Genomic DNA, 57,032 nt, shown 5'->3' with positions numbered 1-57,032 from the left:
CTGTCCCGGGTGGGGGCCGAGCGGGCCCGGCGGGTCGTCGACCTCGGCTGCGGGCCCGGCCACCTGACCAAGTACCTGTCCCGGCGCTGGCCGGAGGCGGTGATCGAGGCCATCGACACCTCGCCGGAAATGGTCGCCGCCGCCAAGGAACGCGGCATCGACGCCGTCGTCGGCGACCTGCGGCACTGGAAGCCCAAGCCCGACACCGACGTCGTGGTCAGCAACGCCGCCCTGCACTGGGTGCCCGAGCACGCCGACCTGCTGCTCCGCTGGGCCGACGAACTGGCGCCCGGATCGTGGATCGCCGTGCAGATACCCGGCAACTTCGAGACGCCGTCGCACGCCACGGTGCGGACGCTGGCGCGCCGGGAGCCCTACGCAAAAGTCATGCGGGACATACCATTCCGGGTCGGCGCAGTGGTGCAGCCGCCGATCCAGTACGCCAACATGCTGCTGGACGCCGGATGCCGGGTCGACGTCTGGGAGACCACCTACCTGCACCAGCTGACCGGTGACAACCCGGTGCTGGAATGGATCACCGGGACGGCGCTGGTCCCGGTGCGCGAGCGGTTGAGCGCCGAAGACTGGGAGCGGTTCCGCGCGGAGCTCATCCCGCTGCTGGACGACGCCTACCCGCCCCGCGCCGACGGGACGACGATCTTCCCGTTCCGCCGGGTGTTCATCGTCGCCGAAGTGGGCGGTTCCCGGCGCTCGGCCGGCTAACCGCTCGCTTGCTCCTCGATGCCGCGGTCCGCGGCGATCGCCGACCGGGCGGTCGGGCGCACCCGGTGGATCTGCAGATACGTCTCGGTGTAGCGCGCCGCGATGCGGGTGCCGGCGAATTCCGACGGGATGACGTCGTTCGTCCGCTGCCGCCAATCGTGGAGTCGCACAGCCAGATCAGCGGCGACCTCCTGGGCGGCCGCGTCGTCGCCGGCCAGCAGGTTGGTGGTCTCGGCGGGGTCGGCGCGCAGATCGTAGAGCTCGCGCTGCGGGCGCGGGCCGGTGATCGACGGCGCCACGGCGTGGCCGGACGGGCTCTCCTCGATGTCCAGCGGGAGGTCGAGCAGCGGCCGGGCCGCGTAGTTCTCGATGTAGCTGAATTCCTTGGTGCGAACGGCCCGGATGGGATCGAACGCGTCGTGATAGGTCTTCGCCGTGTACACGTGGTCCCTGACCGGAAGCGCGTGCGGGTCCGGCTCCAGGAGGGCGCTGCCGTGCGACAACCCGTCGACGTCGGGGGGAACGCCCAGACCCAGCAGTTCCAGCAGCGTCGGAAGCAGGTCCACGCCGCTGAACAGCTCGTCGTAAACCCGCGGGGTGAGGGCCCGCCCGGCAGGGGGCCGGATGATCATGCCGATGCCGGTGCCCGCGTCGTAGAGGGTGGACTTGGCCCGCGGGAAGGCCGGGCCGTGGTCGGTGAAGAACACCACCCAGGTGGTGGCGTCCAGCCCGGTGTCGGCCAGCGTGTCCAGCAGCCGCCCCACGGCGGCATCGGCCGTGGCGATCGCCCCGTAGAAGCCGGCAAGATCGCCCCGGACCTCGGGGGTGTCGGGCAGGTAGCCGGGCGGCTCGACCACCGCGGTGTCCGCCGGCTCGTAGCGCTCCCTCGGGTACGGCCGGTGCGTCTCGAAGAACCCGGCGGTCAACAGGAACGGCTGGCCGGCCAGATCCTCGATGCCGTCCCGCAGCCACTCCGAGGCCTTGTCGACCACGTACTCGCAGTACGAGTTCGACACGTCGAACTCGTCGAAGCCCAGCCGCTGCGGGTACGACGTCTCGTGCTGCATGCCGAAAAGCGCTGAATACCAACCCGCATCGGTCAAGATCTCCGGCAGGGTGCGCACCCCGCTGCGGTATTCCCAGCCGTGGTGCGCCAGCCCGATCAGGCCGTTGGTCTGCGGGTAGCGGCCGGTGAACAGCGATCCGCGCGACGGCGAGCACAGCGGCGCGGTGGCGTGCGCCCGGGTGAACAGGATGCCCTCGGCGGCAAGGCGGTCCAGCCGGGGACTGGACACGTCCGGGTGGCCGTAGACACCGAGATAACGCCCCAGGTCGTGCCAGTGCACGATCAGCACGTTGTCCTTGCGGCCCGCTGCTTCGCCCGGCCCCAATTGCGTCACCCTCTCCAACTCGCCCCGCGACCGGCGACGATACCGCAGCTACTTCGGGGGATCGTGGGGGCGGCGACCCCAGCGGTTCTCGCAGACGAACTCCGAGAGCGGGCGCGCGACGGCCCAGCCGTCCAGCTCCAGTGCCGGCCGATCGGGGAATTCGGGTACCGGGCCCAGGCACAGGATGGCCACCGGCTCGGCCCCGGCCGGCATGTCGAGCAGGGCCGCCAACCGGTGCGGCTCGAACAGCGAGACCCAGCCCATGCCAAGCCCTTCCGCGCGCGCCGCCAGCCACAGATTCTGGATCGCGCACGAGACCGACGCGAGATCCATCCGCGGCAGCGTCCGCCGGCCGAACACGTGCTTTTCCCGGTCGTCGCCCAGCGCCACCACCAGCAACTCGGCGCACTCGAGGATGCCTTCGACTTTGAGCGCGAGAAACTCCTCGCCCCGCTCACCCAGGGCGGCCGCGGTGAGCGGCCGCTCTTCGTCGACCAGCGCGTGGATGCGCCGGCGCAGCGCGTCATCGGTGACGCGGATGAACCGCCACGGCTGCATCAGCCCAACGCTCGGCGCCGCATGGGCGGCCTGCAGCAGGCGGGCCAGCACCTCCTCGCCCACCACGCCGCCGGGCACGAAGCGGCGCATGTCCCGCCGTTCCGCGATCACCCGGTAGACGGCCCGCCGCTCCTGCGGGCTGAAGGCCTCGTCGCTCACGGGAGTCATCGTAGGAAATCCGCGTTAGCGTGAACCGTGTCCGCGGCACGGACCCGGCGAACACCCGAGGAGGGAGTGTTCCGTGAAGCCTTTCGACTCACTCGACCAGCTACCCACCGACCGCACGGCCGGCCGGGTGTACGGCGAGCCCTATCAGACACCGGACGGCACCACCGTGATCCCCGTCGCCAAACCGCTCGGTGTCTTCGTCATCCACAACGGCCGGGCGTCCTGGGAGCCTGCCGTCGACGCGAATCGGATCGCGCTGATCGGCGTGATCACCGGCCTGCTGGCCGCGGTGATCGGCAGCCTGGCGGTGCTGAGGCAGCCGCCCTGGCCGCGGATGACGATCACGGACTATAGGTGACGCCGACCGCGCGGAAAACGTAGTCGGGCGGCATGTCGAAGGCCAGCGACCGCCGCGGCAGGGCGCCGAGGACATCGCCCGGAATGGCGACCTTGTAGTGCAGCGAAAGTTCGCCGCTGAACTTCGGGTCCACCCGGGAGACGTCGACCTTCACCTGCACACCGGTCGCCGATATCTCCACCTGCGCCGAGCCGGTCTGGGGCGCGTCCCAGCGGACGTCGACGGTCGGGCCCGCCAGCCGCGGCAACATCGACAGGGTGGCGAGCACCCGCTCGGAGGTGAACACCAGCGAACCCGTGTAGCTGGCGACGCTGTGCGGCAGTCGCACCCCGGGGATGGCGCCGCTGAACCGCCGGGTGACCGCGACGTAGTCGGCCAGGTAGATCAGGCCCTCCGCCTCGACCTGCGCATACACGTCGTCGGGCAGCTTGCCGATGCCTAACAACCTACGGACGAATACGGGCATGACGCCAGTATGGACCCGGCCGGCTGATGCGCTGGTCGGGCCGCCCGGGGTCCGCCGCGGCGCGCCTGGTATCGGTGGCCTATGACCCGATGGCGGACTTTGCCGGCCCTGTGCATCGCCCTGGCCGCCGCGGTGAGCTACGTGCTGATGTGGGTGGGTTACTCGCAGGACTGGCATTGGCAACAGCGCATGGACTGGTCGCTGCTGGACGCCGCGCGGGACAGCGCGGTCAAACACCCGTTCTGGGTGCGATTCTGGGCGGACGTCTCCTTCGCGCTGGGGCCGGTGCCGCTGCGCGTGCTGGGCACGGTGGCGGCGGCGGCCGCCCTGATCATGCGCCGGGTGCGGGCGGCGCTGCTGCTGTTGGCCTGTGCGCCGCTGAGCGGGCTCGCGACGGTGCTGGCGAAGGCCCTGGCGGACCGGCCGCGACCACCGACCATGCTGGTGGCCGCGGCCGAGACCTCCTTCCCGTCCGGGCACGCGCTGGAGGTGACGGCCGCGCTGTGCGCCGCGCTGTCCCTGGCTTTGCCGGCGATGAGCCGGGTGGTGCGCGGCGTCGCGGTCGCGACGGTCGCGGTGAGCGTGCTGGCCGCGGGGATCTCCCGGGTGGCGCTGAACGTGCACTACCCGTCCGACGTGCTGGCCGGCTGGTCGCTGGGCCACCTGTATTTCCTGTTGTGTTTCACGGTGATTCGACCCGCGGGCGCGCCGGTCTCCCGAAATGCCTGCGACGCCGGTGATTTGATCACGGTCCGGTGACCTAACCGGGGCCGAACCTTTACTTGACCTGGCGCTGCGCGGGTTTGACGATTGAGGTCATGCGCCGACTGCTCGCCTCGCTGACCGCTTCGGCGTGCGCACTTTTCGGGTCGCTGGCCCTGGCGCCGCTCGCCGCGGCGGCCGGCGCCCCCTGGTTCGCCAACGCCGTGGGCAATGCGACGCAGGTGGTCTCGGTGATGAGCACCGGCGGGTCCAACGCGACGATGGACATCTATCAGCGCACGGCCGCCGGCTGGCAGGCGCTGCGGACCGGCGTTCCCACCCACGTCGGTTCGGCGGGGATGGCGCCGCAGGCCAAGAGCGGGGTGCCGGCCACCCCGATGGGGGTCTACACCCTGGATTCCGCGTTCGGCACCGCACCCAATCCCGGTACGGCGCTGCCGTATACGCAGGTGGGGCCCAATCACTGGTGGAGCGGTGACGACCACAGCCCGACCTTCAACTCGATGCAGGTGTGCCAGAAGGCGCAGTGCCCGTTCAACACCGCCGAGAGCGAGAACCTGCAGATCCCGCAGTACAAGCACGCGGTCGTGATGGGCGTCAACAAGAACAAGACCCCCGGCGGCGGCGCGGCGTTCTTCTTCCACACCACCGACGGGAAGCCCACCGAGGGATGCGTCGCGGTCGACGACGCTCAGCTGGTGTCGATCATGAAATGGCTGCAGCCCGGCGCGGTGATCGCCATCACCAAGTAGCGGGTCAGCTGCCCTCGGTGGCCAGGGCCCGGCCGGGCTTGACCTGAAAGTTCATGCCTTCCAACGACATTGTGGCGTCGTAGGTCCTGTCGTAGCCGGTCTGGGCGATCTTCCAGCCGGCGTCGGTGCGCCGGTAGGTGTCGCGGTAGAACGCCGCACCGATCAGCATGAAGTTGAGGTCGGCGACGATCACGCGGTCCTGCAGATACCAACTGCCCGTTGCGGTGTCGCCGGTCACGGTGATGTCGGGATGGGTCACCCGGTGCTCGGTGATGACGTTCGCGGGCAGCGAGGTCCGCATGTACTCCACCAGGTCGTCGCGGTTGGTGAAGTGCAACTCGTTGCCGAGCGACGGCCCGTAGTCGGCCTTGATGTCCTCGGCGAGCGTGTCGGCGAAGTCGTCCCAGTGTTTGGTGTCCAGCGCGCGCAGGTACCGGTACTTGACCTGCTTGATGGCTTCGATGTCGGCGAGATCGTGAGGGGTCATCAGGTCATTGCAGCACACGGGTGACCATGTCGATCAGAGCGCGTCGTTCCAGGCTCCAGTCGATCGCGGTACCGGTGACCATCTGCGCCAGCACCACACCCCGCAGCGTGGCCCAGATGACTTCGGCCACACCGGCATTCGCCGGATCATCGGTGATCAGCCGGCCCAGCTGGCCGATCGCGGCGTTCATCTCCAGCAGATGCCGCCGCGGCGACTCGCCCGGTCCGCCGCGGGTGGCCCGCAGGATCTCGAACGCCGCCATCGACGTCGGACTGCTGTAACAGCCCCACGCGGTGTCGACGACCACCTCGATCCGCTCGCGCAGGGGCAGTTCACTGACGTCGGCCGACGACAGGCTTTCGATCAGCCGGTCCACCCCGTCGTCGACCACCGCCATCAGCAGGCCGTTGCGATCGCCGAAGTGATACTGGATGACCCCCCAGGTCACGCCCGCGCGTTCGGCCACATGCTTGGCGGTGGCCGCGGCGAAGCCTTCCTCGGTGATGCAGCGGACCGTCTCGTCGATGATCCTCGCGCGCGTGTCGTCGCCGCGCTTGCGCGGCGAACTGGTGCGCCGGGTGGGGCTCCCCGAGCGCCATGCCTTCTGACCTGCAGCGATGGGCATCGTTGACTTTATAACATAGTCGAGTCTATTTTTGGGCCGTGAGCCGATCCCGATATGCGCGGTTGACCCGCGAGCAGCTGGCCGTCCTGGTTCCCGAACTGCTCCTGATCGGGCAGCTGATCGACCGCTCCGGCATGGCGTGGTGCATCAGCGCGTTCGGCCGCGACGAGATGGTGCAGATCGCCATCGAGGAGTGGGCGGGCGCCAGCCCCATCTACACCCGGCGCATGCAGGAAGCGCTCAACTTCACCGGCGACGACGTGCCGACCATCTTCAAGGGGCTGCAGCTCGACATCGGCGCCCCACCGCAATTCATGGATTTCCGCTACACCGTCCACGACCGCTGGCACGGCGAATTCCAGCTCGACCACTGCGGGGCGCTGCTCGACGTGGAACCGATGGGGGACAAGTACGTCTTCGGGATGTGCCACACCATCGAGGACCCCACCTTCGACGCCACCGCGGTGGCGACCAACCCGCGCGCCCAGGTGCGGCCCATCCACCGGCCGCCGCGGACGCCGAAGGATCGGCACCCGCATTGCGCGTGGACGGTCATCATCGACGAGTCCTATCCCGAGGCCCAGAGCATCCCCGCGCTGGACGTCGTGCGCCAAACCAGGGCCGCCACTTGGGAACTCGACGCGATCGACCGCTCGGACGAGGGCAAGGCGGACTACTCCGGCCCGTTGCTTTCCGACTTCGACTTCGCCGGTTTCTCGCACTCGGCACTGGTTCGGATGGCCGACGAGGTCTGCCTGCAGATGCATCTGCTCTACCTGTCGTTCGCGATCGCGGTGCGCGCACGCGCCGCCGACGAGGCGCAGGCCGTGTCGGTGTGCACCCAGGGCCTCACCGGCATCGCCGGCGTGGCCGCCGAGCGCATTCACCGCGCGCTGGGACTGCCGGGCGGTGTCCAAGGGGTGCTGGAGGTGCTCGAGTTGCACCCCTTGCTCAATCCCGCGGGCTATGTCCGCGCGGAAACGGCCGACCGGCTCGTCGTGCACCGCTCGCCGGCCCACGACGACGGCGCCTGGATCGCGCTGTGCTCACCCGAATCCACCCAACCGCTGCAGGCGATCGCCACCGCCGTCGACCCGCACATCGAGGTCAGGGTCAGCGGCACCGACACCGACTGGACCGCCGAACTGGTGCAGACCGACACCGCGGCGGCCGAGCTGCCCGAGGTGTCGGTAACGAAGGTCAGTGGTGGAGCGACATTCCAATTCGAGCCGAGGCGATCGCTCCCGCTGACCGCGGTGTAGGCACCCGCGCGGATTTGTCAAGGGGCCGGCGGTACCACTTCGGTGACGAGGTGGCATCGACCGGGTACCGATGATGTTGCAAGCCATCGGATTTCGGCGTGTCCACGGCTATGGTTAACGCTGGCCACCGACCCCTATAGACGAAGGTTTTCGCTCTATGTACGACCCACTCGGGTTGTCGATCGGGACCACGAACCTGGTCGCTGCGCGCAACGAAAGTCCGCCGGTTATCCGGCGTTCGGTGCTGACGCTGTATCCGCACTGCGCGCCGAAAGTCGGCCTGCCCGAAGGCAATCCATACCTCGCCGAGCCCGGCGTGATGATGAGGGGATTCGTAGAGCGCATCGGTGACTCAGTGGCGCTGGTGTCCGCCGACGGTTCCGCGCATGACCCCGAACTGCTCACGGTGGAGGCCCTCGACGCGATGGTGCGTGCCGCCGGCGCGGACGCGTCCTCCTCCGACATCTCCATCGCGGTTCCCGCGTACTGGAAACCGGTGACGGTGCAGGCTTTGCGCGACGGGTTGCGGACCCATCTGGGGTTCGTTCGCAGCGGCATGGCGCCCCGGTTGATCTCGGACGCGATCGCGTCATTGGCCGCGGTGAAGGCCGAGCTCGGTTTGCCCGACGACGGCGTGGTGGGGCTGCTCGACTTCGGCGGCGGGGGCACGTCGGCCACGCTGGTGAATGTCGCGGGTGATTTCGAACTCGTCAGCGCGACAATGCGTTACGGGGCCCTGTCCGGCGACGAGATCGACCAGGAACTGCTGCTGCGGGTCTTCGAGGAGCTCGGCCGCGGCAGCGGCATCGACCCGGGCAGTACGGCCGCCGTGGGGCAGCTCGGCGAGGTGCGGGAGCAGTGCCGGCTGGCCAAGGAACGGCTCTCGGTCGACGTGGTCACCGAGATCGCCGCCGAACTCGGCGGGCGTAGCTGCAGTTTGACGCTGAGACGCGACGATCTCGAAGACCTGATGGCGGACCGGCTGACCGGCTTCATCTATGCCTTCGACGACATGCTGGTGCGCTACCGCAAGAGCTGGGCGGACCTCGCGGCCGTGGTGACCGTCGGCGGGGGCGCACACATTCCGCTTGTCGCCGAACGGCTTTCGATCCACGGGCGCACCCCGGTCCTGACACCGTCGCAGCCGGCGCTGGCGGCCGCCTGCGGTGCGCTGCTGCTGGCGGCGCGCGGCGAAGAGCTGAGCCTGCGCACGCGGACGTCGATGGGCATGCTCGCGACCGCCAACGCCACTGGCGACGTCGTCGACCTCGGGGCCGGTGACGTGCTGGTGATCGACGACGAGGCGCTGACGGATCGTGAGCTGGCGTGGTCGCAGACGGAATACCCCGGCGACCTGCGGGTGCGGTTCGGCGGCGAAACCTACGACGAGGACGGCCCGTCCGGCTGGTCGATGCGGCTGAACGTGATCGAGCCGCCCCGGGACCGGTCGTGGCGCCGCCTGCGCTTGTCGCAGTTGATCATCGGCATGTCCGCGCTGGTGGCCATGACGGCGATCGGCGGTGTGGCGTACACGCTGACCGGCATCGAGAACCGTCAGGCGCCCCCGGCGCCCAGCGTCGCGCCCAGGCCGGCCCCGGCCAGCCCCCTGGTCCCGCGCACCGTCGCGCCGCCGTCGACTCAGGCGCCGACCACGACGGCGGTCTGGACCCCGCGACACACCGCGCCGCCGTCGACTCAGGCGCCGACCACGACGGCCGTGACGACGCCACCGCCACCGACCACCACGACCGAGACGCCGCCCCCGCCATCGACCACCACGCCCACCACGACCACCACGTCGACGGTGCCGATGACCACCGAGTGGATCCACGTCCCGCTGCTGCCGGTGCCGATTCCGATCCAGGTTCCGCAGACGCAGGCCCCGCAGACGCAGGCGCCGCAGTACACCCCGTATCCGCAGTATCCGCAGCAGTACCCGCAGTACCCGGGGAACTCCCAGAATCCGTTCCTGAGCCCGGGCTACTAGCCGCCCCACCCGCCCGAAGCGTTCCTGCTGAACGCGCTCCATGAGCGCGTCCGCGCCCGCGCGGGTAGGTTTGGTGTCACCCGGTCGGGCGGGGTTCATCCCGCGGCGCCCTCACGCGGGGCCGCGGAGAAATCAGCGGACTGTGGAGGCGTACGTGGACATCGTGCTGGGGGTCTCAATGGCTCCCGAGACGGTCCGCCTGGTGGTCATCGAGGGGCAGGACGCCGACGGCGTCACCGTCGAACAGGACGAGTTCGAGGTCGCCGCCACCGGCGGCGACCCGGTGACCGCCGGCGCGGTCGACCAAGTGCTTGCTGCCATCGGCGGTACCCGCGAAGGCGCGCTTGCGGGCGGCTACCACTTGGTGTCGACCGGAGTGACCTGGACGGACCCCGCCGGTGTGGGCGCACTGCGGGATGCGATGGCCCGCAACGGCATGGGCAGCGTGATGCTGGTGTCCCCGTTGCTGGCGGCGGCCGCCCTCGCCCAGACCGTCGGGTCCGCGCTCGACTACGAGTACATCGCGATGCTGTTCGTGGAACCCGAGACCGCGACCCTGGCCGTCGTCGACGTCACCGACGGTTCGATCGTCGACCTGCACCGCCGGCAGCTGGCCCACCCGCGGCAGGGGCCGGTGGCCGCCGAGTTGGCGGCGATGGTCGCCGGGCTCAACGCGCGGGGAACGCGGGCGGACGGCGCCTTCCTGATCGGCTGCGGCACGGACATCGTCGCCGTCAAACCCGCGCTCGAGGAGGCGACCCCGCTGGAGGTGACGGCTCCGGAGGAACCGGAGATGGCGCTGGCCCGCGGGGCGGCGCTGGCGTCGGCGAACGCGCCGCTGTTCGCCTCGTCCACGGCCGCCCTGGCGTACGCGCTGGACCCGGGCACCGGAGAGCTGAGCCCGCAGCCGTTCGGCCCGACCTACCTCGACGTCTGGGGCAACGCGGACCCCGGCGCGCTGGCCTACAGTGCCGTCGCGGACGAGGACGAGGTGATCCCGCGCCGGCGCAGGCCCATGTTCCTCGCCGGCAGCGCGCTGGTGGGGATCGCGGCCGTCGTCGCCGGCGTGGTGCTGTTTTCGCTGACCTCGGACCGGCCCGGGTCCAACGCGCCGCGCCATGCCCCCGGTGACGATGTACCTGCATTTCCCATTCGTGACGGTGCCGATCCCCATCACCCCACCGCCGCCGCCGGGACGCTGAGGACGTGGCGCGCGACCGCGCCGGCGCGCACACTGGGCGGTGACGGCATGAGCGGCGAGGAGGTCGCGTGGGCGAATACGGTGGGTTCGGGTTTGATCCCGAAGAGATCGATCGGATGATCCGCGAGGGCAGCGAGGGCCTGCGCGAGGTGTTCGAGCGGGTCAGCAAGTTCGTGGCGGCTCCCGGAGCCCGGCCCGGGTGGTCGTCGTTCTTCGACGACCTGTCGCGGCGCCCACGCCCCGAGCCCGAGACCGCGGGCGAGGCGGGTGACGGCGTGTGGGCCATCTACACGACCGGCGCCGACGGCGGCGCGCACGTCGAACAGGTCTATGCGACCGAGCTCGACGCGCTGCGCGCCAACAAGGACAACGTCGACCCCAACCGCAGGGTCCGGTTCCTGCCGTACGGCATCGCCGTCAGCGTCCTCGACGGCGACTCGCCCGGCGACGAATCCGGCCACGAATCCGGCGGGGCCCCGCAAGGCTCGTAGGCCGGCGCGCGGCCTCAGCCCTGCTCGACGACGTTCGATCCCCCGGAGTTGCTGACCTTCGGCGTGCCCGTGTGGTAGGTGACCTTGTTGTTGAAGCCGGAGGCTTCGATGCTGTCGACGGCGTCGACGGTGATCTCGTTCTGCACGCCCGACACGGTGAGGCTGGCGCAGTGGCCGCTGATCACCACCGTGTTGGACACCCCGCTGACGCTGATCACGTTGTCGTTGCAGGCGATCGTCCGGTTCTCGCCGATTCCGGAGACACTGATCCTGGCGCCCGGCGGCGCGGTCGGCGACGTCGACGGGCTGGGCGTCCTGGCCCGGGTGGTGGACGGGGCGGTTCCGCGCGGGGTGCTGGGCGACGGACCGAACGTGTCGGTGATGGTCGGCGGGGAGCTGATGATGGAGCGGACCCCGGAAAGCTGGTGTGCCGCAAAGGCGGCGATGCCACCGGCGAGGGCCAGCACGGCGATGACGATGACCGTGCCCAGGATCCACCACGCGCGGTTGCCCGAGGGCCGTTGGGGAGGCGGGCCCGCCCGGCCCGGGCGGGTAAGGCTGGGCGGGGGGCTGCGCGCTGCCCGCTTCGGACGCCCGCGCCGCGTCGGCGAGCGGGCGCTCGAGTTCCCGGATCCGATCCTCCGGGTCGTCGTTTGCTGCCATGGGTTGAATATGCCATTCGCGTCGGTGGTTTCGCGCGGTTCGGTAGTTTCTGGTTCGTGCCCGAGTTGCCGAACCGTCAGGTCGTGTTGCGTCGCCGCCCCACCGGGCTTGTCCGGCCCGGTGACACCGAGCTGCTCACCACCCCGGCGCCCGAACCGGGGGAGGGCGAGGCGCTGCTGCGCACCACCTACGTCGGGATCGACGCCGCCGCCCGCACGTGGCTCGACGACCAGCCCAGCTACCTTCCGCCGGTGCAGCTGGGCGAGGTCATCCGCGCCGCCGGGATCGGCGAAGTGGTGGAATCGCGCTGCGACGCCTACGCCGTCGGCGACGTCGTCACCACGTTGACCGGCTTCTCCGAGTACGCGATCATCCGCGACGACCTGTTCAGCACGCCCATCCCGGGCGAGGACGACCAGCTGGCGATCATGTCGGTGTACGGGCCGACGGGCGCCACCGCCTATTTCGGGATGACCGACATCGGCCGGCCGAAGGAAGGGGAGACGGTCGTGGTCTCGGCGGCCGCGGGCGCCACCGGATCGGTGGCCGGGCAGATCGCCAAGATCGCCGGCGCCCGGGTGGTGGGGATCGCGGGCGGGCCACAGAAATGCCGGGCGGTGGTCGAGGACTTCGGCTTCGACGCCTGCATCGACTACAAGAACGACGACCTGACGGCGGCGCTCAAGCAACACTGCCCGCAGCGCGTCGACGTCTACTTCGACAACGTGGGCGGGCCGATCCTGGACGCGGTGCTGGGCCGCCTGGCCCCGCGCGCCCGGGTGGTGCTGTGCGGGGTCATCTCCAGCTACCTGACCGGCGAGCACCCGGGGCCCGCCAACTATGTGAACCTGCTCTCCAAGACGGCGTTGATGCAGGGGTTCAACGCCCTCGACCAGTGGGGCCGCTTCGACGAGGCCTTCGCCGCGCTGCGGCAGTGGGAGGCCGAGGGCCGGCTCAGGCACCGCGAGACCATCTTCGACGGCATCGAGTCGTGCGTCGACGCCCTCAACGGCCTGTTCACCGGGGTCAACATCGGCAAGACCCTGGTCAAGCTCAGCGAACCGGGTTCCCGCTGAACCGCGTCGTGCCCAGCAGGCAAAAACTCGCCGCCACGGGCCCGGTGCGGGGTGCACGCCACCCCGGCGCGTGGTTTCATAACACCGTTTGCAAAGGTTGCCTGGGGGTGGCGGGCTTGGGTCGAAACACGGCTTTCACGATTGGTGGGTTGTAGATGGATCGTCGCAGCATGATGTTGATGTCGGGGCTCGGCATGCTGGGGGCGGCGATGCGCTTGCCCGGCGCCTGGGCCACCCCGCCGGCGCCGCAGGCGCCCCCGTCGGCCGGCCCGGGCGGGCCGTACATCTTCGCCGACGAGTTCGACGGGCCCGCGGGCTCCCCTCCCGATCCCGGCAAGTGGACCATCCAGACCTGGCAGGACGACGTGTTCCCGCCGGTCGAGGGCATCTATCGCGACGATCGCCAAAACGTGTTCCAGGACGGGCATTCCAACCTCGTCCTCTGCGCCACCCACGATCTGCTGAGCAACACCTATTACAGCGGCAAGCTGCGAGGCAACTTCCGCAGCATGATCAACCAGACCTGGGAGGCGCGGATCAAGCTCGACTGCCTGTACCCCGGCCTGTGGCCGTCGTTCTGGGGCGTCAACGAGGACCCGCTGCCCGACGGCGAGGTGGACATCTTCGAGTGGTACGGCAACGGCCAGTGGGCGCCGGGCACCACCGTGCACGCGGCGTCCAACGGCAAGACCTGGGAGGGCAAGTCGATCCCCGGGCTGGTTGACAGCAACTGGCACACCTGGCGAATGCATTGGGGCGAAGAGGGATTCGAATTCGCGCGGGACGGCGCCGAGTACTTCAAGGTTCCCAACAAGCCCATCCACGTCGCCGGCGGCGCCCCGGACGACTTCCGGTGGCCGTTCAACATTCCCGGCTACTGGATGACGCCGATGTTCACCCTCGCCGTGGGAGGTGTCGGCGCCGGGGATCCGGCTGCGGGCACCTTCCCGGCCTCGATGCTGGTCGACTACATCCGCATCTGGTGACTAGCGCTGCGCTTTGAACACCTGAACCAGGTTGAACTGCCAACGCTCGACGAGCCGGAAGCCCAGGTCGTGCGGGACCGCGAAGGCGGGGGTCGCCCAGTAGACCGGGCCGGGTGGGATCGCCGGGCCCTGCTCGTGCGCCGGCTGTGACGGGTCGCCCTGGGTGATGATCCACACGACGCCGCAGTGGCTCAACGGATTCGCGACGACCTCCGGGATGAGGTTGGTGTCGAAGACGTCGTTGCGGTCGGTGGCCCGCTGCCACAGGGTGAGGTCGATCAGCTTGCGATAGGCGTCCGGGCGCGCCGCCAGCAGCGGGCGCATCGGGGCGGGCATGAACGTCACCGTGTCGTTCACCAGCAGGCAATCGCCGGGTGCGGCCTTCGCGCTGATCAGATCGGCTACCTGGCTGTAGTCCATCCCGTACTTGGCGTACGGGTTACGTTGCGCGAAGAGATAATTCGGTGTCGCGGCGGCGGCGAAGAGCGTGACCAGGGCCGCCGTCCGCCACGGCCGGACCGTCACCGCCGCGGCGCAGACCCCCAGGATCAGCGCCATTCCCGGCGCCGTGAACGTCATATAGCGCGGGGTGTAGATGGGATGCACCACCGCCGAGTAGGCCAGGATGACCGCGGTCGGCAGGGTTAGCCACGCGGCCGCCAGGGCCAGCAGTTGCCCGTCGGCCCGCGCCAGGGCGGCAGATCCGCTGAGCCACAACGCGACAGCCGCCGCGATTACGAGCGCCGACAGCACGGCGAACGGCGGGCTGCGCTCGAAATACTGTTGCACCACCACGTCTTCGAGGGTCCGGCGACCCATCGGCGCGATCCAGCTGATCTGATGCGCCTGCCCGGCGACCGTCAGCAGGAACGGCCCCATGGCGCCGACCGCGACAGCTGACGCGGCGGCGAACCGCAGCAAAACCGTTCGCGCGCAACGTGACACGATGAGGAGGACCAGATGGGCGGCCACCAGCAGGGCGAGGTATACCTCGAGCGCGATCGACGCGGCGAGGGCGGCGCCGTAAGCCGCCCACAGCCAGCCGGTGTCGCGGCGCGCGGCGCGAACCAGCAGCACCGTCAGCCACACGGCGGCCATCATCGACAACGCATAGGGGCGGGCCTCGATGCCCGCCCAGGTCGTCCGGGGCAGGATGGCGCAGAAGACGCCGGTAGCCAGCGCGACCGTGCGCGACGAAAACTGCTTGCCCAACCCCACGATTCCGGCGGCGGCGCCGCCGACGGCCAGCCCGCTCGGCGCGCGCGACCAGAACTCGGTGGGCGGAAAAACCTGAAACCAGGCGTGCATGAGGAGGTAGTACGCGCCGTGCACGGCGTCGACATTGCCGAGCATCCGCCACAACTGGGCGAGGGAACGGCTGTAGGCCGCCGAGATGGTTGCGGCCTCGTCGTACCAGAACGACGGGCGCGACGCGCCACCCAGGCTCACCGCGACGGCGAGCAGCCCGACGAGCAGCGGGTCCAGCGCGGACGGCGGGCGGCGAAGCGGGTTCCGCACGCCGCTATGGTGCCAGAAGCGGAGGACGGCCCCGCCGCTGGCCGAAGCTCAGTTGAGCAGCCAGACGTGCCAGAACCCGTCGGAGCCCAGGCGGCAGTCCCAATGGGTGTACAGGTTGTCGTTGTGCATGAGCTCGACGTGCGGGGCGTCCGCTTCGCAGCCGGCCTGGCTCGAGTAGTTGCCCTCGACCTCGATCTCGTCAGCACCGGCGACGCCCACCCCGGTGGTGAGCAGCCCGGCCAGCGCCAATAGGCCGGCGGCGCAAGCCAACTTCATGTGACCTCCCCTTGGTAGCTGAGCCGACTATATCGGCGGGCCCGGGCCGGGGCTCGAAAACGAAGAACTCGACGAACCGGGCGGCCATTCGAACGTATGATCGATCGATGGGGCAGTTCGCGTCCATCGGGTACACCGCCCACCCGGCCCGCAGCCCGTTTGGGGGGGTGCGCCCGCCGATCACCGTGCTGGTGGACCTGACGGTGCTGTTCCCGCGCGAGCCGCACCGCTCCGGTCGCTATCAGCCCAACGGTCTGCAACTGCACAAGGTGGTCGAGGGTCTGCTCAGTTGCTGGGGCCTGTGCGAGCAGGGCGATTGGTGGGGGCTGGTGACCTACCCGGTGGCCTACGGCTCCGAGCGCAAGACCGTGACGCACTGGGTCCCCGCCTGGACGCTGCGCCGAAACCGGTTATGAGATGCGATGATTGCTGACCGTGGACGCAAGTTGGGGTTCGGTGCTGACCAAGCTCGTCGCGTTGGCGGCGGTCATCGCGCTCTCGCCGATCACGGTCATCCCGGCGGTGCTGGTCCTGCACTCGCCCCGTCCGAGGCCCACCGGTTTGGCGTTCCTCGCCGGGTGGGCGCTGGGCCTGGTCGCCCTGACCGCGGTGTTCGTCGGCGGCTCGGGGCTGCTCGAAGGCCTGCACAAGGCGCCGCCGACGTGGGCGTCCTGGCTGCGCGTGGCGCTGGGGTCGGCGCTGATCGCGCTGGGCGCCTACCACTGGCTGACCCGGCATCGGCACGGCGACATGCCGCGCTGGATGCGCTCGTTCTCCACGCTGACCCCGGGGCGAGCCGGGGTGACCGGCGCGGTGCTGGTGGCGTTGCGGCCCGAGGTGCTCCTGGTCTGCGTCGCGGCCGGACTGGCCATCGGTAACAGCACCCTTGGTGTCGGCGGCCAGTTGCTGGCCGGTGCGTTCTATCTCGTCGTCGCCGCGTCGACGGTCGCGCTTCCGATCTTGGGTTACGTCTGGGCCGGGGACCGCCTCGACGACGCGCTGGAGCGCCTCAAGGTTTGGATGGAAGAACATCACGCGGTGCTGCTCGCGATCATCCTTGTTCTGATCGGTTTGTTCGTGCTCCACAACGGGATTCGCGCCCTGTAGATTGCAGCCCATGGCAGGAAGCTGGGGCACGGTGCTGACCGGGCTCGTTCCGCTCGGGCTGGTCGTCTCGCTTTCGCCGCTCACGGTCATCCCTGCTGTGCTGGTGCTGCAGGCGCCGCGGCCCCGGCCGAGCGGCCTGGCGTTTCTGGGTGGCTGGGCGCTGAGCCTGGCCGCGCTGACGGCGCTCTCCGTCGCGACCTCCCACCTGCTCGGCGGCCTGGACAAGTCGCCGCCGCGGTGGTCGTCGTGGCTGCGCGTCGTCCTGGGGTCGGCGTTGATCGTGTACGGCATCTACAAATGGCTGAACCGGCGCGGCCACGCCGAGTCCCCGGCCTGGATGCGTTCATTCGCCACCATCACCCCGGCCCGCGCGGGGATCATGGGGGCGGTGCTCGCCGTGGTGCGCCCGGACGTGCTGCTCATCTGCGTCCCCGCCGGACTGGGCATCGGCACTGCCGGGCTCGGCCTCGTCGGCGACTGGGTGGCCGCCGCGTTCTTCGTCGCCATCGCGGCATCCAGCGTCGCCATCCCGATCCTGGCCTACGCGGCGGCCGGCAGCCGCCTCGACGACACACTGGCGCGGCTCAAAGACTGGATGGACCGGAACAACGCCGCCCTGCTCGCGGCCGTCCTGGTGGTGATCGGTGCGATGCTGCTCTACCACGGCATTCACGCGCTGTAACCGCCGTCGGCAAGGCCGGCGTCCTCCTCGAGCCGGTTGATGGCGCCGAAGGCGTATTCGCGGACCAGCTCGCGGCCGTAGCCGGCAAGCATGCCCGCGTAACCCTTGGAAGCCCACTGCCGGCAGTGGCGCTCTTCGTGGTGCAGCAACCGGTCCAGGTCCAGGCGGCTCTCCACCGGCCTCCCACCGGCGCCGAGGTACCAGGCATGCCCGGACTCGACGATCCGGCGCAGCCACGCCGCGGGGTCGGTGAGCGTGCCGAGGTTGACCATGAAGATGTCGCCCCAGGTGGTGCCGCCGCGGCGGCAGAACTGCCGCTGGATCCAGTTGCCGCCCAGCCCCATGAGGATGCCGTTCGGCGTCGCGACCAGCCGCCCGCCGTTGCGGTCGACGAACCTCACGTCGCGGGTGTAGCTCCAGCGGTTTGCCTTCTGCCGCAGCATGATTCGCGTGACTTCGGCGGCGCTGTAGGGCGTCGGGGGGAAATCGGTGCGCCGCGTCCCCGTGCGGCCGTAGCCGGTGCCCGCGTTCAGGATGTAGGTGCAGAGCACCGCCGCGCGGGCGTCGGCGCCGCTGGTGCCCCGCGGCAGCAGGAAGAAGGACTTGCCGTCCGGGTCGGTGATCTGAGCCATGCGCCCGAGAACCCGGAAGCTCGCCGGGGTGATGGCGTGCCGCCCGGCGACCTCCGCGACGACGTCCGGGGCCACACCCCGCCGTGCGGCGTTGGCCCGCCATGCCTCGAAGTAGCCCGCTGCGTCCATGTCCGCCAACCAATTTAGGGTGTAGCGAATGAACAGGCGGCCCAGGCGACGCGGCATCGAACAGATCACCCGGGGCCTCGGCACCCTGGACCGCGAGGTCTTCGAAGCGATCGCCGAGACCGACACCCCGCTGCTGGACGCGATCATGCCGCCGCTCACCCGGGCGGCCGACAACTCGAAGTTGTGGCTGGCCATCGCCGCGGCCCTGATGGCCTCGGGAAAGCCGAGCGCCCAGCGCGGCGCGACGCGCGGCGTCGCCACGCTCGCGGCCACCAGCCTGGTCACCAACCAGGTCGCCAAGCGCATCCGCCGCCGCCCGCGCCCGGGGTACGAATTGGTGCCGTTGGTCCGGCAGGTCCGCCGCCGGCCGACGTCGAACTCCTTCCCGTCGGGGCACTCCGCCAGCGCGGCCGCGTTCGCGGTCGGGGTGGGTCTGGAGAACCCCATGCTGGGGTTCGGGCTGGCGCTGCTGGCCGGGCTGGTCGGGCTGTCGCGGGTGGTGACCGGCGCGCACTACCCGGGTGATGTCGTCGCCGGGTTCGGCATCGGGGCGGGCCTGGCGGTGCTGGGCGGTCGGCTCGTCCCGCCGATCGTCGAAACCGCGCTGCCCACGACCGAGCCCCTTCGCGTCGCGACGCCCGAACGGCCCGACGGTTCCGGGGTGGTGCTGGTGATCAATCCCGAGTCGGGCAGCGGCACCGGGGCACGCGTCGTCGACGAGGTGCGCGAAGCGCTGCCGAAGGTCGACATCCGGGAGCTGGGCCCCGACGACGACCCCGAGGACGTCTTGCGCGACGCCGCCGCGCGCGCCGAGGTGCTCGCGGCGGGAGGTGGCGACGGCACCGTGGCGGCCGCAGCCGGCGTGGCCATCGAGGCCGGGCTGCCGCTGGCCGTGTTTCCCGCCGGCACGTTCAACCACTTCGCGAAGGACATCGGCTGCGACACCGTGGCCAAGACGGTCGACGCGATCCGCCGCGGCAGCGTCGCGTGCGTGGACCTGGTGTGCCTCAACGAAACTCAGATGGTCCTCAACACCGCCAGCATCGGCGCCTACCCGACCTTCGTGCAGCAGCGCGAAAAACTCGAGAAACGCATCGGCAAGCCGCTGGCCGGTCTGTACGCGATGCTGCACACGCTGCGCCACGACCAGCCCGTGCGGATCTCATACGACAACAAGACGCTGCTGACGTCGCTCTTCTTCCTCGGCAACTCGCTGTACCTACCGACCGGGTTCGCCCCGGCGCGGCGGACCCGCATGGACGACGGGCTCATCGACGTCCGCATGCTCGAGGCGGGCCGGCCGTGGGCCCGCACCAGGATCCTGGCCGCGCTCGCGCTCGGGCGGTTGGAGCGCAGCCCGCTCTACCACGAACTGCAGGTGCCGGAGTTCAGCTTCGCTGCGGTCGACGGCCCGACGGTGATCGCGTGTGACGGCGAGGTCGGTGACGAATACGAGAAGGCCAGCTTCACCGCCAAATACCGGGTCCTGCCGGTCTTCCGCCCCTGCGACTAGCGCCCCACGCCGTTTAGGCGTTGGGGCACAGATCCCGCAAGGCGAAGATGACGACGTCCGCCGCCTGCCGGCCGTTGATCCCACCGGTGCCCTGGTCGGCGTCCGAGCGCTGGATCGCCAGGCCCTCCAGCTGTTGCGGGGAGGCGCCCCAGGAAAGCTGCTGGCACAGGTCCGCGCCCATCTGCAGCAGTGCCTCGTCGCCGCCGTTGACGGCGTGGATGCCGGCGTTGTGCAGGTCATTGAGAAAGGCAGTCTGGTCGGCCCGGGCAGGGCTGGCCCATCCGATCCCCGCGGCCAGCAGTGGGCCTACGAGGGCCGCGCCCATGAACCGGCCATAGGGCCGCTGTGCTGCCATTCGATTCTCTCCTTCGTCCCGTGCCCGATTCGGATGATGCACTTTTACACGAAAGTGCCGTGAGACACGTTGCGGAAGAGAAATCCCGACGATGAATAGTCGGCAAAGACCGACCGCCGGGCCGCGTTTTCGCCGTCGGCCGGCGGGTCGGGGAGCGACCGCTATGCGTTCGGGCAGAGATCACGCACGGCAAAACCGACGACGTCGTCGGCCTGTTGGGGCGTGATCCCCCGTGCGCCCTGCCTGCTGCCCGAGCGCTGCACCGCGAGGCCCTCGAGCTGCGAGGGCGAAGCGCCCCACGACAGTTGCTGGCAGAGGTTCAAACCCATCTGAACCAGCGCTTCGTCGCCGCCGGTGACCGCATGTATCCCCACCTTGTGCAGGTCGTTGACGAAGCTGGTGGCGTCGGCCTGCGCCGGGCCGGCCCACATCACCCCGGCGACGAGCAAGGGGCCAACCAGGAACGCTGTCTTGATGAATCGGCCATAGACCCGCTGTCCCCACATGGGAACCCTCCCTCTCCTCGTTCACCATCCGTTTACCTCTATAGAACCTCCAAGACATGTTGGATTGCCGAAAATTCGCTGTGAATGAGCTGCGCAGAATCGCCCGGCCGGCCGCCGCCGGCGTCGGCAGAGCCGCACGGCCACAACCGACTTCGTGACGCCCTTGTGACGTCACCGTTTGGAAACGGCGCGGTGCGGCGCGTCCGGCGTTTCATGGCGGCTGACGACAATTGGCTCGGTCGCCGAAAAGACGGCTACGCGGGTCTGCTGCACCAGATGGTTATGTGAGCGCGAATAAAGGAGAGTCGACGCTGATGGCGATCGTCGATCGGTTCAACATGAAAGTAGTTGCCAGCCTTGGGTTGTGCGGAGCCGCACTCGCGTTGAGCCCGGATGCGGCAGCCGCGCCCCTGAAGACGGGTGGCTACGCCTGCATCCAGGGGCAGGCCGGGGAGGCCGGCGCGCCGCTGGCCGGACCGGGGGCCGCCGGTGCCGCCGGCGGGGCGGCGGCCGCGGGCGGAGCGCCGACCGCGGAGGTCTGCGCCGCCAGCGCGCCGCTCACCGACATGGCCGGTGTCCCATTGGCGGTGCCCGGCCCGCTGCCGGTGGGCGCCCCCGTGCCGTTGCCCCTGGGCGCCCCGCTGCCGCTGCCGCTGGGTGCGCCGCTGCCCATCGCCCCGGTGGTGCCGGCCGGCGCTCCGTTGGTCGCACTCGGTGGGCCGCTGGCCGCCGGCGCGCCCCTCGACGGGATCGCCGGTGCCCCGCTCATCGACATGTCCGGCGTCAAGGACGCGCCGACGGGAGCGGCGCCGACCGGCGGACCCCAGCCCGGTCAGCCGGTCGCGCCCGGCCCGGGCGCGCACTGACCCCATCCCTCCCAACCGGAAGGACCCGCTGGCGGCCACCAGCGGGTCCTTTCTTATGGGGTTCGTTGCTTGACGTCGTCGAGCGTGCAATTGGTTTCACAGTCGACCGCGAGCGTGAAACTAATTTCACGCTCGCGGGGTGGGGAGGAACGATCGAATGCGCAGATCTGATCGGGGCCTCCTCAGGACGGAGGCCGCTCCCAGAGGTCTTGCTTGACGATCACCGGGTCGCCGACATTGACCGTGTTGTAGTACCACTCGGCGTCTTCGGGGCTGAGGCTGATGCAGCCGTGGCTCACATTCTCCAGCCCCAGCGATTGAACGGCCCACGGGGCCGAATGCACGAACAGGCCGCGGTTGGTGATCCGGACGGCGTAGTCGACGTTGAGCAGATAACCGTTGGGATCGTCGACCGGGATGCCGACGCTGCTCGAATCCATAAGCACCGAGCGCTCTTTCGACAAGACGGTGTAGTTGCCGACCGGCGTCGGATACTCCGGCCTACCCATCGACGCGGGAAGCACCCCTTCTTCGCCGAAGTGGGGCCGGTGATGCGGGGTGGGCGGCGGGGTCGCGTCGACGCCGTCGACGCTCACCTTGAACGTGTGGTCGGTGATGTTGGCGATGCCGATGACCTTGGGGCCGGTCTTGAATTCCGTGGACCGGCCGTCCACCGAGAGCGCCACCGTGCTGTGCGCCGGCCAGTAGTGGGCGGGGACCCACTGCACGACCTTGTTGTCGAGCCATTCGAACCTGCCCGTCATCGCGGGCGTGGACGTGACCGCGATGGCGCGTTCGGCGGCGTGCCGGTTCGCGACGGGGGCGTCGAACGTCACCACGACGGGGTGCGCCACCCCCACCGTCGCACCCCGCGCCGGCAGGACCGACGCGATCGCGAAATCATGCGGCTGATTCGCCGCCGCATCGCTGGTGCCTGCAGGCCCCGCAACCACACCCGCGGCGATCCCGACCGCCGCAAGAACACACCGAACGTCCGCTCGCATGGCTCCGATTCCTGTTAACTGACACCGTTGTAATAGGAGGATCGTAAATCCCCGCTGACCAGCGGAAGCGCAAGGGCGCGTTAGTATTTGATCAAGCATCGGTCACGTTTCGGCCACGGGGGTTTAGTCCGAGAAATGACGCCCTGTGCTGGGGCTTCAGCCGCGCGGCATGGCGGGTCCGCCGAAGTGGTGTCGAGGACGTGTGAGGCCCGGATTCAGCCGCGCGGAGAGCGGCCGTCGTCGTGGGCTTCGTCGTCCTCGTCGTCCCAGTACGCCCACTCGGGAAGCGGTGTGCTCGGCATCGCGCCATAAACGGACGCCTCGTAACCGGGCTGGATGCCGCGCCCTCGCCAGTGCGGATCCAGCCTGTTCGCCCGTGAGCGCCGCACCCCGCGGACGATCAACGCGACGACGCCGCCGACGATGAGGGCGATCACCGCGACCTTGAGGATGAGCAACAGCAGGGCCATTTGTCCTCGAGTGTTGCACAGACGTGTTGTCGCCCAAGCGCTTTTCCCCGGCAGCGGCGCGGGACCCGGGCTACGGGATCGGCGGGATGGTCGGGATCCCAGGGATCCGGGGTATGCGCGGAATCGGTGGTACCTGAACCGATGTCGGCGGATTGTCCGTAGACGGTGGTGGCGGTGCCGGTGGCGACGTCGTGGCTGTCGACGGAGTGCTCGTCGGCGGCTCGGTAGTCGTCGGCGGCGGTTCGGTGGTGGTCGGCGGCGGTTCGGTGGTGGTCGGCGCCGGCTGAGTGCTCGCCGGCGGCGGTGGAGCCGGTGCGGCCGTGCTGGGCTGCACGGGGGCCTGCTGCGCCGGGGCCGGGTTTGTCTGCACCGGGGAAGGCGGCGGTGACGTTTGCGGCGTGGTGGCGACGCCGGGTGTCGGTGCGACGGGTGTGTTGGTGGAACCGTGGCTCAGAGCCAGCATGATCACCGCGCTGAGGGCCAGCACCGCCGCGGCCGCACCGAGAACGAGCACCAATGGCCGCCGATACCAGGCGATGTCGGCGCGGCGGCCCTCGTCGGGGAGGGGTTGTTCCCCGAACCGCAGCTCGGGACGGGCGTGACCGGTCTCGTCGCCGAACTGAAACGGCGGCGCGGCGGATGGCGCTGGAGCGTGATCGCCGGCCCAGCCCGGAGGCTCGTCGGCGGCCAGGGGCATCATCCCCGATTCGTCGCCCGCCTCAGACCACGCCAGAGCGGGCATGGCAGCGGACACCGGCACCACGTCCAGCAGGGTCGGTTCCGCGAGTGCCGGTGGCGCCGCCACGCGTGGCGCGGCGGCCAATTTCGTTGCGCTGTCGTCGGCCGGCCCGCGTGCGGCCCGCAGCGCGGCACCGGTGGCGGCGGCCAGCTGCGGCCGCGGTGACGTGATGACCGGCACGCGAAACTGCTCGGACAGCCGCGTGGTGACCTCGGGGATCGCCGCGCCACCGCCCACCGAGGCGACGGCAACCAGGTCGGTGGCTCGGATCCCGTTGCGCGCCAGCGTGTCTTGTAGAACATGGACGAACTGGTCCAGCGGCTGATTGATCGCTTCGTTGAGTTCGGTTCTGGTGAGCCGAATATCCCCACGGAAGCCCGGCAGGTCGGCGGGCAGCGTGGTCGCCGTACTGGCCGAGAGGCGCTGCTTGGCCGCCCGGCATTCGGCCCGCAGCCGGGTCAGCGATCCGATCGCCGAAGTGGCCGAGACGTCGATGGAACCCGCGGACGACAAATCCGCCACGATGTGGGCCAGTAGGGCTTGGTCGATCAGTTCCCCGGAGAAATCCGTGTGGCGCACCGTGGCGCCGATGGGCTGGTAGCCGTTGGTGGCATCGGCAAGGGTGATGCTGGTGCCGCTGGCACCGAAGTCGCACACGGCGACGATCCCGCGGATGGGCAGACCCGGGTTGGTCTGCAGGGCGGTCAGCGCTCCTGCGGCGTCCGAGATCAGCGACAGGGATTCCGAACCGCCCGACCATTCCGGCACCCGGCTCAGCGCCGTGCGCAACGCGTCCACCGCGGCGGGGCGCCAGTGCGCGGGATAGGCCACGGCCGTCGCCTCCGGCAGCTGTTGCCCGGCGGTCGCGGCGTAGGCGAGGGCACGCAACGCGTCCGCGAGCAACGCCTCGCCGCGATGGGTGGAGCCGTCGGCGGCCACGATCCCGACGGGGTCTCCCACCCGGTCGACGAAGTCGGTGACCACCAAGCCGGGCTCGTCGAGGTGGGGGTTCTCGGAGGGAACGCCCACCTCGGGCGGGCGATGTTGATACAGCGTCAGCACCGACGCGCGTGTCACTGCCCGATCGGCCGTTATGGCTGCCAGGTTGGCGGTCCCGGCCGACAGCCCCAGCGCCCGTCTTGCTTCCGTTGACATATCGTCCAATTCAGGTGTCCGCCGGCGTGCGTATGCGCGGCCACGACAATGTATCGGCAGTCAACCTATAGCAGGCCGGCGTTGTCATCCGATTCACACACGTCGATCGCGGGCGTCGGGGCATCACCGCGGCCGGACGCCGCCATCGCGCGCGGCGAAAGCCGCCACCATCGCTTCGGCGCTGCGCACCGCCGCGCGGCACGCCCTGGTGGTGAACGGGTCGTTGAGCGGGTGCTCGGCGCGGCGGCGCCAGCGTTGGGCCGCGGCGAACGCGGCCCGCGGCGCGTCATGGTGCGCCTCGGGGGCCAGCCCCAGCCGGCTGGGCGCGTCGGTTCCCGAACCGCCGATGATGCGCCGCAGCGACGCCAGCTCGTCGTCGTGAAACGCCGTCGAGCGCGAATGCAGTTGGCTGAGCAGGCGCAGCTCCTCGAAGGCGTGGGTGTCGGCCAGCAACGGGTCGATGTCGGCGAGGATGCGTGGCGTGCGCGCGATCGGGTTCGCCTCCACGAACCGGCGCAACGACACCAGCGCAGTGTGTGCCTTGAGCATGTCGGAGCGCTGCGCGAATTGCTGATCGATGACATTGCGCAACGCGACCAGCCCGCTGCGTTCCAGCAGCTCATCGGCGAGCCCGGCCGCGTCGGTGACGCCGGCCTTGAGCACGGCGATCGAGATCCGGATGCCGAACATGCCGAACCGCTCGAGCAGCCGGCCGCGCGTGCCGGCGTCCACCGGCAACGGGATGTCGGGACGGGCGAAGCGGTCCGCGCTGAGCATGGCCTTATGCAGCTCGGCGGCATCGACTCCGGCGAGTTTTTGCAGCGCGACGAACTCCGACTGGCGCAGCGTGCGGGCAGTCAGCGCCAGCAGCCCCGACACCGGCACCACCGCCTGGCAGACGCCCGTCTGGCTCAACTCGCGGGTGAACCTTTTGGCCACGTCTTCGGCCGAGAGCATGGCGTCGAGCCGCCCCGCGCCGATCTCGTCGGCCCGCGACGCCACGCCGATGATGCCCAGCGCCCCGGTCGCCCCGCCAACGAGGTCACCGATCTGTTTGAGCAGCGCGATGTCAGCGGCGTTGAGGGTGCGCAGCAAGAACACCACCGCGTCCACCCGAGGCATCCCGTCCTCGGGCACCAGGAGCCGCAGCGTGCGCGCGGAGACGTCACGCGCCAGCGACGAGGTCCCCGGCGTGTCGATGATCGTGGTGGCGATCAGCTCGTCGGCGGGCCATTGCACGTCGAGGTCAACCACGTCGTCAGGGTTCAGCCTGCTCAGGTCGAAGCCGAGTCCGCCGTCGCGCATGATCGGCACATCAGAACGGCGCCCCGCACGATGGTTGGCAATGACCTTCGGTATCGGGCCGTGCCGAAACCAGGTGACGATCCGGGTCGCCTCGGTGGCATCCGTGGGCGCGACGGTTTCCCCGACCAGTGCGTTGACCAGAGTGGATTTGCCGGCCTTGAGGGTGCCGGCCAGTGCGATGCGCATCGGCTCGTTGAGCCGGGCGGCGATGCGATGCAATTCGTGGAAGACGTCGGGCCGCTCGCGGTAGGCCGGCTCCGCCTGGTAGGCGCGAATGGTTCCGCCCAGGATGGCGCGGACCTGCTCGCTGGTGCTCACACCCGTGTCACCTCGGGTGCGAGCTTGTCGACGTTGTCGGTGACCTGGGTCAGGATGTTCAACTGCCGCTCCAACTCGCGGATTCGGTTATCGCGCTCGGTCTCCTCTAACCGCGCGGCGGCGATGGTCGCTTGCAGCGACTCGTTGAGCGAGCGGGTGGCCTGGTTGGCGATACCGCGGTAGTGGTCCCGCAGCTGACGTTGGATCGTCTTGAGCCGGTCGCGCGACTCCTTGCCGACCACGAAGGACACATCGTCGACGAAACGCCGCAGGTTGGTCTTGGCCTCGTTGCGGGCCCGCAGCAGCCGGTTCTCCTTATCTTCCTTGTAGGCCATGCGGCCCATCACCAACCCTGCCCCGACCGACAGCGGGTTGAAAAGGCCCAGCCCGGCGACCGAGGACAGCATGCCGACCATCACCATGCCGCCGTAGGAGCCGCGCATGCCCGTCACCACCTTGTGGCCTTTGCCCATGGGTTTGGACTCCAGCCGGGCCAGGGACTTGAGCTGCCCGAAGTCCGCGCCCATGGCTTGCGCGCTGAGCTCGGGCATCGCGACCGCACCCAGCCCCGCCTCGACGAAGACGCGGGCTACTTCCTGGGCGAGGGTTTTCGCGCGCTGGTAGGCCCAGACGAAATTGTCGCCGACGGCGGTGGCGACGGCGTTCTCCACGTCCACCCCGATCTCGGCCCAGTGCCGGGTGGGGTCGCACGAGTCGATCACCCGTTCGGCGTGCTCGGTGATGGCCCGGAAGCGTGCCCGCAGATCGTGGTCCACGTCGCCGGTCAGGTCGGTGATCCCGTCATTGAGCAGCTGTTGCCACAACGCCGTCTGCTGCAGCGCGTCCTCGGCCTCGCGTTTGCGTTGCTCCAGGTCCTCGGTGAGCCGCCCACCGACGTCGGCGTCGCTGAGCGCGGCCAGCTCAGAGCGCACGGCAAGCGTCAAATGCTCTGCCGCCGAGCGGATTTCATCCAGCACCTGGTCTCGGAGTTGGTCGTTGCGGCGGGCCAGCACGTCCTCGCTGAGGAACTTCACGATGGCCGGGAAGTTCGACTCGTCGTTGAGTTCCTTGTCGTTGAGGGTGATGGCGTGGCTGCGCAACAGCGACGACACCGGAAGCACCGGCATCGGTACCCGGGCGCGCTGCAGGTGTCCGATGTTGGCGTTGACGATCTCGCGCCAATGCGGATACAGGTCGGTCTTGGTGGCCAGCAGCACCCCGACCGGACAGATTTGATGGGCCTGCTGCACGAACCGCATTTCCGGCTCGGTCAATTCCTGGCTGGTGTCGCTGACCATGAGGATCGCGTCGGCGTCAGGTAACAGCCCCAGCGTCGCCGACAGGTGCGGCTGGCCGTGACCGCCCACGCCGGGCGTGTCGATGAAGGTGAGCCCCCCTTGCAGCATCGGGCTGGGCGCGCCGACCTCCACCCGGAGCACGTCGCGGCCGGCGGCCTGGGGAGCCTGACGCAGGTCGGTCTGCAGCTCGGCAACCGGGACGTCAGCGGTTTCTGGTTGGCCGTTGGGGCCTGCGAGGACGATCCGCGCCGACGGCGGGTCGCCGTAGGCGACGACCGTGATCAGCACCGTGGCCTCGTCGTCACCGACGCGTGCGACAGGCATGTTGAGCAGCGAGTTGAGCAGCTGGCTTTTGCCCTGCTTGAGCTGGCCGGCGATCACCACCCGGATGTGGGGGTCGGTGATGCGTTCGCGGGCCCACCCGAGCCGCTGGCGGAGGTCGCCGCGGCCGTTGAGGTCGGCGATCGTGCTGGTGTGATCGATCAGTTCCACGATCACGTTGACCCGGCGCGGGTCATCGGGCTGAGTCACCGGGTCGCCCTACTTTCTGCGTTGAACTCCGAAACACCGTATGCCCACCAACCGGCGGGAACCCCGTAAGGTCCCCGCCGGTTCGCGGCAATGCCTCCGATCAAAACCCGGTGTGCGGGTCCACCGGGTGGTGCGTCATCGGGTCGCTTTGGGCCGGCGTGTGCGAAGCCGCCGGGTCGTAGCTGCTGTGGTCGAACACCGAGTGACTCGAGGCGTCAGTGGCCGACTGTCCCGACGCGTCGAACGCCGTGTGGCCGGACGGGTCCCCGACCGTCGACGTGCCCTGCAGGGCCGAGTGTGCGCCGACCGAGGCCGCGCTTTGGCCGGCGGCCGCCGCGTTCGGATCCGCGTGCGCGGGGGTGCTGGGACTCTGAATGACAGAGGAGCCGCCGCCCGCGACCGCCGCGTGGCCAGCGGCCGTGGCGGCAGAGCTGCTGTCGTGTATGACGCCACTTTGGCCTGCGGAGACGTGGCCGGTACTACCGCCGGCCGTCGTACCGCTGCCCAACGTAGCGCCCTCGTGGCTGAGAATGCTTCCCTGCGCGTTACCGCCGGCGCCGACCGCTGCGCCACCACCGGCACCGACCTGAGTTGCCGTACCGCTTTCGGTGGAGGGAGCCGTCGGGGCATGGCCACCGAGCGCGGCGCTTTCGCTGTTGAGGATGCTGCCGTGCGCGCCGGCACCGGATGCGGTCGCTGCGCCACCGCCCATTTGGCCGCCCGCGGCGAATCCGCCTTGTGCACCGGTCAGCTGGGTGCCACCGCCGAGCGCTGCGCTTTCATTGCCCAGGAAGCTGGCGTGACCGCCGGCGTTGGCTGCGAGCGCCGCGTTTCCCGCAGCGCTGGCTTGGGCGCCCAGGCCGACATTGCCTAACGAGCTGGCTGCCGCCTGAGCGCCGGCGGCACCGCCCACGGCGGTAGTGCCGCTGACGCCGCCGACAGCGGAGCCGCCACCCGTGCCGAACGCGCCCCCGCCTGTGCCGAGGGTCGCGCCCCCGGCGGCGCCGGCCTGGCCGCCTACACTGACGCCGCCCGACGAGCCGCCGAGTTGAGCTCCGCCGCCCACCTGGCCGCCGGCCTGGCTGCCGAAGCCGCCGCCGGCCTGACCGCTGAAGCCGCCGCCCGCCTGACCGCTGAAGCCGCCGCCAACGCGGCCGCCGAAGCCACCGCCAGCCTCACCCTCGGCGCTCGCCTGACCACCAGCTCCGACCTGTCCGCGACCTCCGGCCTGGCCGCCAGCTCCACCCTGGCCGCCAAAGCCACCTCCGGCACGTCCACCTGCGTCGCCGCGGCTACCGCCAGCGATCTGGCCGCCGCCCCCTAGGCCGCCACCAGCCTGGCCGTCGACGCGGCCTTGCCATCCGGCGTCACCACCGACACCGAAGCCACCGCCGGCTTGGCCGCCGAAGCCGCCGCCGAGGCCCGCGACGGCGTCACCACCGACACCGAAGCCACCGCCGGCTTCGCCGCCGGCTTGGCCGCCAAATCCGACCCCGATGCCCGTGCCCGCTTCGCCACCGACACCGAAGCCACCGCCGGCTTGGCCAGCGAGGCCACCGCCGAGGCCCGCCCCGGCGTCACCACTGAGACCGAACCCTCCACCGGCTTCACCGCCGGCTTGGCCGCCAACGCCGCCTTGCCATCCGGCGTCACCACCGACACCGAAACCTCCACCGGCTTCGCCGCCGGCTTGGCCGCCAAATCCGACCCCGATGCCCGTGCCCGCGTCGCCACCGACACCGAAGCCACCGCCGGCTTCGCCGCTGGCTTGGCCGCCGAAGCCGCCGCCAAGGCCCGCGCCCGCTTCGCCACCGACACCGAACCCACCGCCGGCTTGGCCAGCGAGGCCACCGCCGAGGCCCGCGCCCGCGTCGCCACCGAGACCGAACCCTCCACCGGCTTCACCGCCGGCTTGGCCGCCAAATCCGCCCCCGATGCCCGCGCCCGCTTCGCCACCGACACCGAAGCCACCGCCGGCTTGGCCACCGAGGCCGCCGCCGAAAGCGCCGCCGGCTTGGCCGCCAACGCCGCCTTGCCATCCGGCGTCACCGCCGAGACCGAAACCTCCACCGGCTTCGCCGCCGGCTTGGCCGCCAAATCCGACCCCGATGCCCGTGCCCGCTTCGCCACCGACACCGAAGCCACCGCCGGCTTGGCCACCGAGGCCACCGCCGAGGCCCGCCCCGGCGCCACCGCCGAGACCGAAACCTCCACCGGCTTCACCGCTGGCTTGGCCGCCAAATCCGCCGCCGAAACCTCCGCCGGCTTCGCCGCCAACACCGCCTTGCCATCCGGCGTCACCGCCGAGACCGAAACCTCCACCGGCTTCACCGCCGGCTTGGCCGCCAACGCCGCCTTGCCATCCGGCGTCACCGCCGAGACCGAAACCTCCACCGGCTTCGCCGCCGGCTTGGCCGCCAACGCCGCCTTGCCATCCGGCGTCACCGCCGAGACCGAAACCCCCACCGGCTTCACCGCCGGCTTGGCCGCCAAATCCGCCCCCGATGCCCGCGCCCGCTTCGCCACCGACACCAAAGCCACCACCGGCCTCGCCGCCAAAGCCACCACCGACACCAAAGCCACCACCGGCCTCGCCGCCAAAGCCACCACCGACACCAAAGCCACCGCCGGCTTCACCGCCAAAACCGCCACCGACGCCGTAGCCGACCTGAGCGTCCAGCCCCACGGCATCGGACAACCCCGCGCCGCCACCCAAGCCGGCACCGACGTCGGCGCCGAGCCCAGCAGCAGCCTCACCGCCAGCCGCCGCAGAAACGTTTGAAGCCGCCGCGAGACCGAACTGACTGGCCACCGCTTGTTGTAGACCAACGATGGGGTCGCCGCCGCCTAGTTCCAGCCCCGGCGCCGCGCTGGCCGCCGCGGAGGAGACCTGGGCGGGGGACACGTCAGCAAACCCGGCGTCATTCAGCGCCTGCTGCGGAGAGGCAGCGAAAGCCCTTGCCGCGTCTTCGCTGCGGAACAGGTCAAGGATGTAGTCGATCAGAGAGCTCACGTCAGTGCCTTTCGATGTGTGACTCGTTTGAGCCGTTGCCGGTGCTACGCCGACGTTCCGACACTCAAGCTAGGCGCTTGGTTCCAGGCCGGTAACGGGGCCGAATCCCCCAGTCGTTTGCGCCCTTGCCGGGATCACTCAGCCCATGCCGTTAGGGGATTAGGGGGGTGGTTAGGGACAAGGTGGAGCTTGGTCGGATAACCCCCCATCGACAGCATTTCCCCACTTCAGGACCATAACGGCCGACAATTGCGGTCGTCGCCCAAGTCGATAACGAATCGAAATCACCCGAAGTGTGGGTCGAATCCGAATCCGTGATGATCATTGTCGGCGGTGTGGCTGTCGGCGACGGAGTGATCCCATACTCCCTGGCCGTCCATCCCGAATCCGCCGTCGTGGACTAACTGATCAGGCATTTCGTCGGGCGCAGCGATCGTCGCCGATGGATCATGCAGCTCGACTGGCGCTGGATGCGGATCCGTCCCGGCCCCGGACGCTTCGCCGCCGACAGCGGGCGGGTGATCGATGAGGTGGCCGGTCAGGCCGTGCCCCTCGGCTGGCCCCGAATCTTGGACCGGCGCATGCGCCGGGAACGCGTCGAACGCGGCCGTGGCCGCACCGCTCGCCCACACATTGCCGTGCTCGGTGGCGCCGCCGGTACCGCCTGTACCGGCGGGAGTGGACATCGATAGCGAATCCGACACCATCGGGATCAAATGATTCACATCGGCGCTGGTGACGCCCGTCAGGTGAGCCTCGGCAATCGCTTGCGCGGGATCTGCCGCATAGCGCGCGGCGGCTTGCGGGTCGCGTACGAGTGACATCACAAAGTCAAGCAATGCATTTGCCATGACACGCCTCCAGCGTGTGCTCCGTCACCGTCAACTTCTGCCCACCACCAACACCCAGCCGTTTCCCGGAATGCTAGCCGCCGAAGGCGCCGCCGTGATCGGTGTGCGCGCACCCCGCCCGGGCGCTGCGTTAGGGGATGCCCTGTTAGGGGATCACGGAGCCTACGGGGATTATCATGACCGGCACGGCGGGGGAGCGCTAGCCTAGGCAGCGGCCGCCGGCGGCAGTCACCCGAATCGACACAGGGACGTGCACCATGGGCAACTCGATCGGGTTGGGGGTCGGGTCGCATGCCTGGGGGCCGGACGCCGACGGCCCGGCGCGCATTGGCCACTGGCCACCCGAGAACCAGCCGCTCGACCCGGCCACGAGCGCGTGGCTGCGCCCCGATCACTTATCGCCCACCCGCGCCACACCCAGGTAGCCCCCAACATGGCCACTCCGGACATCACGGCCTCCGCCGAGGTCTCACCCGACGCGCGTCGCATCATCAATGCGCTGGCGGACGGCGCGCCAACCTCGGTCAAAGTTCTGGTCAGTGGGGGGATCGGCACCGGGAAGACCACCGTCCTCGCCGCCGTTCGGGACGTCTTGCGCGGTGCCGGGATGACGGTGCTGACGCGCCCCCCGCGCGACGGGGACCGACCCGACGCGGCGGTGGTCGTCGATGACGCGCAACTGTTGACCGACGCCGAGCTGCTGGCGCTCGTTGAGCGCATCGCTGACCCCGCGGCGACGGTCGTGGTAGCCGCCGAACCGTGCGAGCAGCACACCACGCTGCGGACGCTGGCCGCAGCCCTCGAACGGGAGGGCCCGCGCCTATCGTTGGGTCCACTGACGGTCGCCGACCACCTTGTGGACAGCACCGCGGGGCTGCCGTTTTTGGTGCGAGCGGTGACCGAGACCGCGCAGGAGCCGTTGCAGGCGGCCAAGTTTGCGTTGATCGACCGGCTGCGCCGCCTCGACGAGTCGACGTTGGACACACTGCTCATCGCGTCGTTGAGCCCCGGTTTGGGCGCCGCCGATGTTGCTGCGGCACTGGACATCTCGACCACCGAAGGGCTGCTGCTTGTCGACCGGGCGCGCGCCAGCGGGCTGATCGAGCCGTCGCACAGCCCGGGCTTCATCCGGTCGGTGCACGACGCGGTTGCCCAGCTCGTCGGCAACGCGCATCACCACCAAGTCGAGATCGCACTTTTGCGTTCCCAGCTCGCCATGTCCACGTTGACATCGGACCTCGCGCTGCGCCTCGCCGAGCACGGACTGCGAGACGTTGATCTGGCGAGCTTCCTGCGCCGCGCGGCGACCGAGGCACGCGAGTCCGGCCGGGCCGCGCGGCTGTACCGGGCGGCGGTCGGCGCCGGCGCCGAAGGGCTGTCGTGCCGGCTGGCCGACGCGCTGGCCCTGACCGGAGACTGCGCGGGGGCCGCGGCCTTGGCCGATGACCTGCTGCGTTCGGCCGATGTTGCCGAACGCGCCGCTGCGGTGCGGGTGGCGGCCAGCGTCGCCGCCCACGACGGTCATGCGGGGCAGGCGGCCGAGTTGTTCGGCTGGCTGGGGCCTTACCCGGACGCGGTGGTCAGCGCCGCCGGCGCGATCACACTGGCCGCGACGGGAGACCTCACGGCGGCGCGGGCGGGACTGCGGGTCGCGGGACAGGGGCCGCCCACGGCTGCCGCCCGCGCCGCCCGCGGCCTCGCCGAAGGCCTGCTGATGAGTATGGAAGAGCCGTACGCGGTCGCGGTGGCGAAGCTTGGCCAGGCGATCGCCGTGGGCGGATCGATGGGTGAAGTCATCCCCGATAGCCCGGCCGCCTTGGTCACGCTGGCCGCGCTGCACGGCGGCGATCCGGTGCGGGCGCGCAGCATCATCGGTCGCGCGGTGCGCAGCGGCGGTGACACGCTCTTCGAGCGTCGGCACCGGCTACTGCTCGGCTGGACGAAGATGTGCGACGGCCAGCTCGCCGCGGCCGGCGCCGACGCCGACGCCGCCTGCTCGGGTGCGGCCGCCGACCTGCATCGGCGCGACGCGCTGTGGGCGGCGACGCTACGCACCGCGATCGCGCGTCGCAACGGCGACACCGGCGCGCTGCAGAAGCATTGGTATGCGGCGATGGAGGTGCTCGCCGAGTACTCCATCGACATGTTCACCCTGCTGCCGTTGGGCGAATTGTGGGTCGCCGCGGCAAGGATGCGTCAGGTGGCCCGGCTGCGCCACACCCTTGATCTGGCATTCGGATTGTTGGACTCGCTGGGCAACCCGGTCTTGTGGTCGGTGCCGCTGCACTGGGCGGGGGTGCACGCCGGAATCTTGACCGGTTCACCGGAATCCGTGGCCCCGCACGGGCGGGCCCTGACCGCGGCTGCCTCCCAGAGCGCCTTCGCCCAAGCGCTCGCGGGTGCCGGTCGTACCTGGCTGCGGGTGCTTGCCGACCAGGTCGACGCCGACGAGGTGACCATGGCCGCCCGCTCCCTGGCCCAGTTCGGGTTGACCTGGGATGCGACCCGCCTTGCCGGTCAAGCCGCGCTGCAGACGCCGGATGCCCGAGTATCGGGCGACATGTTGCAGGTCGCCCGTGATCTCAAGCTGGTCGCCGCGGTGGAGGAGACACCCGATGACGAGCCCGGGTCTGACGCCCCGAAAGCGGCCCGCCAGCCGCCGTCGGCGTCGCCGTTATCCGCGCGGGAGCGCGAAGTCGCCGAGCTGCTCCTCCTGGGCTTGCCGTACCGCGACATCGGCCGTCAGCTGTTCATCTCGGCCAAGACCGTCGAGCACCATGTGGCGCGGATCCGTCGCCGGCTCGGCGCCGGCTCTCGTTCCGAGATGTTGTCGATGCTGCGCGCAATATTGGCTTCGTAGCACTGCATTGCCGGTGCCGACGACGGTTGGGCGGGCCTCGGGTACGGGCGATTGATGTGGAGCCGATGACGGGAATCGAACCCGCGTATTCAGCTTGGGAAGCTGATGTTCTGCCATTGAACTACATCGGCGGTGTCGGCATCGAAGATTAGCATCGAACAGCGGATCCGTCGGGCGAGTGGTGCGGCCGAACGCCAACGGCCCAGCGCCGGTCCGGCCCGGGAGGCAAATGCACGCCGGCGAGGAATGGCTGACCACGGGCAAATTCCCGAACCGATGTTTATTCTTTCGTGATCTTGTCGTAATGTGCCTGGGGTGGGTCGGCACAGATTAGCCAAGAAGCGGCGCAAATCGCCGCTGCTCCTGGCAGCGGCGCTGGCCCCCGCGGTGGCGTTCTTCGCGGCGGCCGGTGATGCCGGCCCATTCGTCCCCCGGCACGACCCCATACCCGTTATCGGCGACGGTGCGCCGTGCTGCCCGGAAATCTTCGCGGCAAAACCGGTGGCGATTGTGCTCGCGTCGGACGTGTCCCGCGGCGAAGGCGCGGCTGAGCCCGTCGCCGCGTCGAGATACCACACCAGGTCGCGGTTCTTGCCCGCCGGGCTCGCACCGGAGCAGGGCCTGCAGGTCAGGACGATCCAGGTCTCCCGCAGCATCAGCGCCAAATTCCCGCAGATCCACGAGATCGGCGGGGTGCGGCCGGATCCGCTGCCCTGGCATCCCCTCGGTCTGGCGCTCGACGTGATGATCCCGAACCCGCAGAGCGCCGACGGCATCGCCCTGGGCGACGAGATCGTCGCCTACGTGATGAGGAACGCGCGCCGGTTCGGGATCCAGGACGCGATCTGGCGCGGTGTCTACTACACGCCGGGCGGGGCGCAACCGAGCCGGCTCGGCCACTACGACCACGTCCACGTCACGACCACCGGCGGCGGATATCCCAAGGGTGGGGAGATGTATCTCGCCGACTGACCGCTCCGCGGTGAGCAGCGGCTAGGCTCGTCGCGTGCTGCTCTCCGATCGCGACCTCAGGGCCGAAATCACCGCCGGCCGGTTGGGCATCGACCCCTACGACGACGCCTTGGTGCAGCCGTCCAGCATCGACGTCCGCCTGGACTGCATGTTCCGGGTGTTCAACAACACCCGCTACACCCACATCGACCCGGCCAAGCAGCAGGACGAGCTCACGACGCTGGTCGAACCCGTCGACGGCGAGCCGTTCGTCCTGCACCCGGGGGAGTTCGTGCTGGGCTCCACGCTCGAGCTGTTCACCCTGCCCGAGGACCTCGCGGGGCGGCTGGAGGGCAAGTCGTCGCTGGGCCGGCTGGGGCTGCTGACGCACTCGACCGCTGGGTTCATCGACCCCGGCTTCAGCGGCCACATCACGCTGGAGCTGTCCAACGTCGCGAACCTGCCGATCACCCTGTGGCCGGGCATGAAGATCGGCCAACTCTGCATCCTGCGGTTGACCAGTCCGGCCGAACATCCTTACGGCAGTTCGCAAGTAGGTTCGAAGTACCAGGGCCAGCGGGGACCGACGCCGTCGCGCTCCTATCAGAACTTCATAAGGTCTACATAGGTTCTGCGGGGGGCCTCCGCCCCGGTTTTGCGCGATACTTAGTTAGCCATGGTTTTTTCCTCCGCCTAGCCGTGGTTCGTCTCGCAATACCTTTGGAGGGGTTTGTCTTGGATATCGTGCTCGGGGTGTCGATGGCACCGGCATCGATCCAAATGGTGGTCCTGGAAGGCGAATACGCAGACGGTGCCACGGTGGAAGAGGACGTGTTCGACGTCGCGGCCGCCGACGAGGCGGCCACCGCGAGCGCGCCCGACCAGGCGCTCGCCGCCATCCTGGGCACCCGCGAGGGTGCGGCCGACGCCGGGCTGGAGGTGTCGTCCATCGGTGTGACGTGGACCGACCAGCTCGAGGCGGCGGCGTTACGCGACGCGCTGGCCGCCCACCGGGTCGAGAACGTCATGCTGGTGTCGGCCTTCCTCGCCGCGACGGCACTGGCCCAAAACGTCGGCGGCGCAATGGGTTACGAACGAATCGCGGTGATGTTCGTCGAGCCCGACACCGCGACGCTGGCGGTGGTCGAAACAGCCGACGGATCCATTCCCGACGTCTACAAGCAACCGCTCTACGCCGAGTCCTACGACCAGGCCGCCGCGCAACTCGCCGGCATGATCGCGGGGCTGGAGAAGCTGGAGGCGGCGCCGGACGGCGTGCTGGTGGTGGGCTCGGGCGTCGACATTGCCCCGCTGCAGCCGGCCCTGCAGACGGCAACCTCGCTCACGGTGAGCGTGCCCGAGGAGCCGGAGACGGCGCTGGCCCGCGGCGCCGCCCTGGCGTCGGCCAATGCGCCGCTGTTCGCCTCGTCGACCGCCGCGCTGGCCTACGCCCAGGATCCGGGCACCGGCGCCGTCGACCAGCACTCGCTGCCCGAATACCTTTACGTGCCCTTCGGGCCGGAGGCGGGCGACGACGAGCTCGCCTACAGTGCGGTGCCCGACGAGGACTCCGACTCGCCGACCGTCGTGATCGAAAAGCTCTTCATGCCCGAGGAGAGCCAACCGCGGCGCAGGCCGGCGCTGCTGATCGGCAGCGGGTTGGCGGTCGCCGGCATCAGCGCTGTGCTGGCGCTCGAGATCGCGCTGGCGATCGGCATCCGCACCACCGGCACCGTCGCCTTGCAGCCCACTCCCGGTCAGCACCTCATCGTTCCGACGCAGGAGCCGCCGGCGCCCGCACCCGTCGAGGCGTCGGCCCCGGCGCAGCGGATCAATCCGCCGGTGCCGATGGCGGCGCCCATCCCGATGGGTCCGCCGGTGGCCGCGCCGCTGCCTGCGCCCCTGCCCGCCGCGCCTCCCATTCCCGCGGCCCCGGTCCCCGCTCCGGCCGCTCCGGTGGTGCCGGTGCCCATCGTGGTCCCGCCGATCGCGCCGGTGATACTGCCGCCGGTCCACGTCGCGGTGCCTAACCCGATCGTGAGCCCGCCGGTCATCCAGGTGCCGCCGCCGCGCGTGTCGCCTCCACAGCCGGTGCTGCCCCAACCTCCGGTGCACGTCCCCGAGCCGCCACAGGTCGGCGGCACGGTGCCGCAGTCACCCCCGCACCAGGTGCCTCCGGGGCAGGGCTCGTCGCCACCCCCCGAGCACTCCGGCGGCTCCACCGGTGGGCACGTCCCGCCGCCCGACTCAGGCACGGGCGGCTCGACCGGCGGGCATGTCCCGACGCCCGGTTCGGGCACGGGTGGCGCCACCGGTGGGCATGAACCGCCGCCGGGCTCGGGCCCCGGCGGTCTCGGTGGCGGGCACGTGACTCCGCCAGGGGAGGGCGGTCTCGGTGGTGGGCACGAACCGCCGCCGGGCTCGGGCCCCGGCGGACTCGGCGGTCTCGGTGGTGGGCATGTGTCGCCCCCGGGCTCTGCTCCGGGCGGCCTCGGCGGCGGGCACCTCCCGTCTCCGGGTTCCGGCGGCGGTGTGCCCTCCGGCCCCGGTGGTCTGTTCGGCGGCGTGTCGCCCCCGGGCTCTGCTCCGGGCGGCCTCGGCGGCGGGCACCTCCCGTCTCCGGGTTCCGGCGGCGGTGGTGGCTTCGGTGGTGGCCACGCCGGCGGCGGTGGCGGCGGCCACAAGTAGCCCGCGATGAACGAATGTCACTCGCGCGGCTGCCGGAGGCACTCAACTTCGCGCGCTAGTGTGGCGAATTGGGGTGGGGCGCGGCCGGATCGCTGCCAACGCATCCGGCCGAATCTGAGAGCGACGAAGCCCCACGCGGGTTTCCCCCGCACGGCAATCGATTTGGACGACTTGGAGGAGCGGTGGACGTCGTACTTGGCGTGTCTATGGCGCCTGCGACGGTCCGCATGGTGCTGGTGGAAGGCGAAGCCGCCGGTGGGGTGACCGTCGATCAGGACGGCTTCCCCCTCGCCGATCAGACGACCGCGGCCGCCGCGGCGGATCGCGTGGTCGCCGCGATTCTCGGCACCCGCGAGAGCGCGGCCCAGGGCGGCTATCGGCTGAAATCGAGCGGAGTGGCCTGGACCCATCCTTCCGAGGCCGCAGCGCTGCGAAACACGTTGGCGGAACGCAAGATCGAGAACGTCATGCTGGTGTCGTCGGTCATGGCCGCCGCGGCGCTTGCTCAGGCGGCGGGCAGCGCGACCAATTGCGCGCGCACCGCGCTGCTGTACGTGGAGCCCAGCACCGCGACGCTGGCCGTCGTCGACACCGCCGACGGTTCGGTCGCCGACGTGCGCCGGCATCCGCTGCCCGGCAGCGACGAAGCGGCGCTGGCGAAGCTGGCCGCGATGGTCTCGGGCGCCGAAGCGATGCGGGCGCGCCCGGACGGGCTGTTCCTCGTGGGCTCGGACGTCGACATCCCGTACATCAAGCCGGCGCTCGAGGCGGCGACCTCGCTGTCGGTGACCACGCCCGAGGAACCCGAGATGGCGCTGGCGCGGGGCGCCTCGTTGGCGGCGGCCAACGCCCGGCTGGGCGCGCCGTCGACGATCGCGATGCCCTACGCCGGAGATCCCTCGGCGAACGACAGCGAGCTGGCCTACAGCGCCGAACCGGACAGCGGGAAGGTCCGGGTGCCCGGCGCCGATCGCGAGTCAGCCTCCGGCGAACACCAGAGCCGCAGATCGGTGCTGGCCGTCGTCGCGGCCACCCTGGTGTTCGTCGGCGGCGTGGTCGCCCTGGCCATCGCCCTGGCCGTCGACATCCGGCCGCACGCGCACCAGCGCCCCGACATCACACAGAACGTGGTCGCCCCGGCCAATCCGGGGCGACCACGTTCTGTGTGATGTCGGGGCGCTGGTGCGCGTGCGGCCCGGGGCCCGGCCCGTCCCACGGCGATCAGTGGGACGACTGGCTGCATCGTCACCTGGGGCAGCACGGCATCCCGGTCCCCTAGCCGTAACGCCGCAAAACCGAAGGCGCCGAGCGCGCGTAAAATCGGCACACGAGGGGAACATAGGGTGGGGACTCAGTGACCTCTGGCGTATTCGCGGGGTGCGGCGGCCACGTCCTCATCATCAGGGCTAGCAATCGAACCTTGGAGGAGCTTTGGACACCGTGCTTGGCGTGTCAATGGCGCCGACGGCAGTCCGGATGGTGCTGGTCGAAGGCCAAAATGGCGAAGGCGCCACCGTCGACGAAGACAATTTCGACGTCCCGCCCGAAGACGACGCCGCAACGCTCACCGCGGCCAACCAGGTAGTCTCGGCGATCCTGGGCACCCGCCAGGGCGCGGCCGAAGGCGGCTATCAGCTGGCGTCGACCGGTGTCACCTTCACCGACCCGATCGAGGCCGCCGCCCTGCGCGATGCGCTGGCGGCCCACAAGGTCGAGAACGTGATGTTGGTCTCGGCTTTCCTGGCCGCGGCGGCCCTGGCGCAGGCGGTCGGCAGTCAGACCAACTACGCGCAGACGGCGCTGCTCTACATCGAGCCCGACACGGCCACCCTGGCCGTCGTCAACAGCGCCGACGGGTCGATCGCCGACGTGCGCCGGCAGCCGCTCCCGGCCGATGACGAGGCTGCCGTGGCCCAGCTGGCCACGATGGTGTCGGGCGTCGAGTCGCTCGAGACGCGCCCGGACGGCGTGTTCGTCGTCGGGTCCGGCATCGACATCCCCCTGATCAAGCCCGCGTTGGAGGCGGCGACCTCGCTGCCGTTGTCGGCCCCCGAGGAGCCCGAAACGGCGCTCGCCCGGGGCGCGGCGCTGGCCTCGGCGCATGCCCCGCTGTTCTCGTCGTCCACCGCGGCGCTGGCCTACGCGCAAGACCCGGGCACCGGCGCCATGAACCCGTTCGCGGTGGCGCCCGGCTACTTCGAGACCCCAGGAACCCTGGGCCGGGACGCGCTCGCCTACAGCGCCGTGCCCGACGAAATGGACGACCTGTACACCGGCGCGCACACCGGCGCCACCGCGCTCGTCGACGCCGGTTATCCCGAGCGCAGCTCGTTCCGCCTGGTGGGCGGCATCGTGGCGGGCGTGTTCGTTATCGGTGTGGTGGCGCTCGTCGTCTCGTTGGCGATCGCCATCCGGCCCACGGCCAACGTCCGGCCCAGCCCGAACCAATCCCGGAGGCCCCGGCCCCCGCGCCGCCGCCCCCGGTGGCGCCCATTCCGGTGCCGATCCCGCTGCCGATACCCGGCATCGGTGGACCGGTCATCGGTGGGCCGCCGGGCGGCGGCTTCGGGCCCCGCGAAGGCGGTGAAGACGGGCCGCACGGCGGCGGCGGTGGCGGCGGATTCCCCGGCATTCCGGGGTTCGGCGGCGGTCACGGCGGCTTCGGTGGCGGCCACGGCGGATTCGGGCGCCACTAGCGGGCGCGGACCCAGCTGTCACCTTCCGTTTGCCTCCCGCTCAGCGGGGTGATGCAGTTAGCTCATGGCGGCGACGTACACCGGTCATATGCGATGCACCGTGTTCGGCACCGGTTACCTGGGTGCAACCCACGCTGTCGGCATGGCGGAGCTGGGACACGAGGTCGTCGGCGTCGACGTCGACGCGGGGAAGGTCGCCAAGCTCTCCGGCGGTGACATTCCGTTCTACGAGCCCGGGCTGCGCAAGCTGCTGACGAAGAACCTGGCGGCGGGGCGGCTGCGGTTCACCACCGACTACGACGTGGCGGCCGATTTTGCCGACGTGCACTTCCTCGGGGTCGGGACACCGCAGAAGAAGGGCGAGTACGGCGCCGACCTGCGCCACGTGTACGCCGTCGTCGACGCGCTGGTGCCGCGGCTGACGAGATCGTCGGTGCTGGTGGGCAAATCGACCGTGCCGGTGGGAACCGCGGCCGAACTCAACCGCCGGGCGGCCGACCTGGCGCCTCGCGGCGTCGACGTCGAGATCGCCTGGAACCCCGAATTCCTGCGCGAGGGCTATGCGGTGCAGGACACCCTGCATCCGGACCGCATCGTGCTTGGGGTGCAACAGGATTCGACGCACGCCGAAACGGTGGTCCGCGAGCTCTACGGCCCGCTGCTGGCCGAGGGAGTGCCGTTCCTGGTGACCGACCTGCAGACCGCGGAGCTGGTCAAGGTGTCCGCCAATGCCTTTCTGGCCACCAAGATCTCGTTCATCAACGCCATCTCCGAGGTGTGCGAGGCCGCCGGTGCCGACGTCAGCGTGCTGGCCGACGCGCTCGGTTACGACCCACGGATCGGTCGCCAGTTCCTCAACGCGGGTTTGGGTTTCGGGGGCGGCTGCCTGCCCAAGGACATCCGTGCCTTCATGGCCCGCGCGGGCGAGCTGGGGGCCGACCAGGCGCTGACGTTCCTGCGCGAGGTCGACAGCATCAACATGCGCCGCCGCACGCGGATGGTGGAGCTGGCCAGCGCCGCCTGCGGCGGCTCGCTGCTGGGCGCCAACATCGCCGTGCTCGGCGCGGCGTTCAAACCCGAATCCGACGATGTGCGCGACTCGCCCGCGCTCAACGTCGCCGGCCAACTGCAGCTCAACGGTGCCGCGGTCAACGTCTACGACCCCAAGGCGCTGGACAACGCGCAGCGGCTGTTCCCGACGCTGAACTACGCGGTGTCGGTCGAGGAGGCCTGCGAGCGCGCGGACGCGGTGCTCGTCCTGACCGAGTGGCGCCAGTTCGTCGACCTCGACCCCGCCGACCTGGCCGACCGCGTGCGGGCCCGCGTCATCGTCGACGGCCGCAACTGTCTCGACGCCACCCGCTGGACCGCGGCGGGCTGGCGAGTGTTCCGGCTGGGCGCGCCGCGGCCCTAGCTGATCGCCGTCCCTATTGTTCGTCGGTGCGACGTTCGGTGTCGGACATCTCACGCCGGATGCTCGCCTGTTCGCGCTCAGCCTCGGCTCGCACGCGGTCTTTCTCGTCTTCGGCGCGCTGCAGCCGTTCGCGTTCCCGCTCGAGCGCGGTGCCCTCCCGTTCGTCCGCCTGCGCCTCGCGTTGATTCGCCAGCTGTTCGCGGTGGTTCGCGATTTGGTCCCGCTCGTCGGCGATGCGGTCCCGCTCGTCGGCGAGCCATTCGCGCTGGGCGAGCTGCGCCTCCCGGTGCGTGAGGGCGTGCTCGCGCCTTTCCAGTTCGTCCGGTTGCTTGTCGACGTCGTCGGGTTCAGCCGCCACGATGCTTCCCTTCGACGCGCTGTGTCGCCTGATGTCGTCCCTGCTCGGCCCGCTGCCGTGCGAGTTGGCGTTCGCTGGCGGCCTGCTCGCGTTCAACTTTGGCCTGCTCGCGAAGCGCCGCCTCGCGTTGCCGCTCCCCGTGCTCGGCCGTCCGCTGATTGCCCGCCGGGGTGTGATTGGCCGCGTGTTCGCGTTCGTCCGCAATCCGTTCGCGCTCGTCCGCCAGCGCCTCCCGTTCATCCGCGATCCGTTCGCGCTCGTCGGCCAGCGCTTCGCGGCGGTTGGCGAGGATCGTGCGTGACTCGAGGTAGCGAACCCAGCGCTCCACGCCCTCGGTCAGCCGCTCCCGGCGCGCTGCCACCAGTTCTCGCTCGTGCGCGAGGTGTTCGCGCTCGTTCGCGATGCCTTCCCGCTCTTCGGCGATCCGTTCGCGCTCCAACGCGACGTTCTCGCGCTCGTCCGCGGTGCGGATGGCGGGCATGCCCATGTCGTCTCCAGTGGTCCGTGGTCGTTTGATCACAGCACATCGGCGCAGCCCGCCCATAGGGGCGAAGTCCCCTGGCCGGGGAGTCCTTCGTCGCATGGCCCGGCGAGTAGCCTGACCCGGGTGGACTATGCCGGCGCATTCCTCGAAGAGAACCGCGCGTTTTCGGAGTTTTTCCGCGATGTCGACCAGTCCAGGCCGGTGCCGACGTGCCCGGGATGGAGCCTGAACCAGCTGCTGCGCCATGTCGGGCGCGGCGACCGCTGGGCGGCGCAGATCGTGCGGGAGCGGCTCGAGGAGTTTCTCGACCCGCGGTCCGTCGAGGGGGGCAAGCCGCCGCCCGATCCGGCCGACGCGATCTCCTGGTTGCGCGGCGGCGCGCAGCGGCTGATCGATGCCGTCGAGCTGACGGGGGTGGAAACCCCGGTGTGGACGTTCCTCGGGCCGCGGCCGGCGAACTGGTGGATCCGCCGCCGCCTGCACGAGGTGGCCGTGCACCGGGCCGACGCGGCGATCGCGCTGGGGGCCGACTACACGCTGGCCCCCGATGTGGCCGCGGACGGGATCACCGAATGGCTCGAGCGGGTCGCGGTCCAGGCCGGCAGCGACGGGGCGCCGCTCCCGCTCGAGGGCGACAACACCCTGCACCTGCACGCCACCGACCCAGGGCTCGGCGAAGCCGGGGAGTGGACGATCGGTGTAGACCACGGCCGCATCACCTGGTCCCACGAGCACGGCAAGGGCACCGCGGCGCTGAAGGGCGGGGCGGCCGAGCTGCTGCTGGCCATCCTGCGCCGGGTGCCGCTGACGGACACGGGCATCGCGCTGTTCGGCGACGAGGCGGTGTGGCAGAACTGGCTGGACCGTACCCCGCTCTAGCCACGGCGCCGGGGCGCACACGGTAACTTGCACACCATGACCACTTCGGAGATCGCCACCGTCCTGGCATGGCACGACGCGCTCAACGCCGCCGACTCGGAAACCCTGATCGCGTTGTCCAGCGACGACATCGAGATCGGCGACGCGCACGGCGCCGCCCAGGGCCACGAGGCGCTGCGCAGGTGGGCCGCCGCCCGGCACGGGACGGCCGAAGTCGGCCGGATGTACGTGCACGACGGTGTCGTGGTCGTCGAACAGAAGGTCAGCACCCCGGACAATCCCGGGGCCGTGGCAACGGCGGCGTCGGCGTTCCGGGTGGTCCACGACCGCGTCACGTCCGTTTTCCGGCACGAGGACCTGGCGTCGGCGCTGGCCGCCACCGAACTCACCGAGTCCGACCTCGTCAACTGAGCGTGGAATAGGGGAACCACCATGCGCGGGATCATCCTGGCCGGGGGCTCGGGCACACGCCTGCACCCGATCACCGTCGGCATCAGCAAGCAGTTGCTGCCGGTGTACGACAAACCGATGGTCTACTACCCGCTGTCCACGCTGATGATGGCGGGGATCCGGGACATCCTGGTGATCACCACCCCACACGACGCGGCGGGTTTTCGCCGATTGCTCGGCGACGGCTCGCAATTCGGCATCGACATCAGCTATGTCACGCAGGAACGGCCCGACGGCCTGGCGCAGGCCTTCGTGCTGGGCGCCGAGCACATCGGCAACGACTCGGTGGCGTTGGTGCTGGGGGACAACATCTTCTACGGGCCGGGGCTGGGCACCAGCCTGAGCCGCTTCCAAACCATCAGCGGCGGAGCGGTTTTCGCCTACTGGGTGGCCAACCCTTCGGCGTACGGCGTCGTCGAATTCAGCGACGACGGCACGGCGCTCTCGCTGGAGGAGAAACCGAAGACACCGAAGTCCAATTACGCGGTGCCGGGGTTGTACTTCTACGACAACGACGTGATCGAGATCGCCAAGGGCCTGAAGAAATCGGCGCGCGGCGAGTACGAGATCACCGAGGTCAACCAGATCTACCTCAACCGGGGCCGGCTCTCGGTCGAGGTGATGGCCCGCGGGACGGCCTGGCTGGACACCGGCACGTTCGACTCCCTGCTGGACGCCAGCGACTTCGTGCGCACGCTGGAACGACGGCAAGGCCTCAAGGTCAGCGTCCCCGAGGAAGTGGCCTGGCAGCAGGGCTGGATCACCGACGAGCAGCTGGCCGAGCGCGCGCACACCATGCTCAAGTCCGGGTACGGCGGCTATCTGCTGGAGCTGTTGGAGCGGAGCCGATTTCACTAGGCCGCGCCAGCGCCGCGGCGATCGCCGTCGTCAGCGGCACCGACAGCGCCAGCGCGACGCCACCCACCGCCGAGCGGGCGATCTCGATGGCGACGCTCTCGCTGGTCAGCACGTCGGTCAGGGAACGGTTGGCGACACTGAACAGCAGCAGTAGCGGCAGCGAACTGCCGGCGTAGGCCAGCACCAGCGTGTACACCGTGCTGGCGATGTGGTCGCGGCCGACTCGGATGGCGCCCAAAAAGATCGCGCGGCGCGACCCACCGAGGTGGGCGAGCTCGAACACCGTCGAGGCCTGGGTCACCGTCACGTCGTTGAGCACACCGAGCGAGCCGATGATGAAGCCGGCGAGCAGCAGGCCGCTGATCGACACGTTGCCCAGGTAGGCGCTCACGGTCGCGTTCTGGTCGTCGGACAGGCCGGTCAGATGCGCCAGTTGTATTGCAGCCCAGGACAACCCGGCGGCCAGCAGCAGCGCCGTCAGCGTGCCCAGTAGTGCCGCGCTGGTCCGCAGGCTCACGCCGTGGGCCAGATAGATGACCGCGTAGAGGATGGCCGCCGAGGCCACCAGGGCCACCGGGATCGCGGGCGCGCCGTCGCGCAGGGCCGGCAGCAGAAACTCCACCAGGACCGCGAACGCCACCACGATGCCGACCAGCGCGAGCAGCCCGCGCCAGCGGGCCACCGCGACGATCACGACCGCGAACGCGACGGCGAGGGCGACCAGCGACCACCCGCGTTCGAAGTCGTAGAACGCGTAGCTGGTGGCGCCCTGGTCGTCGACCTGGCGGACCAGCCGAAGATGGTCGCCCACCGCGAACTTCGGCTGGCCGGGGCCGGGGGAGGACTCCAGCAGCGTGTTGGCGCCGGCGTTGGGTCCGGAGTCGATGGCGACCTGGGTGAGCACGCAGCGGCCCGCGCCGGGCGGCGCCGGCTGCGGCGCGGTGGTGAGCACCTGACCGACCGACGGGCTGCCGCAGTCGCCCAGGCCGCTGGACAGCACGTGCCCGGCCTGCGTGCTCACCGCGCCGCCGGCCGCGTTCTGGAAGGGCATCGGGATGTCGACGTGCTCCCGGCTGGGCCACAGCGCGACGGCGCCGGCCAGCACCGCCAGGCCTATGGCGACCAGCAGCCCGACGACGATCCTGGCGGGCAGCGCGTCAACCGGGGCCGGGCCGGACAGGCTGTGGGAGTGGGTGTGCGAGTGCGTCACCCGGTCCACCGTAGAGGCGCCGGCTGCGAAGATCCTTACTGGCGATAGCTGACCAGGAAGTTGCCCAGCCGTTCGATCGCCGCGGCCAGGTCGCGGGCCCACGGCAGCGTCACGATGCGCAGGTGATCCGGTGCCGGCCAATTGAATCCGGTGCCCTGGGTGACCAGGATCTTCTCCTGCAGCAGCAGGTCGAGGACGAGCTGTTCGTCGTCGGTGATGTCGTAGACCTCGGGGTCGAGCCGGGGGAAGGCGTACAGCGCGCCCTCCGGCTTCACGCAGGACACCCCGGGAATCTCGTTGAGCTTCTGCCACGCCACGTCGCGCTGCTCGAGCAGCCGGCCGCCGGGCAACACCAGGTCCTCGATGCTCTGGTGACCGCCGAGGGCCACCTGGATTCCGTGCTGGGCGGGCACGTTGGGGCACAGCCGCATGTTGGCCAGCAGGTTGATGCCCTCGATGAAGCTTTCGGCGTGGTCCTTGGGGCCGGTGATCGCCAGCCAGCCGGCGCGGTAGCCCGCCACCCGGTAGGCCTTGGACAGCCCGTTGAAGGTGAGGCACAACATGTCCGGCGCCAGCGTGGCCACGTTGATGTGCTTGGCGTCGTCGTAGAGGATCTTGTCGTAGATCTCGTCGGCGAGCAGCAGCAGTTCGTGCTTGCGCGCGAGTTCCACCATCTGGGTGAGGACGCCGCGGCTGTAGACGGCGCCGGTCGGGTTGTTGGGGTTGATGATGACCAGCGCCTTGGTGCGCTCGGTGATCTTGGACTCCAGGTCGGCGATGTCGGGCTGCCAGCCCTGGGTCTCGTCGCACAGGTAGTGCACGGGCGTGCCGCCGGCCAGGGACGTCGACGCCGTCCACAGCGGGTAGTCGGGCGACGGGATCAGCACCTCGTCGCCGTTGTCGAGCAGGGCCTGCAGCGTCATCGTGATCAGTTCGGAGCACCCGTTGCCCAGATAGACGTCGTCGACGTCGAACCGGGGGAAGCCCTCGACCAGCTCGTAGCGGGTGACCACCGCGCGGCGGGCGGGCAGGATGCCCTGCGAGTCGGAGTACCCCTGGGCGTACGGCAGCGCCTGGATCATGTCGCGCATGATGACGTCGGGCGCCTCGAACCCGAACGGTGCGGGGTTGCCGATGTTGAGCTTGAGGATGCGGTGGCCTTCGGCCTCCAGCCGCGCGGCGTGCTGGTGCACCGGGCCGCGGATCTCGTACAGGACGTCCCGGAGTTTGGACGACTGCGCGAAGACGCGCTGCCGGTGGTGGCCGGAAGCGTGCAGGGGCAGCTGGTGCGTGGTCACGTCACCAATGGTGCCACTACTGTCCACTGAATTTTGCCGTCAAGCGAAGAAAACCCAGGTCAGCGCTTGCCCGGCGGGCGGGCGCCGCGGGCGATGCCCAGCCCCTTGACCGGCGGGGCCGACGCCGCGCCGTCGCCGTCGGGCTGCTTGGCCGGCTCGGCTTTCGGCGTGGGCTCGGGCTCCGCTTCCGCGGCGGGCTGCGCCTCGGCCTTGGGGGCCTCGGCTTTGGGTGCCTCGGCTGGCGGCGCGGCCTTCTTGGCGCCGGGGCGCTTGGCGCCGGCGGCGATGCCCAGCCCCTTGACCGGCGCCGCGGGCGGCTTGGCTTCCTCGGCCTTGGCTTCGGCCTCCGGTGCGGTCTCGGCCTTGGGGGTCTCGGCTTTGGGTGCCTCGGCTGGCGGCGCGGCCTTCTTGGCGCCGGGACGCTTGGCGCCCGCGGCGATGCCCAGCCCCTTGGCCGGGGCGGCCGGCGCCGCGGCAGACTCCGGGGCCGTTTCCGTCTTGGCCTCGGCCTGGGCCGGTGCGGCCTTCTTGGCGCCGGGCCTCTTGGCCCCGCCCGCGATGCCGAGGCCCTTCACGGGCGCGGCGGGCGCGGTGGGCGTGGCTGCCTCTGCCTTCGGGGCGGCCTCGGTCTTCGCGGCGGCCCCGCCGGGAGCCTCCTCGGTCTCCTTGACCGGCGCCTCGACGGTCGCGGTGGCCTTGGGCGCCGAAGCCGCCCGCGCCCCTGCCTTTTCGGAGGCTTCCTTTGCGGCCGTGCCCTTCTCCGGCAGCGTCGCCTTGTCGTACTCGAGGGAGCCGAGCAGCACCTGCGCGACGTCGAGCACCTCGACGCCGGTGCGGCCGGCCTCCTCGGAGCGGTCGTTGACGCCGTCGGTGACCATCACGCGGCAGAACGGGCAGCCGGTGGCGATCGTGGACGCCCCGGTGGCCAGCGCCTCGTCGACGCGTTCGTGGTTGATCCGCTTGCCGATGTGCTCTTCCATCCACATCCGCGCGCCGCCGGCGCCGCAGCAGAAGCTGCGCTCGGCGTGGCGCGGCATCTCGGTGAGCGTCGCCCCCGCGGCCCCGATCAGCTCGCGCGGCGCCTCGTACACCTTGTTGTGCCGCCCCAGGTAGCACGGGTCGTGGTAGGTGATGTCCTGAGAAACCGGCGTCACCGGCACCAGCTTGTTGTCCCGGATCAGCCGGTTGAGCAGCTGGGTGTGGTGCAACACCGAGTAGTTCGCGCCCAGTTGCCGGTATTCGCGGCCCAGCGTGTTGAAGCAGTGCGGGCAGGTGACGACGATCTTGCGGTCGACCGTCTCCACGCCCTCGAACACCCCGTCCAGAGTCTCGACGGCCTGGGCGGCCAGCTGCTGGAACAGGAACTCGTTGCCCGAGCGGCGCGCGGAGTCGCCGTTGCAGGTTTCGCCGGTGCCGAGCACCAGGTACTTCACCCCGGCGATGGCCAGCAGTTCCGCGACGGCCTTGGTGGTCTTCTTCGCCTTGTCGTCGTAGGCGCCCGCGCAACCCACCCAGAACAAGTATTCGAAGCCGTCGAAGCTGTCGACGTCCTCCCCGTAGACCGGGACGTCGAAGTCGACCTCGTCGATCCAGCTGGTGCGGTCGGCGGCGTTCTGGCCCCACGGGTTGGCCTTGGTCTCCAGGTTCTTGAACAGCACCGACAGCTCGGACGGGAACTCCGACTCCATCATCACCTGGTAGCGGCGCATGTCGACGATGTGGTCGATGTGTTCGATGTCCACCGGGCATTGCTCCACGCAGGCGCCGCAGGTCACGCAGGACCACAGCACGTCGGGGTCGATGACGCCGCCCTGTTCGGCGGTGCCGACCAGCGGGCGGGTGGCCTGCTCCGGGCCGGACCCCATGATGCGGCCAAAGCCCGACTCGGGGACGTGGTGCGCCTCGGCGTGCTTCTCGCCGGCCAGCTCCTCGCCGATTCCGCCCTCCGGCGTGTTCTCGAGCGGGGTCTCCTTGTCACCAAGGATGTAGGGCGCCTTGGCCATCCAGTGGTCGCGCAGGTCCATGATGACGAGCTTGGGCGAGAGCGGCTTGCCGGTGTTCCACGCCGGGCACTGCGACTGGCAGCGGCCGCACTCGGTGCAGGTGGCGAAGTCCAGCATCGCCTTCCAGCTGAAGTCCTCGATCTTGCCGCGGCCGAATTCGGCGTCGTCGGGCGGGTTTTCGAAGTCGATCGGCTTGCCGTCGTGTTCCAGCGGCAGCAGCGGCCCGAGCCCGTTGGGCAGCCGCTTGAAGATGACGTTGATCGGCGCCGTGAAGATGTGCATGTGCTTGGAGTGCAGCACGATGATCAGGAACGCCAGCATGACCGCGATGTGCAGCAGCAGCGCCACCGTCTCGATGATCTCGTTGGCGGGCTGGCCCAGCGGGCGCAGGATCGCGCCGAACAGCTGGGAGAGGAAGGCGCCCTTGCCGTAGGGCAGCGTGCCGTTGTTGACGGCCGACCCGCGCACCAGGACGTAGGTCCAGACGACGTTGAAGATCATGAACAGCACCAGCCAGGCGCCGCCGGTGTGCGAACCGTAGAACCGCGACGAGCGGCCGTACTCCTTGGGTTCCGTGCGCAGCCGGATGATGGCGAACGTCGTGATGCCCAGGAAGACGGCGGTGGCGAAGAAGTCCTGCAGGAAGCCCAGCGCGTCCCAGCGGCCGATGATCGGGATGTGGAAGTTGTCCTGGAACAACAGCCCGTAGGCCTCGATGTAGACCGTCAGCAGGATGAAGAAGCCCCACATCGTGAAGAAGTGCGCCAGGCCGGGGATCGACCACTTGAGCAGGCGGCGCTGACCGAAGACCTCGGAGAGCTCTGCCCAGATTCGCTTGCCGGGTTCGTCGGTGTGTCCCGGGGCGGGCTTGCCGGACGTAACCAGCTTGAACAGCCACAGGACGCGGCGGCCGGCGAGTGCGGCCACCACCAGCGTCATGCCCATGCCCACGACCAGTCTGATGAGCATCTGCGTCGTCACCGAAGGTCTCCCCAATGCATTGTTGATTCAGCCTGCGTTTTGTTTGCCTGCTTAGCCCTGCTCATAGTTGCATCTCCGCAGCTTCCGCCGCGAGAAAGGCTGCCCTAACTTCGGGGGTGCAGGCGTCTCGGCCTGCTTCGTTGAGCGCCGCCGCCGGCCTGTGAATTTCGTCGCGGTGACCGGCGCCACCGCGTCAGGGCCGGGGTTGGGGCAGGAACGGCGGCAGCAGCGGCCGCAAGCGCGTCGTGGCGGGGGGCGCGGACGTGGTGGGCGCCTGCGACGTCGTGGGCGGCGCCTGCGACGTCGTGGGCGGCGGGGTAGTGGTCGTCGTCGGCGGTGCCGTCGTGGTGGTGGTCGTGGTCGGCGGCTCGGTCGTGGTGGTCACGGTTTGGGACGTTTGCGGGGGAGCCGGTGTGGGGTTGGCCGGACGGGGCTTGGGGTTGCCGAGGGTGACCGCCAACAGGATGGCCACCAGCACCGCCGCCGCCGCACCCGCGACGCTGAGCACCAGCGCCGTCCGTTTGTACCACGGCAGCCCGCCCTCCGGGACGGCTTGGCGGTCGCCGGGACCGGCATCGAAATCCCTTGCCTCGTCGGTGTACTCGCCGGTGGCGTCGCGCCCGGTGTAGGGCACCGGCTCGTCGGCGCCGTCGGCGTCCTGGGACCAGGCCAGGGCGCCGTCCACGTCCGTGGCCCGGGCGGCCCACGCGGCCTGGGTCATGTCGATTCCGGCGGTGCCGACCATCTCGGTCGGCGTTTCCACGACGGCTCCCGCCGCCGTGGCGGCACCCGCCGACGACTGCTGCTCGCCGAGCGCCGCCGCGCCGACGGCCGCGCTGGCCGCGGGCTGCGGTGCGGAGTGGACGGGCACCTGAAAACGCTGCGACAGCCGCGCGGCGATCAGCGGGATGCCGGCGCCGCCGCCGGCGCTCGCCACGGCGGCCAGCCCGGCCTTCGGAATTCCGTTGCGGCGCAACGCCTCCTCGACGACGTTCAGGAATCGGTCCAGCGGTTCGGAGATCAGCCGCTCCAGCTCGGCGCGCGACAGCTGCGCGCCCCCGACCGAGGCCGACGCGGCGGTCGACAGCTGTTCCTTGGCGCGCCGGCATTCAGCGAGCAGGCGGGTCTGCGAACCGATGCGCGTGGTGCTGGCCAGGTCGGCCATGGTGTCATCGGATGCCTGCAGGCCACTCAGGACGAGCTGATCGATCGCGTCGCCGGAGAAATCCGCGTATCGCACCGTCGGGCCGACGCGCGCGAAGTTGGATCCGGCGTCCATCAGGGTGACGCTGGTGCCGCTGGCGCCGAAATCGCACAGCGCGACGATGCCCGCGCCCGGGAAACCCGGTCTGCCACGCAGCGCCGCCACGGCGGCGGTGGCGTCGGACACCAGCACGGGGGACACGCCGCCGCGGGCCAGGTCCGGTTGGGCGAAGAATTCGTCGCGCAGCGCGGCGAACTGGGCTTCGGACCAGTACGCCGGGACGGCGATGGTGATCGGTGAGCCGTAGCCGACGGTGCGGGCCATCGCCTCGATCGCCTCGACCGTCAGTACCTCGCCGAGGTACTTCGTCCCGTCGGGCGCCACCAACGGGGACCGGTCGCCGACCCGCTCGACGAACCCGCGCAGCACCATCCCGTCCCCGGTCAGGTTCGGGTTTTCTTCCGGCAGGCCAACTTCGGTCGGCCGGTGCTCGAAGAGGGTCAGCACGGCACTGCGAACCACCGGGGCGCCGCCCGCGCGGGCCGCCACCAGGTTGGCCGCCCCAATCGACAGCCCGAGCGACTCGCTCATGCCCCGCACCCCACTTCCGATCGCCCGGTGGTCCTCACCATAGCGGCCGACGGCGTCAGCGCAGGCCGGGCGGGACGGTGATCACCGTGGGCACCCCGGGAATCGTGATCACCGAAGGCACCTGTGGCAGGTGATGGCGGTGCGTCGGCGCCTGCTGGCCCGGCTCGCGCGTGGGCTGCTGTGTCGGCTGCTGCGCCGGCGCCTCGCCCGCACTGCTGGTGGTCGGCGTCGTGGTGGTAGTCGGGGTGGTCGTCGTCGTGGTGGTGGTCGAACTCGTGCTGCTGGTGCTCGGGGTGGGGCTGGTGCCCTGTCCTCCCTTGAGCAGCTCGGTGATGCCGTAGGCGATCAGCCCGATCAGGATCACGACGAACACCAGCCAGGCGATCAGCAGCGGAGGCTTGCGATACCACGGAGTGGGTTCGCTCTCCAGGGCGTCGAACGCGTCGGGCTGCCCGGTTTCGTCGGGCGGGTACGGCGGGGCCTCGCCGGAAGTCGGCTGGTCGGCCATGCCGTAGTCGGCATGATGAGTCGCCTGCTCGTGGAAGTCGTCGGGTGGGCCTGTGCGTTCCACGGCACCGATGGTACTGATCTCACCTGCCAACCTCCTGAGCCCGCCTTCGGAAAGGGTCGTCACCGGCGCCGTCTTTCCGGGCGACGGGCCCGACCACATGGAGGGCGGGGGGTGTACTCGGTGGACCCCGGGCCGGGGAGTCGTCGCGGGCTTATCCGATCTGACAATCAGTCAGGCCGGTGCCTAATCCCGCTCCGCTGGTTCATCGCGCAACGGAGGTCTGCTTTATCGCGGTGGGCACAGGCGTGCCTTCTTTGCGCAGGTTGCCTGGGAAGCACGGTGATGTCCCGATGATTGTCGGGGGCGATCCGGGCGGATAGGCGGACTTGATTTGCACGACGTAACCGTCAGGGGCGTAGCCGAACCTGTTGGGCTTCTCGAAGCCTTGTCGCTCAAGGACCTGCCAACCCCAGCGTTTCCAGATGCTTTCCACCTGACCGAAGAGGGCGTTGACGTCCGTACCTGGTGGAAGGTTCAGATCACCCCAGTAGGAGTAGTTGACTGGGGAGTTTTGGTCTTTTGGCTCGTCTTCGCAGTAGGCGATCCCGGAACCGACACCGCTGTAGCGGGTTCCGTCGACGTTGGTCCCGGCGGGCAGCGCGTCCACGGTCTGCTGAATGTAGCGAATCACCGTATTCTGCGCTTCTTCTTGACTCGCAGGTACTTTCGGTGACGGAGCGGCTGGTGTGGACTCCATCGGACCTCCTGGGATCACTGTTGCGCCAGACGGCGCCCCCGACGCCGGTTGTTTCGTGGACGTGGATGACGATCCTGATGAGCACGCAGCACATAGCCCGGCTGTGAGCAGGACAGCCAGTGAACAAAGCAGACTACGGATTGTCGGTTTCATCGTCTGATCAGGGCGTGAAGGTGGGTGGGGTGACATCGACTCTTCCGGCGATGATACGGCCCATGTTGTCAAGCGCCGGGTTACCGGTATCCCAGTAGCTGCTGTGGGCCGCGACTGTCGGCAGGCCGAAGGGCCAGCCCGGTCCGGGCGCTGCCTCAAATGGGATGCCCCCAAACTTCGAACTCATTGGGTCAGGACCCAGCGTCATGCCGGTCACGACACCGATGACGTCGTTTTGCGCTCGGGTCGCGAAGACATGAGCCCCGGGATCAAGGTTGAGGTCACCGGCATGTCCGGCCAGTACCCCGGGGCTGCCGACTGCGATCACATTGTTGGCGTCGAGATGGTGGCCGCCGAGTGCCGCGGCCCCCACTTCGGTGGATCCATAGCTGTGGCCGATGACCGTGTTCAGCGAGGGGCCCCCGGTAACCGCGTCGTTGTGGGAGGCGCGCAACCCGGCTTGGAAATCGTCGAGCGCGGCCGCCCCGTTGTGGGCATAGCTAGTCGACGCCGCATCAAAGACATTCATTGGCCGGTCGTAGCCCATCCACGTCGTCACCGAAACATCCTGTGGCCGCAGGCTTTTGTCAGCAGCAAGCGTGGCCGACAACATCCGTTCGGATTTGAGCGCGCTGGCATCAAAGCGCGTGAGGTCTTGGCCGGTGCCCGGCACAAAGGTGGCGTCGCGTTTCGCCGTGTCGGGGTTATTGATGGAGACAGCGGCGTGACCCTTGTCATCGATGATGCCCAAGTACCTCGGCAGTTGCCCAGGCGGCACCTTGTCCGGCGGCGGTCCAAGAGTACTTTTCACATTCGAGTACCCGTCGCGCGCACGATTGGCAGCGTCCCATTGCCGTCGCCAGGCCAGAAACTCATTGGTCTTCAGGAACGGCGTCTTCCCGCTGGCCCAGTCGGGATGCTGAGCGCGCAGACGGTCCAGGTCGGCTTGGTTTGAAGTCTGCAGCTCGTCGAGGTGCATCCGGTTGTAGTGATCGCGATCGACGAACGGCATCCCAGCGTGGTTGCCAACGAAGTGGTTTCGGTCGTATTCGGCGTCTTTTTGCTCTTGGGTGAGCGAGTTCCACACTTGCGCAAACTGATTGGGGTCATCCGGCAGCGGGGGGGCCGGCGACAGTGGGCCCTCTTGCGCCCTGATGCCTGCCGGGTCGTATCCCTCACTCTTGAGGGTTCCCAGCGCGTTTTGCAACGTGTTCGAGTAACCGTCGCGTGTTGCTTGCAGCTGGCCCAGCGCGGCCTTCGTGTCGCGGATGGCGTCGTCTTCGAGCGAGGTGATATAGGCGTTGAGCGCATCTCGGTCGGCCGCGCTGAGGTTGGGATGCTCGTTTTCTAGCTCGACGGCCTCGGCGATCATGTTGTCGAGGCCCGTCAGCTGCGCTTCCAGCGAGGCGATCTGGCCAGCGGCGGCCTTTTGCGCCTCGGCCAAGGATGCGGCGATGGTTTCCAGATCCGCACCGATTTTGGGCAGCTGCACGGCCTGCGCCCCCAGGGACTTCGTCACCCGCTGCACTTCAGCGGAGTCGTTGATCGGATGATCGCCATCCTGATGATTCCAGGCCGCGTCGAACCGATTGCGGGCTTGCTCGAAGGCAAGGTCAGCTTCGGCGGTCGAGCGCCCCGCAGCCTTAAAGGCATTTGCGAGGCTCGAAATCTGCCCCGGCTCGCCCGCTTGCAGAGTCCGGTTGACCTCCCACGGATCACCGCCGGCGAAGGCTATCAACGCAGGGATGCTTATGTACCTGAGGTGCATGGAAACGTCAGGGGTTCTCGATTAGCCCCGGCTTCCAGCAGGGCTGCCAGCCCTGACGACTGGTTGGCGACACGGCGCTGTAGCCGGGCACTGACACGCATCGCCGCCCCTTTCGCGCTGGCGCCAAGGTTACTGCCCCAAACCCGGTGGTCAATTCACCTTTCGATGTGGACGGTATGCCAGTGCTTGCGAGTCTTTATCCCCTGTCGGTGTCGGGGGTTAGCCATGGCCGAACGGAAGACAACGCACGCACCTCGCGGCACTTTGAGAAGGAGCCGGGTGACCATCGAGCAACGCGTGGCCCTCGAGGTCGTCAGAACGTGTTGACCTTGTCGAGGCTGACGAACATGCCGTGGCCGGTGCGGTCGTTGGTGAACCGGGTGCCGTCGGCGGTCGCGACGATCGTCCAGCCCGCGGCGTTGTAGGTCTTGTAGTCGATCTGGACGGTCGGGATGGCACCCAGGTTGCCCAGCACCCACTGCACCTTGCCACCTGAGTCCACGCTCACGCCGTTGGCGTGTTCGCCGTCTTGCAGCGGGGAGTTGGTGAACGGCGCCTCGCAGCCGACGGTGTCCTTGTTGATCTGGCAGCGTGTGGTCCCCGACTTGGTTTCGATGAACACGTAACCGTTCTGGTCGGGCGGCAGCGGGATGGCACCGGCGGGCGCTGTCGGGTTGGCCGGCGTGGTCGGCAGCCCGGGCGCCGGGCTGCCGACCACGCCGGCCAACCCGAC

53 protein-coding genes, 1 tRNA gene and 3 pseudogenes (1 of these 57 running past the window's edge) are annotated in these 57,032 nt (G+C 69.8%); 27 read left to right on the top strand and 30 right to left on the bottom strand.

Annotated features, from left to right (window positions below):
* Positions 1-723, top strand: the 3' portion of a protein-coding gene (locus C1737_RS16915) for a trans-aconitate 2-methyltransferase (protein ID WP_067926877.1). 63 nt of this gene lie to the left of the window's left edge; the window shows 723 of its 786 coding nt (coding positions 64-786); its start codon lies beyond the left edge, outside the window; its stop codon occupies positions 721-723.
* Here the strand turns inward: C1737_RS16915 and C1737_RS16910 are convergent.
* Together C1737_RS16910 and bluB are read right to left on the bottom strand one after the other, a co-directional pair.
* Positions 720-2,123, bottom strand: coding sequence for a sulfatase (locus C1737_RS16910; protein ID WP_102418950.1), 1,404 nt, complete (start codon positions 2,121-2,123; stop codon positions 720-722). The genes C1737_RS16915 and C1737_RS16910 overlap by 4 nt on opposite strands.
* A gap of 39 nt (positions 2,124-2,162) precedes the next feature.
* Positions 2,163-2,840 (bottom strand): 5,6-dimethylbenzimidazole synthase, encoded by a 678-nt coding sequence (gene bluB, locus C1737_RS16905; protein WP_067926871.1) that lies wholly within the window; start codon positions 2,838-2,840, stop codon positions 2,163-2,165.
* A 73-nt stretch (positions 2,841-2,913) separates the two neighbouring features.
* Here bluB and C1737_RS16900 point away from each other — a divergent pair, with 73 nt between their 5' ends.
* Positions 2,914-3,198, top strand: a complete 285-nt coding sequence (locus C1737_RS16900) for a hypothetical protein (protein WP_067926868.1) — start codon at positions 2,914-2,916, stop codon at positions 3,196-3,198.
* Here the strand turns inward: C1737_RS16900 and C1737_RS16895 are convergent.
* Positions 3,182-3,664, bottom strand: coding sequence for a hypothetical protein (locus C1737_RS16895; RefSeq protein ID WP_067926866.1), 483 nt, complete (start codon positions 3,662-3,664; stop codon positions 3,182-3,184). The two genes, C1737_RS16900 and C1737_RS16895, sit on opposite strands and share 17 nt — an antisense overlap.
* Before the next feature lie 81 nt (positions 3,665-3,745).
* Here C1737_RS16895 and C1737_RS16890 point away from each other — a divergent pair, with 81 nt between their 5' ends.
* The gene (locus tag C1737_RS16890) at positions 3,746-4,423 is read left to right on the top strand and encodes a phosphatase PAP2 family protein (protein WP_102418949.1); all 678 of its coding nucleotides are present in this window, start codon (positions 3,746-3,748) and stop codon (positions 4,421-4,423) included.
* A gap of 59 nt (positions 4,424-4,482) precedes the next feature.
* On the top strand, positions 4,483-5,139 hold the full coding sequence (locus C1737_RS16885; protein ID WP_102418948.1) for a L,D-transpeptidase: 657 nt from the start codon (positions 4,483-4,485) through the stop codon (positions 5,137-5,139).
* A gap of 4 nt (positions 5,140-5,143) precedes the next feature.
* Here the strand turns inward: C1737_RS16885 and C1737_RS16880 are convergent, their stop codons facing one another.
* Entirely contained in the window at positions 5,144-5,644 is a 501-nt protein-coding gene (locus tag C1737_RS16880) for a nuclear transport factor 2 family protein (RefSeq protein WP_067926858.1), read from the bottom strand.
* Positions 5,631-6,251: a TetR/AcrR family transcriptional regulator gene (locus C1737_RS16875; RefSeq protein WP_102418947.1), complete on the bottom strand. Its 621-nt coding sequence runs from the start codon at positions 6,249-6,251 to the stop codon at positions 5,631-5,633. The genes C1737_RS16880 and C1737_RS16875 overlap by 14 nt, the downstream gene beginning before the upstream one ends.
* A 38-nt stretch (positions 6,252-6,289) precedes the next feature.
* Here C1737_RS16875 and C1737_RS16870 point away from each other — a divergent pair, with 38 nt between their 5' ends.
* From C1737_RS16870 to C1737_RS16855, 4 genes are all read left to right on the top strand, one after another.
* Positions 6,290-7,513, top strand: coding sequence for a hypothetical protein (locus C1737_RS16870; RefSeq protein ID WP_102418946.1), 1,224 nt, complete (start codon positions 6,290-6,292; stop codon positions 7,511-7,513).
* A gap of 157 nt (positions 7,514-7,670) precedes the next feature.
* Positions 7,671-9,500 (top strand): Hsp70 family protein, encoded by a 1,830-nt coding sequence (locus C1737_RS16865; protein ID WP_102418945.1) that lies wholly within the window; start codon positions 7,671-7,673, stop codon positions 9,498-9,500.
* Between the two features lie 154 nt (positions 9,501-9,654).
* Entirely contained in the window at positions 9,655-10,821 is a 1,167-nt protein-coding gene (locus C1737_RS16860) for a hypothetical protein (RefSeq protein ID WP_233214837.1), read from the top strand.
* On the top strand, positions 10,770-11,192 hold the full coding sequence (locus C1737_RS16855; RefSeq protein ID WP_068091890.1) for a hypothetical protein: 423 nt from the start codon (positions 10,770-10,772) through the stop codon (positions 11,190-11,192). Before C1737_RS16860 ends, C1737_RS16855 begins: the two co-directional genes overlap by 52 nt.
* 14 nt (positions 11,193-11,206) lie before the next feature.
* Here C1737_RS16855 and C1737_RS16850 read toward each other — a convergent pair.
* Positions 11,207-11,855, bottom strand: a pseudogene (locus C1737_RS16850) (DUF3060 domain-containing protein).
* A gap of 56 nt (positions 11,856-11,911) precedes the next feature.
* Here C1737_RS16850 and C1737_RS16845 point away from each other — a divergent pair.
* Positions 11,912-12,931 carry an NADP-dependent oxidoreductase gene (locus C1737_RS16845; protein ID WP_068099130.1) on the top strand — a complete coding sequence of 340 codons (1,020 nt, stop codon included), beginning with the start codon at positions 11,912-11,914 and terminating at the stop codon, positions 12,929-12,931.
* A gap of 155 nt (positions 12,932-13,086) precedes the next feature.
* Complete coding sequence (locus C1737_RS16840; protein ID WP_067924306.1) at positions 13,087-13,917, top strand: family 16 glycosylhydrolase; 831 nt, start codon at positions 13,087-13,089, stop codon at positions 13,915-13,917.
* On the opposite strand, the gene C1737_RS16835 is transcribed toward C1737_RS16840, so the two are convergent.
* Together C1737_RS16835 and C1737_RS16830 are read right to left on the bottom strand one after the other, a co-directional pair.
* On the bottom strand, positions 13,918-15,435 hold the full coding sequence (locus C1737_RS16835; protein WP_102418944.1) for a glycosyltransferase family 39 protein: 1,518 nt from the start codon (positions 15,433-15,435) through the stop codon (positions 13,918-13,920).
* A gap of 48 nt (positions 15,436-15,483) precedes the next feature.
* Positions 15,484-15,711 carry a hypothetical protein gene (locus C1737_RS16830; RefSeq protein WP_067924304.1) on the bottom strand — a complete coding sequence of 76 codons (228 nt, stop codon included), beginning with the start codon at positions 15,709-15,711 and terminating at the stop codon, positions 15,484-15,486.
* A 107-nt stretch (positions 15,712-15,818) separates the two neighbouring features.
* On the opposite strand from C1737_RS16830, the gene C1737_RS16825 reads away from it, so the two are divergent.
* The 3 genes from C1737_RS16825 to C1737_RS16815 are packed head-to-tail and all read left to right on the top strand — an operon-like array spanning position 15,819 to position 17,500.
* Complete coding sequence (locus tag C1737_RS16825) at positions 15,819-16,127, top strand: hypothetical protein (RefSeq protein WP_102418943.1); 309 nt, start codon at positions 15,819-15,821, stop codon at positions 16,125-16,127.
* 40 nt (positions 16,128-16,167) lie between these two features.
* Positions 16,168-16,818, top strand: coding sequence for a GAP family protein (locus C1737_RS16820; RefSeq protein ID WP_233214836.1), 651 nt, complete (start codon positions 16,168-16,170; stop codon positions 16,816-16,818).
* Positions 16,819-16,828: 10 nt separating this feature from the next.
* A complete protein-coding gene (locus tag C1737_RS16815; protein WP_067924309.1) occupies positions 16,829-17,500 on the top strand; it encodes a GAP family protein in 672 nt (223 codons plus the stop codon).
* Here the strand turns inward: C1737_RS16815 and C1737_RS16810 are convergent.
* The gene (locus C1737_RS16810; protein WP_068099146.1) at positions 17,488-18,261 is read right to left on the bottom strand and encodes a hypothetical protein; all 774 of its coding nucleotides are present in this window, start codon (positions 18,259-18,261) and stop codon (positions 17,488-17,490) included. The genes C1737_RS16815 and C1737_RS16810 overlap by 13 nt on opposite strands.
* Before the next feature lie 28 nt (positions 18,262-18,289).
* Here C1737_RS16810 and C1737_RS16805 point away from each other — a divergent pair, with 28 nt between their 5' ends.
* Positions 18,290-19,774 (top strand): bifunctional phosphatase PAP2/diacylglycerol kinase family protein, encoded by a 1,485-nt coding sequence (locus C1737_RS16805; RefSeq protein ID WP_102418941.1) that lies wholly within the window; start codon positions 18,290-18,292, stop codon positions 19,772-19,774.
* 13 nt (positions 19,775-19,787) lie between these two features.
* Here C1737_RS16805 and C1737_RS16800 read toward each other — a convergent pair whose 3' ends face one another.
* Together C1737_RS16800 and C1737_RS16795 are read right to left on the bottom strand one after the other, a co-directional pair.
* Positions 19,788-20,099 (bottom strand): DUF732 domain-containing protein, encoded by a 312-nt coding sequence (locus tag C1737_RS16800; protein WP_197509255.1) that lies wholly within the window; start codon positions 20,097-20,099, stop codon positions 19,788-19,790.
* A 191-nt stretch (positions 20,100-20,290) separates the two neighbouring features.
* On the bottom strand, positions 20,291-20,635 hold the full coding sequence (locus C1737_RS16795; RefSeq protein WP_068099134.1) for a DUF732 domain-containing protein: 345 nt from the start codon (positions 20,633-20,635) through the stop codon (positions 20,291-20,293).
* Between the two features lie 314 nt (positions 20,636-20,949).
* Here C1737_RS16795 and C1737_RS16790 point away from each other — a divergent pair, with 314 nt between their 5' ends.
* Positions 20,950-21,501, top strand: coding sequence for a hypothetical protein (locus tag C1737_RS16790; protein WP_102418940.1), 552 nt, complete (start codon positions 20,950-20,952; stop codon positions 21,499-21,501).
* Between the two features lie 182 nt (positions 21,502-21,683).
* Here the strand turns inward: C1737_RS16790 and C1737_RS16785 are convergent, their stop codons facing one another.
* The 6 genes from C1737_RS16785 to C1737_RS27205 form a co-directional block, all read right to left on the bottom strand.
* Positions 21,684-22,505, bottom strand: coding sequence for a L,D-transpeptidase (locus C1737_RS16785; protein ID WP_102418939.1), 822 nt, complete (start codon positions 22,503-22,505; stop codon positions 21,684-21,686).
* Positions 22,506-22,720: 215 nt separating this feature from the next.
* Positions 22,721-22,975 carry a hypothetical protein gene (locus C1737_RS16780; protein ID WP_102418938.1) on the bottom strand — a complete coding sequence of 85 codons (255 nt, stop codon included), beginning with the start codon at positions 22,973-22,975 and terminating at the stop codon, positions 22,721-22,723.
* A gap of 70 nt (positions 22,976-23,045) precedes the next feature.
* A complete protein-coding gene (locus C1737_RS16775) occupies positions 23,046-24,869 on the bottom strand; it encodes an Hsp70 family protein (protein ID WP_102418937.1) in 1,824 nt (607 codons plus the stop codon).
* Positions 24,870-24,992: 123 nt separating this feature from the next.
* Positions 24,993-26,492 (bottom strand): dynamin-like GTPase family protein, encoded by a 1,500-nt coding sequence (locus C1737_RS16770; RefSeq protein ID WP_102418936.1) that lies wholly within the window; start codon positions 26,490-26,492, stop codon positions 24,993-24,995.
* Positions 26,489-28,321, bottom strand: a complete 1,833-nt coding sequence (locus tag C1737_RS16765) for a dynamin family protein (protein WP_068099140.1) — start codon at positions 28,319-28,321, stop codon at positions 26,489-26,491. Before C1737_RS16765 ends, C1737_RS16770 begins: the two co-directional genes overlap by 4 nt.
* Positions 28,322-28,421: 100 nt before the next feature.
* Entirely contained in the window at positions 28,422-29,234 is an 813-nt protein-coding gene (locus tag C1737_RS27205; protein WP_233214870.1) for a hypothetical protein, read from the bottom strand.
* 135 nt (positions 29,235-29,369) lie between these two features.
* Between C1737_RS27205 and C1737_RS27200 the strand changes: the two genes are divergently transcribed.
* Complete coding sequence (locus C1737_RS27200; RefSeq protein ID WP_233214869.1) at positions 29,370-29,645, top strand: hypothetical protein; 276 nt, start codon at positions 29,370-29,372, stop codon at positions 29,643-29,645.
* Positions 29,646-29,675: 30 nt separating this feature from the next.
* The gene (locus C1737_RS27195; protein ID WP_233214868.1) at positions 29,676-31,103 is read left to right on the top strand and encodes a hypothetical protein; all 1,428 of its coding nucleotides are present in this window, start codon (positions 29,676-29,678) and stop codon (positions 31,101-31,103) included.
* Between the two features lie 90 nt (positions 31,104-31,193).
* Here the strand turns inward: C1737_RS27195 and C1737_RS27190 are convergent.
* Together C1737_RS27190 and C1737_RS16755 are read right to left on the bottom strand one after the other, a co-directional pair.
* Positions 31,194-31,334, bottom strand: a pseudogene (locus tag C1737_RS27190) (IniB N-terminal domain-containing protein); the annotation flags it as partial.
* A 284-nt stretch (positions 31,335-31,618) separates the two neighbouring features.
* Positions 31,619-32,185, bottom strand: coding sequence for an IniB N-terminal domain-containing protein (locus C1737_RS16755; RefSeq protein ID WP_102418935.1), 567 nt, complete (start codon positions 32,183-32,185; stop codon positions 31,619-31,621).
* A 433-nt stretch (positions 32,186-32,618) separates the two neighbouring features.
* Here C1737_RS16755 and iniR point away from each other — a divergent pair, with 433 nt between their 5' ends.
* The gene (gene iniR, locus C1737_RS16750; protein ID WP_102418934.1) at positions 32,619-35,045 is read left to right on the top strand and encodes an isoniazid response ATPase/transcriptional regulator IniR; all 2,427 of its coding nucleotides are present in this window, start codon (positions 32,619-32,621) and stop codon (positions 35,043-35,045) included.
* A 57-nt stretch (positions 35,046-35,102) separates the two neighbouring features.
* Here iniR and C1737_RS16745 read toward each other — a convergent pair.
* Positions 35,103-35,176: transfer RNA gene (locus C1737_RS16745), tRNA-Gly, on the bottom strand.
* 184 nt (positions 35,177-35,360) lie between these two features.
* On the opposite strand from C1737_RS16745, the gene C1737_RS16740 reads away from it, so the two are divergent.
* From C1737_RS16740 to C1737_RS16715, 6 genes and pseudogenes are all read left to right on the top strand, one after another.
* Positions 35,361-36,017 (top strand): hypothetical protein, encoded by a 657-nt coding sequence (locus tag C1737_RS16740; protein ID WP_199182862.1) that lies wholly within the window; start codon positions 35,361-35,363, stop codon positions 36,015-36,017.
* A gap of 34 nt (positions 36,018-36,051) precedes the next feature.
* Positions 36,052-36,624 carry a dCTP deaminase gene (gene dcd, locus C1737_RS16735; protein WP_067749071.1) on the top strand — a complete coding sequence of 191 codons (573 nt, stop codon included), beginning with the start codon at positions 36,052-36,054 and terminating at the stop codon, positions 36,622-36,624.
* Positions 36,625-36,731: 107 nt separating this feature from the next.
* Positions 36,732-38,684, top strand: a complete 1,953-nt coding sequence (locus tag C1737_RS16730) for a hypothetical protein (RefSeq protein WP_102418933.1) — start codon at positions 36,732-36,734, stop codon at positions 38,682-38,684.
* 182 nt (positions 38,685-38,866) lie between these two features.
* Complete coding sequence (locus C1737_RS16725; protein WP_369807531.1) at positions 38,867-39,853, top strand: hypothetical protein; 987 nt, start codon at positions 38,867-38,869, stop codon at positions 39,851-39,853.
* 307 nt (positions 39,854-40,160) lie between these two features.
* Positions 40,161-41,380: pseudogene (locus C1737_RS16720) on the top strand (hypothetical protein).
* Positions 41,381-41,468: 88 nt separating this feature from the next.
* Complete coding sequence (locus tag C1737_RS16715; protein ID WP_067919316.1) at positions 41,469-42,794, top strand: UDP-glucose/GDP-mannose dehydrogenase family protein; 1,326 nt, start codon at positions 41,469-41,471, stop codon at positions 42,792-42,794.
* A gap of 13 nt (positions 42,795-42,807) precedes the next feature.
* On the opposite strand, the gene C1737_RS16710 is transcribed toward C1737_RS16715, so the two are convergent.
* Both C1737_RS16710 and C1737_RS16705 read right to left on the bottom strand, forming a co-directional pair.
* Positions 42,808-43,152 carry a hypothetical protein gene (locus C1737_RS16710; protein WP_233214776.1) on the bottom strand — a complete coding sequence of 115 codons (345 nt, stop codon included), beginning with the start codon at positions 43,150-43,152 and terminating at the stop codon, positions 42,808-42,810.
* Positions 43,142-43,639 (bottom strand): hypothetical protein, encoded by a 498-nt coding sequence (locus C1737_RS16705; RefSeq protein WP_102418932.1) that lies wholly within the window; start codon positions 43,637-43,639, stop codon positions 43,142-43,144. Before C1737_RS16705 ends, C1737_RS16710 begins: the two co-directional genes overlap by 11 nt.
* Before the next feature lie 120 nt (positions 43,640-43,759).
* On the opposite strand from C1737_RS16705, the gene C1737_RS16700 reads away from it, so the two are divergent.
* The 3 genes from C1737_RS16700 to rfbA are packed head-to-tail and all read left to right on the top strand — an operon-like array spanning position 43,760 to position 45,823.
* On the top strand, positions 43,760-44,515 hold the full coding sequence (locus C1737_RS16700; RefSeq protein ID WP_067919307.1) for a maleylpyruvate isomerase family mycothiol-dependent enzyme: 756 nt from the start codon (positions 43,760-43,762) through the stop codon (positions 44,513-44,515).
* A gap of 36 nt (positions 44,516-44,551) precedes the next feature.
* Positions 44,552-44,926 (top strand): nuclear transport factor 2 family protein, encoded by a 375-nt coding sequence (locus tag C1737_RS16695; protein ID WP_067919309.1) that lies wholly within the window; start codon positions 44,552-44,554, stop codon positions 44,924-44,926.
* A gap of 21 nt (positions 44,927-44,947) precedes the next feature.
* Complete coding sequence (rfbA, locus tag C1737_RS16690; protein WP_067919311.1) at positions 44,948-45,823, top strand: glucose-1-phosphate thymidylyltransferase RfbA; 876 nt, start codon at positions 44,948-44,950, stop codon at positions 45,821-45,823.
* On the opposite strand, the gene C1737_RS16685 is transcribed toward rfbA, so the two are convergent.
* The 8 genes from C1737_RS16685 to C1737_RS16645 all read right to left on the bottom strand — a co-directional run.
* On the bottom strand, positions 45,765-47,042 hold the full coding sequence (locus C1737_RS16685) for a YibE/F family protein (RefSeq protein ID WP_102418931.1): 1,278 nt from the start codon (positions 47,040-47,042) through the stop codon (positions 45,765-45,767). The genes rfbA and C1737_RS16685 overlap by 59 nt on opposite strands.
* A 26-nt stretch (positions 47,043-47,068) precedes the next feature.
* Complete coding sequence (locus C1737_RS16680; RefSeq protein ID WP_067919314.1) at positions 47,069-48,358, bottom strand: pyridoxal phosphate-dependent aminotransferase; 1,290 nt, start codon at positions 48,356-48,358, stop codon at positions 47,069-47,071.
* 32 nt (positions 48,359-48,390) lie between these two features.
* A complete protein-coding gene (locus tag C1737_RS16675; RefSeq protein WP_102418930.1) occupies positions 48,391-51,315 on the bottom strand; it encodes a heterodisulfide reductase-related iron-sulfur binding cluster in 2,925 nt (974 codons plus the stop codon).
* Between the two features lie 193 nt (positions 51,316-51,508).
* Positions 51,509-53,110, bottom strand: coding sequence for an Hsp70 family protein (locus C1737_RS16670; RefSeq protein WP_102418929.1), 1,602 nt, complete (start codon positions 53,108-53,110; stop codon positions 51,509-51,511).
* Between the two features lie 55 nt (positions 53,111-53,165).
* Positions 53,166-53,681 carry a hypothetical protein gene (locus C1737_RS16665; protein WP_102418928.1) on the bottom strand — a complete coding sequence of 172 codons (516 nt, stop codon included), beginning with the start codon at positions 53,679-53,681 and terminating at the stop codon, positions 53,166-53,168.
* A 202-nt stretch (positions 53,682-53,883) separates the two neighbouring features.
* A complete protein-coding gene (locus tag C1737_RS16660) occupies positions 53,884-54,378 on the bottom strand; it encodes a hypothetical protein (protein WP_231980266.1) in 495 nt (164 codons plus the stop codon).
* Between the two features lie 160 nt (positions 54,379-54,538).
* Positions 54,539-56,269 carry an alpha/beta hydrolase gene (locus tag C1737_RS16655; RefSeq protein WP_233214775.1) on the bottom strand — a complete coding sequence of 577 codons (1,731 nt, stop codon included), beginning with the start codon at positions 56,267-56,269 and terminating at the stop codon, positions 54,539-54,541.
* A 343-nt stretch (positions 56,270-56,612) separates the two neighbouring features.
* The coding region (locus C1737_RS16645; protein WP_102418927.1) for a hypothetical protein at positions 56,613-57,032 on the bottom strand (420 nt) is incomplete at its 5' end.

Source organism: Mycobacterium sp. 4858, from assembly GCF_900240975.1.
Classification (GTDB): Bacteria; Actinomycetota; Actinomycetes; order Mycobacteriales; family Mycobacteriaceae; genus Mycobacterium.
This window is presented reverse-complemented; position numbering and strand designations above follow the sequence as displayed.

What these genes read in the sequence shown, in the direction of transcription:
- bluB (WP_067926871.1), bottom strand. Translation starts at nt 2,840, where the DNA reads ATGACTCCCGTGAGCGACGAGGCCTTCAGCCCGCAGGAGCGGCGGGCC.
- C1737_RS16895 (WP_067926866.1), bottom strand. Translation starts at nt 3,664, where the DNA reads ATGCCCGTATTCGTCCGTAGGTTGTTAGGCATCGGCAAGCTGCCCGAC.
- C1737_RS16890 (WP_102418949.1), top strand. Translation starts at nt 3,746, where the DNA reads ATGACCCGATGGCGGACTTTGCCGGCCCTGTGCATCGCCCTGGCCGCC.
- C1737_RS16885 (WP_102418948.1), top strand. Translation starts at nt 4,483, where the DNA reads ATGCGCCGACTGCTCGCCTCGCTGACCGCTTCGGCGTGCGCACTTTTC.
- C1737_RS16875 (WP_102418947.1), bottom strand. Translation starts at nt 6,251, where the DNA reads ATGCCCATCGCTGCAGGTCAGAAGGCATGGCGCTCGGGGAGCCCCACC.
- C1737_RS16865 (WP_102418945.1), top strand. Translation starts at nt 7,671, where the DNA reads ATGTACGACCCACTCGGGTTGTCGATCGGGACCACGAACCTGGTCGCT.
- C1737_RS16840 (WP_067924306.1), top strand. Translation starts at nt 13,087, where the DNA reads ATGGATCGTCGCAGCATGATGTTGATGTCGGGGCTCGGCATGCTGGGG.
- C1737_RS16830 (WP_067924304.1), bottom strand. Translation starts at nt 15,711, where the DNA reads ATGAAGTTGGCTTGCGCCGCCGGCCTATTGGCGCTGGCCGGGCTGCTC.
- C1737_RS16825 (WP_102418943.1), top strand. Translation starts at nt 15,819, where the DNA reads ATGGGGCAGTTCGCGTCCATCGGGTACACCGCCCACCCGGCCCGCAGC.
- C1737_RS16815 (WP_067924309.1), top strand. Translation starts at nt 16,829, where the DNA reads ATGGCAGGAAGCTGGGGCACGGTGCTGACCGGGCTCGTTCCGCTCGGG.
- C1737_RS16810 (WP_068099146.1), bottom strand. Translation starts at nt 18,261, where the DNA reads ATGGACGCAGCGGGCTACTTCGAGGCATGGCGGGCCAACGCCGCACGG.
- C1737_RS16805 (WP_102418941.1), top strand. Translation starts at nt 18,290, where the DNA reads ATGAACAGGCGGCCCAGGCGACGCGGCATCGAACAGATCACCCGGGGC.
- C1737_RS16800 (WP_197509255.1), bottom strand. Translation starts at nt 20,099, where the DNA reads ATGGGCGCGGCCCTCGTAGGCCCACTGCTGGCCGCGGGGATCGGATGG.
- C1737_RS16795 (WP_068099134.1), bottom strand. Translation starts at nt 20,635, where the DNA reads ATGTGGGGACAGCGGGTCTATGGCCGATTCATCAAGACAGCGTTCCTG.
- C1737_RS16790 (WP_102418940.1), top strand. Translation starts at nt 20,950, where the DNA reads ATGGCGATCGTCGATCGGTTCAACATGAAAGTAGTTGCCAGCCTTGGG.
- C1737_RS16785 (WP_102418939.1), bottom strand. Translation starts at nt 22,505, where the DNA reads ATGCGAGCGGACGTTCGGTGTGTTCTTGCGGCGGTCGGGATCGCCGCG.
- C1737_RS16780 (WP_102418938.1), bottom strand. Translation starts at nt 22,975, where the DNA reads ATGGCCCTGCTGTTGCTCATCCTCAAGGTCGCGGTGATCGCCCTCATC.
- C1737_RS16775 (WP_102418937.1), bottom strand. Translation starts at nt 24,869, where the DNA reads ATGTCAACGGAAGCAAGACGGGCGCTGGGGCTGTCGGCCGGGACCGCC.
- C1737_RS16755 (WP_102418935.1), bottom strand. Translation starts at nt 32,185, where the DNA reads ATGGCAAATGCATTGCTTGACTTTGTGATGTCACTCGTACGCGACCCG.
- iniR (WP_102418934.1), top strand. Translation starts at nt 32,619, where the DNA reads ATGGCCACTCCGGACATCACGGCCTCCGCCGAGGTCTCACCCGACGCG.
- C1737_RS16715 (WP_067919316.1), top strand. Translation starts at nt 41,469, where the DNA reads ATGCGATGCACCGTGTTCGGCACCGGTTACCTGGGTGCAACCCACGCT.
- C1737_RS16705 (WP_102418932.1), bottom strand. Translation starts at nt 43,639, where the DNA reads ATGGGCATGCCCGCCATCCGCACCGCGGACGAGCGCGAGAACGTCGCG.
- C1737_RS16695 (WP_067919309.1), top strand. Translation starts at nt 44,552, where the DNA reads ATGACCACTTCGGAGATCGCCACCGTCCTGGCATGGCACGACGCGCTC.
- rfbA (WP_067919311.1), top strand. Translation starts at nt 44,948, where the DNA reads ATGCGCGGGATCATCCTGGCCGGGGGCTCGGGCACACGCCTGCACCCG.
- C1737_RS16670 (WP_102418929.1), bottom strand. Translation starts at nt 53,110, where the DNA reads ATGAGCGAGTCGCTCGGGCTGTCGATTGGGGCGGCCAACCTGGTGGCG.
- C1737_RS16660 (WP_231980266.1), bottom strand. Translation starts at nt 54,378, where the DNA reads ATGGAGTCCACACCAGCCGCTCCGTCACCGAAAGTACCTGCGAGTCAA.